The sequence below is a fragment of the Pseudoalteromonas sp. A757 genome, from assembly GCF_004103285.1.
Taxonomy (GTDB): domain Bacteria; phylum Pseudomonadota; class Gammaproteobacteria; order Enterobacterales; family Alteromonadaceae; genus Pseudoalteromonas; species Pseudoalteromonas galatheae.
Genome location: NZ_QNQN01000071.1, coordinates 173015 through 230685 on the forward strand (window position 1 = coordinate 173015; position 57671 = coordinate 230685).

Sequence of the window (57671 nt, forward strand, 5' to 3'; positions counted from 1 at the left end):
TTCGCTTTGCTTAAATTCTAATTGCGCCTCAAAGTGTAGTCCATGCTCGGCAAGATAGGTGAGATTTTCGTGCACGAAAGGTGCGGATAAACGTTGGCTGTCACTGCCCTCGGTGATGTCTCTTATCGCCACGAGATGAGGGTGTGTTAAACCCGTTATGGCAGCGCTAAATTGCTCAGGCGTAGCGTTAATTGGTGCGTAACCCACGGCTTTAAAAGGAAAGCTTCCTAATTCTTGATTTAACCAGTGTAACTCGTTGATGGGGTGTTGATTATCAAAGCCAGCTTCCATATGGACTAAGGCTTCGAGTGTAAACTGTGAATGTTGGGGTAGACTAGTGAGGCTATGGTTCTGTCTTATTTTTTCCAGGTTAGGCCAAGCGGGTGGGTTGTGCTTGAGCCAAGAATATTGTCCTAACGTTAAATCGAAAAAGTGTAGGTGGCTATCAATAATTCTCAGGCTCATCAAGTATTTCCTTTTTACTGTGCGGTATAACCACCATCAATACTCTGTAGGCTACCTGTAATAAAACTCGCATCCTCACTCAGTAAGAAAGCGACCAACGCTGCAACCTCTTGCGGTTGCCCTAATCTACCCAAAGGCTGCAACTGAGCTTCTTCTGCAACGATTTCTGCTTTATCAGCGCCGCTGCGAGCGCAATAATTGTCAATGGCACGATGGAATAACGGAGTTTCAATTGTGCCAGGACATACTGCATTCGCGCGAATGTTAAATTTGGCGTAATCCAATGCTGTGGTTTTCGCCATCGAAGCAAGCGCACATTTAGACAGGTTATAAGCGAAGGAGTTAGGTTTACCAATAACTGCCTGATCCGAAGACATCAATACAATGCTACCGCTACCTTGTGATTTCATGCTTGGTAATACGGCTTGAATGGCAGCGTAAGCACCTTTGACATTCAATGCAAAAAGGGCGTCGAGTGTGGCTTCGTCGGTATCTTCGATTGTTGCACTCAGATGTTTCCCCGCGTTTGAAACAAGCGCATCTATTTGCTCTGCCTCTGAGACAATATCTGCAATTGTTGCTTTTACATCGGCGACTTTGCTGACGTCACAATGACGAAAAATGCCTTGTTCACTGGGCTGAATATCGAGGTTATAAACAGTGTACTGTTGCGATAGCAGCTTGTTGACAATGGCGGCGCCAATGCCAAAGCTGCCGCCGGTAACGATGGCAACTTTATTCATCATTAGTGTCCGCAGCCGCCAGCAGCATGCACGTGACCATGTGAAATTTCTTCTGCAGTTGCTTCGCGTACAGAAAGGATCTCAACATTAAAGGTTAATGTTTTGCCTGCAAATGGGTGGTTTAAGTCACAATCGGCATTGAAGCGTCCTACTTTTACTACCTTTACTTGATGACGACCTTGGTTTGAATCGACAATAGCAGTCATGCCTGGCTTCCAAACTTTGCTGTCACCAAGACCTTGAAGGTGCTTAATAGGAATACGCTGTACTAAACCTTCTTGATATTCACCATAGCCTTGCTCTGGTGTTAGAGTTACCGTAAAGCTATCGCCACCGGTTTTACCTTCAAGTTCACTTTCAAGACCTGGTAGCATGCCTTCAGTGCCGTGCAGGTAGTTTAGTGGCTCGCCTTCTTTGCTTGACTCAATTTGGCTGTCACCTTCGTGAAGTGTGTAGTGAAACTCTACCACTGTATTCTTTGCAATTTGCATAAGTAAACCTTAAATAAATAGTATTCGGTGATGCCATTTAGCATCCACCTGTAAAGCGTGTAGTTTACGTGAGTGCGCTTCTTGGACGCAAGCCTATCCAATTAATTTGGGCTTTCACTTTGTTTTGGCTTGCCATAGCGCAGTATGGATTGGATAGCTTCAACGCTAGAGATGGATGAACTAGCTGGATGAGTCTTATTGCTTTTTGGCGCAGCGGGTGCCGGTAAAAACACCATTAGTACCTTGCCTGGTTTTAATAGGGTTTGTGCAGTGAGTGAATTCCAATTTAATAAGTCTTTTACCGCGACCTTGTAGTGACGGCTGATAGTCCACAATGACTCGCCTTGTTTTATGGTGTGGTGATGTTCCACTTGAGGTATGGGTTTGGCTTTTATTTCTTGAATATAAGGGCTTACGTCGTAGTCGACGAGTAAATCTAATTGCTCATTACTCTCTGATACTAATAGTTTTTCACCGACTCGGATTAAATCGGAAGTCTTATTGTTTAGTGCTTTTAGTGCATTTACGCTCATCCCCGCATTTAATGCGATGCGGTAGAGTGTGTCATTAGCTTTGACAGTGTAGCCTTGGCTGAAGTTCTCCCTGAAAAATGCACTTTTCAATAATGCTTGCTCGGATAATGGTAATAACACTTTGTGCGGCCCGTTTGGAGAGCTTCTATGTTTTAAGATCCCTTGATTGAGTGCGTATAGTTGACGCTTTTTGATACCACTGAGTTTAGCCAGTTGGTTGACGTCAAATTGCTGCCCAATATCAAGTATCGACGTAGTGGCTTTGTTGGGCAAACTTGGTATTTTAAAACCCCTGGGTGAGGTTTTTAGTAAGTGGCTGAGTGCTAAGAGTTTAGGTACGTAGTCAGCGGTTTCTTTTGGTAATGTTAAATGCCAAAAGTGGGTCGACTTTCCTGCTTTTCTATTTTTTGCGATGGCTTTTTTGACGCGCCCTTCACCGCTATTGTAGGCCGCAAGCGCATGTAACCAGTCGCCATCAAAGCGTTCATGCAAATACAGTAAATAATCAAGCGCAGCGTCGGTCGATGCTAACACATCCTGTCGACCGTCATACCATTCGTCTTTCTTTATGCCGAAATGGTAGGCAGTGGCATCCACAAGCTGCCAAACTCCCACCGCATTTTGTTGCGATTTGGCTTTTGGCCTAAAGTCGCTTTCGACAAATGGGAGCAATGCGATTTCAATTGGAAGGCCTTTTCGCTCGACCTTTTTTACTACGTGATAAAAATAAGGGGCGGCACGCCTATTTACCACATTGAGGTAATTAGGCTGTGATAAATACCATTTTATGCGCTTATTTAGCCTTGGGTGGGATGTAGTATTAAAACTGAGCTTTTGGCGTATGTGTTGCCATAAATCATCGTCTCTGAGAGGGGCTTTAACGGTAGTGACTTTGGATGGCTTTGCCTTGACTAAAGCGGGAGGCGAGACTGGTTTTTCTGCGGGCACTTGAGTGAGAGCCGACAAAATGGCTTGCCTGCTCACCTGTGGACTGCTGCTGCTTTTACAACCAGCGAGCATAGCTAATAATATTAACCCACTCAGTTGTATTAATACTCTGTTCATCCCTTAACTATACCGAGAGGTTAAGTTTTATTCAAAATTTCTTTGCTGCTGAAAGTGTTGCCACTGTAATAACGCGCGTTGCTGCATGTGTTTATCTGGATATAGAATACTTATTTTTTCAACCACTTGCTGAGTGTCTTGTAACTCTAATAAAGCCAAAAATTGTGCTGGAGTGAGCAGCATTTCTGATCGATAGGGTTTTCCTGTTGCGGGTAATATCCAATCAAGTGCATAGCGATTAAAGTGCGTAATCGCTTGCTGCCACTGTGTAGTATGCGGTAAATGCGCAAGTGGGATCTGATCCACGCTATAACCTGCTATCAACCCCCGGTATTTTGGCAGGTAAACACTGATGTCATGACCGCTAAATCCCGTGACTTGAGTAAGCTCAACCACCAAACCTCCTAGCTTCACAGCTTTAGGAGCGTTACCTATGGCTTTACTCGATGGGGCTTGTGAGGCGAGCTTGGACCATGTTGCAATCCTGCTTTTTGCCAATGTAAGTTTAGCTTGCCACTTTGGTTGTTCACTTGCCTCCAGAGATGTGATTCGCTTGTCACTTAACGCTACGCTTTGGCCAAAAAGCTCAAGTTGTGAGTGAAAGGCTGCCTTCAATTCGGTAGCTGATATTGCCGTTGGGCTTAGCCATTGCATATTGGGATAAGCATGTTTGAGTAACACAACGCTGGTGTCTTGTTTGATATCTGAATGCAAAGACACTACGTAACAAAGAGGAACAGTTAGGCGCTTTTTTAGTTCAATAATTAAGGCTTCAGAGGTGACAAGGTCGCCATGTATGGATGCCAGTAGCGCACACTGCTTGCCAATAATAAGAGCTTGGTTGGGCTGCAAAGCACGATTTTTTCCTTGGATAAAATAAACCGCATCATTGACTTTGTGGAACTGGTTTAAGCTGGCGGCGATACTTTGAAAACTCACCGCCATTAAAATAATAGCCCAAATTAGAGAGGTGCTACGTAAGATAGTTTTGCTCCGGTATTTAGGCATTATTCGCCTGCTGGCAGCACTAACTTGTCGATGAGCGTGGAAACGAACTCTGCGTCTTGCTGTTGCTTTGCTTCCAATGCTTGTAAATCATGACAAAGGTGTAGGGCTGCGAGTAGTAATGCATTGTGATCATTGCGAACGGTTGAGCGTTTACGCATTTCTTCTACCCGTCGGTCTAAAAGCGCTACGGCACTATGCAGCGCTTCTTCTTGATCTGGCGCACATGCAAATTGATGTGACTTGCCAAGTAACGTCACTGTCACTTGGTTATTCTGCTCAGACATTAGCTAGCCTGTTGTGTTTGCAACTTATCAAGTAGGCCAGACAAAGATGAACTAAATTCTTTTTGCTTTTCTTCGCTTTCTAGCATTTCAAGCTGTAGGGTTTCATTTTCATCGATGAGTTTTTGATTTTGTTCTTTCAGTGCCGAAACTTCCGTTTTTAATTGGTTATTTTGGCTCAAAAGTTGGTCAATCAACTGGTCGAGTTTTTGGAGATCTTGGTTATTCATTAATGCGCTCATATGACTGTGATTTGTCATGCAAATGTAAAACAAAGCGGCTAAGGATGCTAGTGTTTACGCGACTTTCTGCTGATTTTTCTCAACTTTTAAGAGATAATGCCGATATTGGAATATTTTGTTCAGAAGTGATTCAGTCTAAAGTTAAAAATTGATGAATCATTGCTCAAATTTAGCTCAGGTTTATTTCACCTGTGTTGTTATTATTTTTATCAAGGCGGGGTTATGCTCAGTTACCGACATTCTTTTCATGCAGGAAACCCTGCCGATGTGATCAAACATTTAGTATTGGCAGAAGCTTTGTCATACATGGCTAAAAAAGATAAGCCATATGATTACGTGGATACGCACTCTGGCGCTGGTTTTTTTGAGCTAGCGAGCAGTGATGCACAAAAAACTCAGGAGTATCTGCAAGGCATCGCTAAGCTGTGGAATTATTCGGGATCCGTGTCGGCAATTAGCGATTATGTGGCATTAATAAAGTCATTTAACGAGGATGATAAATTAAGCCATTATCCTGGTTCTCCTAAGGTGGCGGAGCATTTCTTACGCCGTCAAGATAATGGCTGGTTTTTTGAGCTACACCCAAAAGATCTAGAGCTGTTAAAGCAAAATACGGCACATAAAAAGTCACTACGCGTCACTGGGAGTGACGGTTTTAAAGGACTATTAGGATTGGTGCCACCAGCTTCGCGTAGAGCCTGCGTGCTAATGGACCCTCCTTATGAGATCAAATCCGATTATGATGTTGCGGTCAAAAGCATCATAAAAGCGCACAAAAAGTTTGATTCCGGCGTCTATATGATCTGGTATCCCGTTGTTGACCGTGAACGTATTGATACCATGGAGTCGAGCCTGATTGAATCTGGAATACGTAATATTCAAGTGTTTGAACTTGCTACCCGCGCAGATACTCAAGAGCGAGGCATGACGGCTTCTGGAATGATAGTGATCAATCCGCCTTGGACCTTAAAGAAAACCATGGATAAAGTGTTGCCTGAGCTGGTTTCGTTACTGGCTGAGGATGATGGTGCGTTTTATCGCAGCATTCAATTAGTAGAAGAATAGTAAAAATAAACTGCTAAGCTATCTAGGGCCTGTTTACCTTTCAAGTTTGTTTTTGCAGCAGTTTGATTGGTATTTGTACAAGGCAGAGCCTGCGTAGCATAGTTATTCTATGTGAGTCAGGCGAGAACACAGTAGAAATGCTAATCAAGCGCTGCCCTTTGGGTTCACCTGAGTGCGCTTTGTTCATTGTTGCTCAACTTTTGCCTAGATTACTAGGCGGCAAGTCGAGCGTCGCGACCAAAACACACTCAGGAGAACCAAAATCAAACAGCAAAGATCAACAGGCCCTAGTCGATAAGATCTTGAAGAGGCTTAGCAGTTTATCTTGGGGCCTAGTTATTTTTTAACAAACTTCGTTAAAATAACGATGTTTTGACCTTCTACACGGCCTTCAATATGCTCTGGGTTTGAAGGCGAAAGGCGAATGTTACGTACCGCAGTGCCGCGTTTTGCAACTAGGCTACTACCTTTCACATCCAAGTCTTTAATCAAAGTCACTGTGTCACCAGCACTCAGTTTCACCCCGTTACTGTCTAAATGAACAAGGTCTTCATCCTCTGCAAGTACTTGATCAGCCCATGCTCGAGTCTCATCTTCAAGATATAGCATGTCTAATGCATCTTGAGCCCAGCCATTATCCGGCGCAAGGCGCTTAAGCATACGGTAGGCAACAACCTGAACAGCAGGAACTTGGCTCCACATACTATCGTTTAAACAGTGCCAATGGTTGGCTTCGATATCCTGTTGACCTTCAACCTGTGGTTTGCACTGGCTACAAAGATAAACACATTTGTCAGAATGCGCCTCGGCGACTGGTGGTACTTCGTATACTTCGAGACCATCTGTTGAGGTACATAGCTCACATTGATTGTTACTGCGCTCAGCAAGCGCGGCAGCGATAGTCATAATGATTTCCCAAGCTGTAAAAGCGGTATTATACCAAATGCGTCCGTTGGTGCTCAATTTACGGGAAGGATTTATGGATATAACTTGATCTGTGTCTAGAGCTGAGGTTATCTGCCACCTTTAGCGTGTATAGGTAGTTGTGATATATACTGCTGTTCTATTTTTTCAATTTCACCAGAGTGCTTAAGTTGTGTGATAGCTTGATTTATCCGCTTAAGTAATCCTTGGTGCTTGGCTAACAGGCGTAGCTGCAACATCCCTTCTGAATGTAGCTGGTTGAAGCTAAAAGTAATACCAAGTTGTTCTGACCAATATAATGCGGGTAAATCACCAATGATAATATGTTCAATTCGGCGTAAGTTTAGTGCCTGCAGTAGTTCTTTCTCGGATGCGAAATCAACCCGCTCGAATATTTGATCATCATGGTAGTAGTAGCCTCTCACTGTACCAACTTCGATACCTGATAGGGTTAATACCGGTGGTTGAGACTGACGAGTAACAACATACTCTTTAATAGGTAGAATGGGGTCTGAATAAATAAATCTATCATCTTGCTTTTGCTGTTCGTTCAACCAATCTGGGCTGATAATATCAAAATCAATTTGCTGCTTTTCTAAATAAAAGTTAGTACGCTTAGCTGGGAGAAGTAAGTTTTCGCCTTTGATGTTTGCCTTTACCAAAATGGCTTCCACCATTTCAGGCAAGATCCCCGGTGCATCTTCGTTGTGAGTAAAATAAGGGTAAAAGCTTCCCGAGCCACTTAAACTGTACTTTAAGTAGGGGGCTTTTTCTGCCTTAGCAAAACCAGCAAAGGCGAGTAACCAGACTATTAAAACTTGCTTCATGAAACCATCTTAGCTTAACTTTTCTTAGACAGGCAAGCTACTGGCGTTCTGTGAATTAAAAGCCTATTCTTTATAAGGAGTTAGTTTACTAAGTTAGTAACTTTTGGTTATAAGTGTTGTAAAATAGCGAAACTTTTTTATTGCTCGGGGCGTTACCATATTATACGCTCCTTGGTACGTGGTTTCCTTTTACCTTATAAAGGATACGAATGTTAATGAGTGGTCCGGTGACTGAAGTACGTAAATCAGCAGTGCAGTATATTGCGCGACAGGCCATTTTGCGGCCAGATCAAGAAGTCTTTGCCTATGAGCTGCTCTATAGAGATTCAGACAACAATGCTTTTCCGGTTGGGGTAAGTGATGGGCAAGCGACCGGGCGAATGTTTTTTAATTCTCTAATGTTTATTGGTGTAGACCGTTTGGCTGCTGGGCAGCTTGCCTTTATAAACCTATCCGACGAGTCGCTACTGCAAGAACTGCCTAGCTTGTTAGCACCACTAAAAATTGTGGTGGAAATTGTTGAGCGTTCTAAAGACATACCGTCTTTGGTGCATATGGTGACTAAGTTAACAGAAAAAGGTTACCGATTTGCGCTAGATGACTACGACGGTACGTCAAAGTGGGATCCGTTGCTGCCGCTCATGGAATTCGTCAAAATTGAAGTTGAGCAGCCAATTATAAAAACCAATATGACGGTAAAAAAGCTCAAGCGTCAGTATCCAGATATTAAGGTTATTGTTGAACGTATCGAAACGAAAGAAGAGTTCGAGATCATCAAATCCTCTGGAGCAGACTTTTTCCAAGGCTTCTTTTTCGCCAAACCTGAAATGCTAAATCATGGCAATGTGGAACCGTCGAAAATGGTGGTATTTCAGCTGCTACAAGCCACAGCCAGAAAGTCTTTATGTTTTAAAGAAATACAAACAAGAGTAAGTAAAGATCTAAGTTTAACAGCACGATTATTAAAGCTTGCGAACGCTAAAGCTGGTGAAGACAAGTTAGAAATTAAATCTATTTCCCAGGCAGTTGTGTATTTAGGTGAAGACGCAATTAGGCAGTTTGTTAAAGTACTCGCGCTGAGCGAATTGGGTTCTGACAAACCCAGTGAGCTGACAAGAATGGGATTAACCCGTGCTAAGTTTGTGGAAACATTCTTGATGCCAGGGGGCGAGGAAATGGCAGAAACTGGCTATTTGCTTGGCTTGATGTCTATCCTTGATGTGATACTTGATGTGGAGCTTTCTGTTATTGCAGCGGAATTTTCTCTCGATGGTTCGCTTTCCAGTGCTTTGTTGAGTTACCAAGGTTTACTTGGTGGAGCACTACGTTTGGCGTTCGAGATTGAGCGTAATGACTGGCAAGAGGCCGAGCTTATTTTGCAAGCTATTCGACCTGCAACACCGACCAATTATCTCTATGATATGGCGCTTTCTAGTCGAGCCTACGCAGATGAAATCCTCTCTATTGTGGCTGGTGAAGAACAGTAATTCTGGTCTTACAAAGTGAAAAGGTAAGTAACCTGAACTGCGGATACTTAACGCCGTTTAGTAGCCTATTTCAGCGCTAACGGTATTAATATTATTTATCCAAAGCTCAGGTTAAACTGAATACCTATTGTTTTTAAATAGTTTTGTTCTTGCTCTAAATCTGCTTGAAACAGCGAGTGTGACTCTAGCCACTCAGTTGCGATGTGAAGTATCAAGGCGTTATCAACAGCTGTAATACTTAATTCGGGAAGTTGATCCTGTTGGCGTTTTTGGTTCACTAAAACGCTGAGACGAAACACCGCCAAAACACGGTTAAAGTGGGTTAGATCTGTATCGATTAACTCCGTTAACTCTGGCATTTTTATCTTTTTTCGATAAAAGCGTACAAGTGCACTTAGCCTTAATTGCTGGGCTTGAGTAAAGCCTGGAAGTTGACTGTGCCTGACAATATAAGCGCCGTGTTTATGCATGCCGGAAGAGTTAATGGCGAGCCCAACTTCGTGGAGTTTTGCTGCCCAACATAACATTTCGACATCATAAGAGGATAGTTGCCAGTGCTCTTTTAGCTGAGTGGTAAAAAGTTTGATGGTTTCACAAATATTCTCGGCATGTTGCTTATCAATATTATAGTGATCGCTGAACGTGTTAATTGTGCGGGTACGAATATCAAACTCGTCGGTTTGATGCATTTCAAACAATAACCCTTCTCGCAATGCATATTCACTAAGGCGCATGCGCTCAAGTCCTAACTGCCTAAACAGTGCTATCAGTACGGCAAGGCCGCCAGCGATACTGGTTTTTCGTTCCTCTGGTAGTGCTTTTAAGGAGACGTTGTCTATGTGCTCAGCATCAATAAATAACTGCTTAATTTGCTCCAAAATCGGCAGGGTAATTTCATCGGCTTCAGTGAGCTCGTGAGCCATGGCCGCAATCGCCTTAATAGTACCAGAAGTACCGATAACGGTATTCCAGCCGAGTCGTAAGTAGCTCGCGGTAATACTCTCAATTTGTTGCTCTGCTTTTATTTCTGCTTTTTTGAATCGCTTTGTAGATAGCTTACCATCAGCAAAGTAGGCTTTTTGCATGGTCACGCAGCCCACATTGCGACTACTTAACAGCTTGTGTGTAAGGTGCTGACCAATAACCAACTCGGTGCTGCCTCCACCGATGTCGATAACCAAACGGTTGTGACTATCATGTTCATGGTTGGCGACCCCTTGGTAAATAAGACGAGCTTCTTCTTGGCCTGAAATCACATTGATTGGATATGGAAAAACTTGTTTTGCCTTAGCAAGAAAATAATTAAGGTTTTTGCAGTTTCGCAGTGTATAGGTTGCCACTACTTGCACGGACTCTTTCGGAAAATCATGTAGTGTCGTCGCAAATTGTGAGAGGGTATCCAATGCTCTGGCGATCGCGTCATCACTTAAATTAAAATCGTCATCAAGGCCCGCGGCCAAGTAAACACGTTGTTTTTCTTTATGGAGGAGTTGAAGGCGACCATCTACTTCTCTTGCTACAACAAGGTGAAAACTATTTGAACCTAAGTCCACTGCGGCAATAGAAGGGTAGTCGCGCATATATTCTTCCTCAACGGTTATTCTTTCGCTTCATTTAATTGGTGCAACTCCCATTTTTTTAAATGGTCATAAATCGCGATCTGAGAGCGAATTTTTTTACGGTTACCTCGGCGAACGTACAGATTCTTCTGTTCGGCGTCAATAACTCTGGCTTTGGTGCGATCTTTAAATTGCAATTCAATAATATCGATAATTAGTTTCTTCAAATGATCGGCATAAATAGGCGTGCCGACTTCAACACGATGGTCAAGGTTACGGGTCATCCAGTCCGCTGAGGAAATATAGACCTTGGGGTCACCGTTGTTGTCGAAAATCATCACTCGCGGGTGTTCTAAGAAACGATCGACGATGCTAATGATCTTTATATTATCGCTAAACTGTGCAAGGCCCGGTACAAGGGCACACATACCTCGCACGATGAGGCGGATCTTGACGCCTTTGCGTGATGCTTCGTAAAGCTTATCAACGAGCTGCTTGTCAACTAAGTTATTGATTTTAATTGTTACTTTTCCTGTTCGTCCTTGCTCTGCATGAGTTATCTCTTCATCGATCAACTCGACAATTCGACTACGTGCATTGATGGGGGAAATCATCAGGTGTTCGAATTTAAACGGCAGGTAACTACTCTCAATAAAGCGAAACACACTATCGCATTCTTCCGTAATATCGGGGTGTTTGGTAAACAGACTGAAATCAGTATAAATCCGAGCCGTTTTTTCGTGGAAGTTACCCGTACCTATGTGTGCATATTTGACGATTTTGCCTTTTTCTCTACGGTGAACCACACAAAGCTTACTATGGACCTTGAGCGCCGGTATGCCAATCATGACTTTAATACCGTATTCACTCATGAGTTTTGCCCACTCAATATTGTTTTGCTCGTCGAAACGTGCTTTTAATTCAACCATCACGGTCACTTTTTTGCCGTTCTTTGCTGCATTGATCAATGAGCCTATCAAGCGAGATTGCTTGGCAACTCGATATATGTTGACCTTGATTTGTGTCACCCTAGGATCAAATGCTGCTTGGCGGATATATTCCAGCATGTGGTTAAAGGTATGATAAGGGTAATACAGTAAAATATCCTGAGTAGAAATCGCGCGAAAGACGCTACTGTATTTTGAAAAAGCTGCACTTTTAAGCGGCGGCAATGGCTTATTTTCTAGGTAACCACGTCCAACGTTTGGAAAAGAAATAAAATCTCTGAAATTGCGATATCTACCACCAGGGATCATGGCATCTTGGCCTGTCACTCCCAAGCGTTTTTTCATCAACTTTAACATTTCTTCAGGCATTGATTCTTCGTATACCAAGCGTACAGGCTCAGCATATAAGCGCTGTTTGAGACCTTTTGACATGGTATCTAACACGCCTTCTTCAAGCTCGTCATCTAAGTTGTACTCTGCGTCACGAGTGAGCTTCATCGAGTAGGCTTCAATGCGCTCAAATTTGAAGAAGCTCTTAAACACATCGGCAATAAAGAATCGAATAACGTCATCAAGCAACACAATTGTTTTATGCCTTCTGGTTTTTTCCGGTGGCAGCTGGACAAAGCGGTTCAGACGGTCAGTGGGAACTTCTAAAAAGGCATGATGCTGCTTCTCACCATTTAACTCCACAAATAGGTGGGTCATGGTGTCATTGATATTATCCGAATAGTCTTTGCTTTCGTTAATCATCATTGGCAATAGGTGAGGCAGTACTTGGTCCTTAAAGTAGTTAGCCAACCAATTCTTGTGGAAATCCGATAGCGCGTCTGGTTGCTTAATATGGATATGATGCTCATTTAAATCGATGAGGATCTGGTCATAAATAGCACTAAATTTTTTACCCAGTTCCAATACCTTTTTTTGAATGTCAGCGAGCAGTGCTTCATCTTCGTCGAAATTGGTATCAGGGAGGTTATTTAATAAGATACGACGCTTTACATCCGCTACACGAACTTGGAAAAATTCATCCAAGTTATTGGAAAATATGCCAAGAAACCGGATCCGCTCAATGATCGGGTTGGTTGAGTCCTTGGCTTCTTGTAACACGCGTTCGTTAAAAGAGAGCCAGCTTAATTCTTTGGCAAAGTACGTGATAGTTTTATGCTCTGGAGATACGGCCTGCATGGTTCTTTCCATAGGTACAGCTTATTTTTACAGCTTAAGCAGGGTGTGTGACATAATTATGACAAACACAACGCGCCTGTCGTGTTTGTCATGTGACCTTCATGAGTATAGTGGAGGTCTTAACTTTCTTCTATGTCTACGATCAAATCACTGGTGATTGATTCGAGCGCTTCAATAACGTTTTCTTTGACTGTGCCTGCAGGTAAAGTAACCGTCGCAAAAGCGCTGAAAATAGGCAGCCCCCAGTTAGGTGCGCTACCTTGTTTTGAAGTTAAGTGCGTAATATTTGCGCCTTTGTGACGAATAACCGTAGCAAGCTCTTGCACAATTCCCGGTCTGTCATTACCTGTAATAATTAAATTTAATGTATCTGGTTCATCCTGCGCTTGCTGGTTTTCGCCTGATTCAACGCTAACGTCCAAACCTGGCAATTTATGCAATGCATCTTGTATTTCCTGCAAATGTTCTTCAGCAACTTCAACCTGTACTATGCCCGCGAATTGTCCGGCAAGATGGCTTAAGTTACTGGTTAGCCAATTACCATGGTTAGAAAGAATAGTAGAAGAGATTTCCTCAACGAGACCCGGTCGGTCCTTACCTATAAGTGTTAATATTAACTGCTTCATATCATGTCTCTTTTTTTGTGGCGCCCGTAGGCGAAAAAACGAATTCGGCGCATGATTTAGACTAGTCTAAAAACTCACTTTGTCCAGTGTCTAGAAACACTTAATGTAAAGAAATGCAACGGATTTTTCGTATTTACTCTAGACTAACAATCAGAGCGTTTTTTGAGCCGATTAGTTCCATTATTTTTATAATAAACTTGATGACCAATATCGATTGAAGAAAGTTCAATTGTGTCTCAGGTGTAACACAACTGTCATCTTGATGAAATATAATGCCCCCAATTTTTAAACCAAAGGGTATATTGATGACTTCAAATCCGCAAAAGCCATCCTTTAAAACGGATAGAAGCCGTCTCTTTAAAGACAGGTTTGCACAATTTGGCATTACTTCTGGTGGGGTAATGGTATTAGTCGCACTTTTACTTATCTTCTTCTATTTGTTGTATGTTGTTCAACCAATCTTTGAGTCAGCAAAGGTTGAAAAGCGTATGGATATTCAGCTTACACAAGACAAAACATATTTAGGTGTAGGAGTAGAAGAACAAACTGAAATTGCGTACTTACTTGGTAGCCAGGGGTCGGTAGATTATTACCAGATCAAAGGTGAAAGCGCCGGTAAATTACTAGATACATTGGATGTTGAACTTGACGGTAATGTCACAGCATTTGCAGAGAGTGCGCCTTTCTTGGGGCAATATGCATTTGGTCTGGATAACGGTCAAGTACAGCTAGTGAAGCCGATGTTCACGGTCAGCTTTCCGGGAAATCAACGTGTTTTAACCCCTCGTTTAAGTTATCCACTTAATGCGAAACAGCTGATTGTCGACGAACAAGGCCAAGCAATTCGTAAGTTCGCCTTTAGTCACTTCGAAGACAAAACCGCTGTTGTTGCTCAAACTGTTGATAAACGAGTTATTTTTGCTTCTTTTGTTGCAGAAGAAAACATGTTTACTGGAGAGGTTGAGTGGGCAGTTGAGCGTACCGAGCTAGATATTGATGGTCGTGTTGATGAGTTACTTATTTCTCCAGACACATCGCGCACATTTGTTCGCTCAGCAAATCAGGTTTACGTCTTTGATTCTCGCTATGCTTCTGAAGTTGAGTTATTCCAATTGCTTGCTGCAAACGAAGAAAACGCCAACTTGGTCGATATGAACCTGCTAGCGGGTGCCAATTCATTAATGCTTGCTAACGACAACGGTGAAGTTTCACAGTGGTTTGAGGTCAATACCGATGACGGACGTCAGTTTGCTAAAATCCGCTCTTTTGAGACACCAAAGAGCAAACAGGTAAAACTATTCAGTGAATACTATCGTCGTACTTTTTTCACGACCAACGAAAATGGTCAATTAGGTCTATATTACACCACCAGTGAAGCGCACTTATGGCAAGGTAAAGTCACAGACAAAGCAGTACAGAAATTTGCGGTAGCGCCGCGTGCGAATGCGGCTTTATTACTCGCCGATGATACATTAACTGTGGTAGAGCTACACAATGAACACCCAGAAGTAACTTGGTCTGCATTGTGGCAAGAGGTGTGGTACGAAGGTTATCCAGAGCCAGCTTACACTTGGCAATCAACTTCAGCTAGTGATGACTTTGAGTCTAAGTTTTCCCTAGTGCCGATTTCATTCGGTACTATTAAAGCAGCAATGTACGCTATGTTATTTGCGGTACCTATTGCACTAGCGTCAGCAATCTACACCGCTTATTTCATGTCGAGTGAATTACGTCGAGTGGTTAAACCGACGGTAGAGATAATGGAAGCACTACCAACGGTTATTTTGGGCTTTTTGGCGGGCCTGTGGCTAGCTCCTTTAATCGAAACGCATCTACCCGCCGTGGTTGCTTTATTAGTGCTATTGCCAATAGCAATGATAGCAACGGCATTTGGCTGGACTAAGCTACCTGCAAAAATAAGACACTTGGTGCCTGAAGGTTGGCATTCAATCTTGCTGATCCCCGTTGTACTTATCGTAGGCTGGATTTCATTTGCTATGAGCGGTGGTATAGAGTCTTGGCTGTTTGGCGGTAATGTGCGCCAATATTTGACCAACGAGCTAGGTCTAACATTCGACCAGCGTAACTCCCTAGTAGTGGGTATCGCAATGGGCTTTGCGGTTATTCCCACAATCTTCTCTATTGCAGAAGACGCGGTATTTAGCGTACCTAAACACCTTTCAAATGGCTCATTAGCACTCGGTGCAACGCAGTGGCAGACTTTGGTTCGTGTTGTATTGCTGACAGCAAGTCCAGGTATCTTCTCTGCTGTGATGATGGGTCTTGGTCGCGCCGTAGGGGAGACGATGATTGTATTGATGGCAACCGGTAACACGCCAATCATGGACTGGAGTATCTTCCAAGGTATGCGTACGCTTGCCGCAAACATTGCGGTGGAAATGCCGGAGTCTGAAGTTGGCAGCTCTCACTATCGCATCTTGTTCCTAGCTGCCTTTGTATTGTTTATTTTTACTTTCGTATTTAACACCGTTGCTGAGTTTGTTCGTCAGCAGCTGCGTGAAAAGTACAGTTCAATGTAATTGGAGTGACATGACATGGTAAAACAGTGGTTTAAGTCAGGTTCTCCGTGGATCTGGATGACAGGTGGCGCGGTCAGTATTAGTTTGATTTCAGTAATTGGACTACTTGCGATGATAGCGTGGAAAGGATTGAGCTTCTTTTGGCCATCAGAAGTTGTAGAAATGCATCTCGACGGCTCAGTTGCTAAGCAAACGGTAATTGGTGAAATATACGATCGTGAGATGGTACCAAAATCTCGTCTGGAAGCGGCTGGATATGATCTGTCTGGATATGAAGGTGAAAATGTTGAGCGTTTACTATTAAAAACAGGTAACCGTGAATACGTAGAGCTTGATTTCCGTTGGGTGTTATCAACAGACATCAAAAGCCAGTCTACACCAGCGGAATTAGCGGTATTTGAGCGTAGTAAAAATGGTAATTTCTATGGTTATGTTGCCCGCGTTTTAGAGGATGGCAAAGTTGTTACGGAGCAACCAGTTAAAAAACTGCATGAGTTAGTTGAGCGTGCCGTAGATCTAAATGAAGAGGCACTAGATCTACAAAACAGTGAAATCGGCCATATTAACTATGAACTTGAGCGCTTACGCTTAAAAGAAAAGTCATATCAGTTAGATAACGAACTGACTGATGAGAAGCTAGCAGAACTTAATGCACGCCGTGCAGAGCTGCGTGAAGATTACAAAGTATTCGAAAAGCGTCTTTTTGAACTAAGAAAGCAAGCAAAGCGTGACCAAGTCGTTGTTCGCGATATGCGCGGCGAAGAAGTAATTTTACCGCTGTACCAAGTATTGGATGTTTGGTTTCCTAATGACATGGGCTTTTTTGCCAAAGCGGGCCACTACTTAGTGCAAATTAGCAAATTTGTGAGCGATGATCCGCGCGAGGCGAACACCGAAGGTGGGGTATTCCCAGCAATCTTCGGTACGGTATTTATGGTTATGCTGATGGCAGTGATCGTGACACCCTTTGGTGTGGTTGCTGCTATCTATCTCCATGAATATGCAGCAAAGAATGCCGTGACTAAGATGATCCGCATCGCGGTAATAAATCTCGCAGGTGTTCCATCTATTGTATATGGGGTATTTGGCTTAGGATTCTTTGTTTATATGCTGGGCGGCTCAATTGACGAACTCTTTTATCCTGAGGCAGCGCCAAGCCCTGTATTTGGTACACCTGGTGTGATTTGGTCTGCACTTACACTTGCCATTCTTACTTTACCAGTGGTTATTGTATCCACGGAGGAAGGCTTGTCTCGGATCCCAAGCTCAGTGCGTCATGGTTCACTTGCGCTTGGTGCAACTCAAGCAGAAACTCTATGGCGGATCATAGTACCAATGGCAAGTCCGGCAATTATGACGGGTCTTATTCTTGCTGTCGCACGTGCTGCGGGCGAGGTAGCTCCTCTTATGCTAGTTGGTGTAGTAAAGATGGCACCTACACTACCACTAGACGGAAACTTCCCCTATATTCACTTGGATCGTAAGTTTATGCACTTAGGGTTCCATATTTATGATGTTGGCTTCCAAAGCCCGAATGTTGAAGCTGCTAGACCTTTGGTTTATGCAACCGCGTTCCTATTGGTTACAGTGATTATTGCACTGAATATCACAGCGATTGGTATTCGTAACCACTTACGCGAAAAGTTCAGATCGTTAGAGCATTAACAGTAAAGATTTTTAATAGGTAAAAACATGATTACAGTAGCGCCAGAAGTCAATCAAGCAAACGGCAATAACAAGCTTGATTTAGCAAACTTAAGTCCAGAACTCACCGCACTAGAGATCAAAAACCTAGATCTTTACTATGGTGATAAACAAGCCCTTAGCAACGTCAATATGTTGATCCCAAAAGGGCAAGTAACCGCATTTATCGGTCCATCAGGTTGCGGTAAGTCAACGTTACTGCGTTGTATTAACCGCATGAACGACCTGGTTGATAGCTGTCGTATTGAAGGAGAAATTAACCTTCAAGGGCAGAACATTTATGACAAGAGCGTAGATGTTGCGGCACTGCGCCGTAACGTAGGCATGGTATTCCAAAGGCCAAACCCTTTCCCTAAATCTATTTATGAGAATGTGGTTTATGGTCTGCGCCTGCAAGGTATCAAAGATAAGCGTAAGTTAGACGAAGTGGTTGAAAAGTCACTCCGTGGCGCCGCGCTTTGGGATGAAGTAAAAGACCGACTTCATGACAGTGCATTTGGTTTATCCGGTGGTCAGCAGCAGCGTTTGGTGATTGCTCGCTCTATCGCGATTGAACCTGAAGTGTTGCTACTTGATGAACCAACATCAGCACTCGATCCGATTTCAACATTGGTTATCGAAGAACTCATTAACGATCTGAAAAACAAGTATACTGTAGTTATCGTTACACATAACATGCAGCAAGCTGCGCGTGTATCTGATCAAACTGCGTTTATGTATATGGGTGAGTTAATTGAGTATGCAGATACCAATACCTTATTCACCACGCCGTCTAAGAAGAAAACAGAAGACTATATTACAGGTCGTTACGGTTAAGACGAGCTTGCGAGGAGAATATCATGGAACACAATATTAATAAGCACATTTCTGGCCGCTTTAATGAAGAGCTAGAAAACGTGAGAAATCACGTACTCAGTATGGGTGGACTGGTAGAGCAGCAATTAAACACTGCGCTTGATGCGGTTAACCACAATGATGCTGAAAAAGCGAAAAAAGTCAGTCAGAACGACTACAAAGTCAATGCGATGGAAGTGAATATTGACGAAGAATGTACACGTATAATTGCGAAAAGACAGCCCGCAGCCAGTGACTTGCGTTTGGTCGTTGCCATCGCAAAAACGATTGCAGATCTTGAACGTATCGGAGACGAAGCTGAGCGAATTGCCAAAGTTGCGTTGGATTCGTTTACCAAAGATCAGCAAGACTTATTGGTAAATATTGACAACATGGGCCGCCAAGTGTCGCAAATGCTGCATGATGTGCTTGACGCGTTTGCTCGTATGGACGCGCAAAAGGCATTTGAAGTGCATAAAGCTGATGCCAAAGTGGACCGTGAATACGAAGCCGTAACGCGTCAAATTATGACCTATATGATGGAAGACCCACGCTCTATTCCAAAAATCATGGATTTAATTTGGTCTGTGCGCTCATTGGAGCGTATAGGCGATCGTTGTCAGAATATTGCGGAATACGTGATTTATTTCGTAAATGGCAAAGATATTCGCCATACATCTCAAGAAGATATCGCAAAAACCTTGTGATGCTTATCAACTAGTTGCGCGCTTTCGGCGCGCAATTTCATAGTAAGTTCATCTAAACTTGCAATAAAACCGTTCACAACGGCGCTCAATGCTGTAAAATTACTCTCTGCACATGCATACAAATATGATTTAAGGGTCAGTTATGCCTAGTAACGCGTTTTTAGGGGTATTTGCTAAATCTCCTATTAAGCCAATTGAAGAGCATATAAAAATAGTCCATCAGGCCAGTGCGGCTTTGATCCCATTTTTTAACCATGTCTTCAAAGGGGAGTGGACAGAAGCAGATGCAATTCGCATTGAAATCCGCAACCTAGAGCGTGAAGCAGATGAACTCAAGCGTGAAGTACGCTTACATTTGCCTCGTGGTTTATTCATGCCAGTAGAACGGACTGACTTACTGGAACTTATCACCCACCAAGATAAGATAGCCAACAAAGCGAAAGATATCGCAGGTCGCGTTATCGGTCGTGAAATGGTCATCCCTGAATCCATTCAAAAAGACTTTCTTGCTTACGTCACGCGTTGTGTGGACGCAACTAAACAAGCATCAGAAGCGATTAACGAGTTTGATGAACTGCTTGAGACAGGCTTTAGAGGCCGTGAAGTCACTTTAGTTGAAAAAATGCTAGTTGAGCTTGATGCCATCGAGCAAGATACCGACGATATGCAAATCAAAATTCGTCGAGAGTTACGCGCTGTTGAAAGCGAGCTTAATCCAATTGATGCGATGTTCTTATACAAGATCATTGAATGGGTAGGTGGGCTTGCAGATATCGCAGAGCGCGTTGGTTCACGTCTTGAGCTGATGTTAGCTCGTTAATAAAAATCGATCTTTTAAAATAAAGTAAGGTTTCTTATGGATATCATTGCATCCTACGGCACTGTATTGGTTTTAATTGCCGCAGCAGTTGGTTTCTTTATGGCTTATGGTATTGGCGCAAACGATGTTGCGAATGCTATGGGTACTTCGGTAGGTTCAAAAGCACTTACCATTAAACAAGCAATTATTATTGCTATGATCTTCGAGTTCGCTGGTGCTTATCTTGCTGGTGGTGAGGTAACATCAACGATCCGAAAAGGGATCATAGATTCTACTCCTTTCATTGATATTCCTGAACTGATGATATTAGGAATGATCTCTGCACTTTTCGCTGCGGGTAGCTGGCTATTGATGGCTTCAATGTTAGGTTGGCCTGTATCTACGACACACTCAATCATTGGTGCAATCATTGGTTTCGCGTTAGTTGCCGTGGGCAGTGAAGCAATCCAATGGGGCAAGGTTGCAGGTATAGTTGGTAGCTGGATTGTCACCCCCGCTATTTCCGGCTTTATTGCCTATCTCATCTTTATGAGTGCCCAGAAGCTCATCTTCGATACCAATAAACCACTAGAAAATGCTAAACGTTTTGTGCCTATTTACATGGGTCTAGCGGGCTTTGTTATGTCTTTGGTTACTATCAAAAAAGGCCTTAAGCATATTGGTATTAAACTCGGCACTGTCGAAGGTTTTGCCCTTGCTATCGGGATTGCAATTATTATTGCTATTATCGGTAAAATAGCGATTGCTAAACTAAAAATGGATCCCAATGCAGACAAGCAAATGCAGTTCAACAATGTTGAAAAAGTATTCGCTATCCTTATGGTACTAACTGCATGTTGTATGGCATTCGCGCATGGTTCGAATGACGTTGCTAACGCAATTGGTCCATTAGCGGCAGTGGTCAACATTGTTGAAAACGACGGTGAAATTGCTAAGAAAGCGGCCCTAGCTTGGTGGATCTTACCTCTAGGTGGTTTAGGTATTGTTGCGGGTCTTGCGATCCTTGGTAAGAAAGTTATCAAAACTATTGGTGAAGGCATCACCCACCTTACTCCAAGCCGCGGCTTCGCAGCTGAACTTGCCGCTGCTTCAACAGTAGTAATTGCATCAGGCACAGGCTTACCAATCTCTACCACCCAAACCCTAGTTGGTGCGGTATTAGGTGTGGGCATGGCGCGTGGTATTGCGGCATTAAACATGGGTGTTATTCGTAACATCGTAGTTTCTTGGGTAATTACATTGCCAGTTGGTGCTGCCCTTGCTATTGTTATATTCTATATTTTGAGATTGGTGTTCGGCGTATAAAGATACACCGCACTTTTCAAAAAGACAGACTTTTAGCTTGAAAAGATCTCAACACCTTTGGTGTTGGGGTCTTTTTATTTGTGCTGTTGAAAATTAAGAGTAAAGCTTGTGACGAATCTACCTAGTATCAAACAACTACAATACCTTCTTGCGGTGCATCAGCACCAACATTTCGGTCGTGCAGCGGAAGCATGCTTTATTGGTCAGTCGACGTTAAGTAGCGCGATACAAAACCTTGAAGAGACATTGGGATGTCAGCTAATTGAACGCGAAAATCGCAGCCTAATGTTTACCGATATTGGGGAAGAAGTGGTTGAGCGAGCTCGGAAAATTATTGATGACACCATGAGTGTTAAAGAGCTGACTAAAAGCTACAAAAACCCATTGTCTGGTAAGTTGACGTTAGGAATTATTCCCACCATTGCCAGTTTTATCGCCGCGCCACTTTATCAGGCGTGCAAAAAGGAGTTTGAATCGCTTAATTTGGTTCTAGTTGAAGATACCAGTGACAACTTACTGGACAAGCTAGAGCATGGCCATATTGATATGGCAATGTTGGCACTACCTTATAGAACGGATAAATTTCATACTCAAGTGCTTGCAAAAGATCATTTTAGTCTGGTTCGACATGCAGAGTACAGTGTACCAGAGCCAATTGACGACTTTAATCTGCTGCCTGAGCAAAGTGTATTTTTACTCGAAAAAGAGCACTGCATGACCGGTCATGCACTTAGCGCTTGCCACTTAAATCGTAGCGCATGCATTAATCCATTTGAGGCGGCAAACCTACATACTTTATTAAGTATGGTGGAATACAAAAATGGCGTGACATTTTTGCCTCAAATGGCTATCAATGCAGGGATTTTGGAGGGGAAACCTTTAGTGGCTATGCCACCGCAAGATCATGCATATCGTGAGATTGGTTTGATTTGGCGTCGTACTACCGGGCGGATCAGAGATTTTAGACTGTTTAGTGACTTTGTTGGTGGCTACATCAGTGGTCAATGTCAGTCTAAGTAATAGTAATGAATATGAAAGGCACCTTAAAGGTGCTTTTTTTTGCAAAAATTTTTCCGCCCCTACAACTTTTTTTGCAGCCGCTACGATTAATAGTTAGTGAGAAGATTGGATGAGTGGACTGCGTGTTTTTTAACAGCGAAAAACAATTAATAAAAAGAGCACTGCAAGGTAATCAAGGAGCATGGTCAAAGCTTTGCGCCCAGCATCATAGCCGTGTGTATAACCAATGTTTGAGGCTGGTTGGCAATCCGCAAGACGCGCTAGATATTGCTCAAGATGTATTTTTAAGTATGTATCGAAATCTGCATACCTTTAATGGTGATGCTAAGTTCTCGACTTGGGTATTTAAAATCACCCATGCAAGGATTGTGGATCACATGCGAAAACATAAGTTTGAATCGATTGAAGGTAAAGAACCTGAGACTTCACAATACGGACCTGATACCAAAATAGTGCAACAGCAAAGTAACGAAGAGATATATATTGCGCTGAAACAGCTACCATTTGAGCAGCGGATTGTCGTAGAGCTAAAGTTTTTCCAATATTACACTTTTGATGAAATTGCACAGCAGCTTGAGTTATCAAGTAATACGGTGAAGGCTAGGCTATACAGTGCGCTAGGTAAGATGAAAGGGCAACTTGAGGTGCAAAAACATGGCTAAATTAGCACACTTATTCGAGCAGTGGTTAGATGGTGAAGTACTGACTGAGTCAGAGTTGGCTGAACTTCAGGCCAGTAGTGAGTACCGGGAAATGATGAATGCTGCTGTTACTTGGCAGAAGCATGCTGCTAGCTTTGAAGAGCAAGCCCCTCCATCACAGCTCACTTTGCGACATCAAACTCGCGCTTGGCCAGTGGCTGCCGTCGCAGCTTGGCTGGTTGTTGGGCTTGGTGTCTCGGGACTTTGGTTACAGAATTTAGGCTTACACCAACAGTTGAGCGTTCAACAAACGCAATTGGCACAGCAGCAAAGTGCTATACAGAACATGCTTGCAAAACTTGATGAGACTAAGCCAATAGATCAAGCCACGCTTGCCAAGTTAGCAACTCAAGTGGTTGAACAAAACCGTAAAGAGCGCAGTTTGGCAATGAATAATCTCGTTGATCTGATCCAGGCACAAAGAGCGCAAGATCAAGCTCTACTTAGGCTGCAATTGAATGAGTTAGCAGAGCAAGTTGAGCAGACACCGACACAAAATTTAGCACAGTATCGAGGTAAACCATGAAGTTAATTCCATTTTGTTTTGGCGCTGTCGCTGCCATTACTACAAGCCTTGCCCAAGCCCAAATTATTGATGAAGCGCTAAAGCGCGAGGTTGCTATTTTTGAGCGGGTACTGCTAAGTGCACTGCAGCATGACACGCAAGATCAAATTCGTAGTGTTTCTGGCTATTATTTGAAAGATCAGGGAGTTGTGTTTGAACTAGCATTAAAACGTCGGCATCGGTTGGAGTGGATCTCTCATATCGACAATCTGGATGATGTCGCAGCAATAGGAGAGTTTGAACTGCCAGAATTCGATATGGACATCACGGAAGTTGAGATTTCACAGCCTATAGCTGAAGCTGTTTCTCAAGCCTATTCGGATGCTGCCGAGAAAGTCAGAGCAGGAGCCGAAAAGGTTCGCGAAGCCGTAGAAAAAGAAAGAGAAAATAGAATTCAATTACGGGAGCTTGAACGGCAAAAAGCGGAATTAGAGTTTGCGAAAAGGCACGAAAGTGATGATCAAGTAAAAGAATTTACCGAGTCATTGAGAGAAGTTGAAAAGCGCATAGAAAAGCTTTCACTTAAGGATTCGGAATTAAAAGACCTTAAAGATAAGCTGAAAGCGAGTCTTGAGGCTTCACGGGTCAAACGCGCGAAAGAGAAAGCAGAAAAGCAGCGAGCACTCGAGAAAATGCTAGTAACCAGCTTAGCCCGAAGCTTATGTGACTATGGTGCGGGTTTAAGACGTTTACCTAGAAATGAGCACATAAGCTTTATTTACAGCGAACTCAGTAATGCTAACAATAAACATATATATGTTTATCCAAAATCCTTGGTGCAGCAATGTGTTAAAGGTGAGAAAACGGCAAAACAGCTTGTTGAGACAGTAACTAGCTATCGTTTTTAGGTAATCTGAGTTTGGGGTAAAAAAGTGACAAGATAAAACAGCATAGCTAAATGCTGTTTTATTTATGAAGGAACTTAAACTTGTTCGCGTTAAGCCTGCTCAATATTTTTTGCCGTAGTTAAATTTGGTAAAAAGAGTAAGTAAACCCAAACCACTAGATTAAAGTAGGGTAGCAAGCCCAGCCCTGTGAACAACTTTACCGGATATCCTTTTGTGTTGGCATAGCGGTAACATTGATAAGCGATAAGCAAGTTTGCAAGTAGTAAAAACAGTGATAATGACAGCATAATTTACCCCTTGAAGTCCATAGCAAGATGTAACTCAATCCTTTGAATGTCTATAAAATTAAGGTGTTACCCTAAAATTTGGAGACATTTTAAACTGGTATTTTTAATTATAGTGGACTTTGCAAGAAGTAAAAGTAACCTTTAGTATAAAAATGTTACTACGCTGTTTTTAGAGATAAAATAGTTTTCGCACTTCTCGCTAGTTGTTCAATAGGGAGTGGTCTCGAGATAAAGTAACCCTGTCCATAGTCCACACCTATTTCCTTAAGTTTTTGAAATATATCTCTGTTTTCGACATATTCAGCAACTGAACACTTATCTAATGAGTGACTAATATCGTTGACGGCTTTAACCAGCGCTAGATCAATTGGGTCGTTGAGCATGTCTCGAACAAAGGAGCCATCTATCTTAACATGCTGTGCGGGTAGTTGTTTTAGATAACTAAAAGTGCTGAAGCCTGTCCCGAAATCATCAATAGCGAAATGACAGCCAAGATCATTCAGATTTTTGATCATCGTCTGGGTTGCATTAAGATTGTTAATGCTGGCAGATTCTGTGATCTCAAAAATAACGCGATTAGCTGAAACTTGATGCTCTTTTAAGCACGCTTGAATGTGGGGCTGAAGTCGTTCATCTAAAAATGAATGTGCAGATAAGTTAATCGCTACTTGGCTCAAAATCTCATGTTCAGCCAGTGCTTTAATGGCAGTTCTGATCACGCATTGATCCATCAAAAATGTATCATTAAGTAGCTCTAATGCGGGAATAAACTGATTTGGGTAAATTGTCTCGCCGTTGATCTTTAATCTGAGCAGTGCTTCGTAATAGGCTATTTGTTGTTTTTTGAAATCCCAGATAGGTTGATAGTGGAGTTCGATGCTATCGTTTTGGAGTGCTTGCCTAACACTATGTCCCCACTCTAAACCGGTTTGTAGCGTCTGATTTTGCTCATCTTCTTTGTTATAACAATGGACCAAGTTTCGGCCGAGATTCTTGGCAATATAAAGGGCTATATCTGCTTGTTTCAAACACTCGCTGGGATCTGCATTTTCATTGGTAATTTGCGTTAGTCCAATGGAGCAACTGAGAGAGTATGCATTATCTTCAAAGTGAAACTTATGTTCTTCGATAGCCATACAAATGCTTTCAGCGCACATATGAGCGTCTAGCAGGTTGGTGTGCTTAAGCAGCACAGCAAATTCGTCCCCACCAATACGAAAAGTTAGATGCTCTTCACCTATTTTGTCGCCAAATAACTCAGATACTTCTTTGAGTACGATATCTCCTTGCTGATGGCCTTTACTGTCATTAATGATTTTAAAGTGATCTAAGTCGATATAAATTAGCGCATGCTCTATATCTTCTGCGGACTTTACTTCATTACATAGCTGATTTAATTGCTGATCAAAGTAGTAGCGGTTGTGTAAGCCTGTAAGTGTATCATGTAGCGCTAAGTGTCTGAGTTGCAGTTCAGCTTGCTTACGCTCGTGAATGTTATCGAGTGTTGCAGTAATAGCGACCGAACTTGAGGTGTTCTTGATAAGTTGCAAGCGACACTCAATCCATACCAAATGTCCAGCTTTATGGCAGAGCTGCAGCTCTACTTGCGCATGCTGCCTTACACCACTTTGAATTTCCCCAATGACTTTGTTGAAGGCTTCAAGCTCATCCTTGGCAATGTAATCGCTGAGCTGAGTATTGAGGCTTGATTTAATACCGAACCCCGAGAGGTATTCCCATGCAGGGTTTATAAACCGGATCGCGCCTTTCAAATCTAATTCGACGACAACAGTTCTAAGGTGCAGCAAGATCCGTTGGTGCGCAGAAAATAAATCTTTATAGCGGCTTTCACTGCGACTGAGTTGCTCGACTTTATTGGCAAACTCTGCGTAGCTCACCATAAAATCTTCTCGTCGTGCCGCATGGTCACATACTTTGCTTAAAAATGGCATATCGTAAGGTGCTCGAACAAAGTCGGTAACGCCTAGCAGTAATAGTTGTTCGGCATGGTCAGCATCGCGCTTGTCAATAATAGTTACGATTGCTTGGCTTGGGCGGTGCTTAAGAATACTTTCTACTAAGCTTTCTGCGGAACCTGACAAATTAGATGTTGTGTCCATCAAAATAATGGCGTAATCATCTTGAAGAAATAGCGATAAAGCGTTAGCCGCAGAGCTTACATGGGTGCAAACAAAATTGTGCGATAAGTGTTCACAAATTTTTTGGGCACGCTGTTGATTGGGTTCTAATAAGAGTAAGTTGAGACGACTACTTTTGTCTAAATGCGTTGACAGCACATTGGCCAAAATTTGAGGTAACATGTCTTGACGCTCAAAAGGTAGCACGGCATCGATACTATAACTGCGGGCGGTGGTTTCAGCTATTCGCTCACAATAAGTTGGTGGAATTAGTACGATGGGTGTATTTTTTGGTGTTGCGAGCAAACCTGAGCGGATCATGCGCGAGAATCGCCAGCCATCTATTTTGCCAACATCCAAGCCGGTGATCACTAAATCTACAGCCTGGGTTTTCAACAAGCTTAGCGCATCTTGAGAGTCCGACTTAGCAATAATAGTAAAGACATCTAATGCACTAAGAGTTTTGGTCAAGGTTTGACGCTCGTGAGCACTGGCGTTAACAATGAGCAACGTTAGCTGTCTAGACACAATAAAAAAACCTCACCAGATACTGCGACACAATCGTTGGGCTTGTCTTTAAGTTAGCAAATCGCACTTAATCTCTGCTTGATAACAATCAAACAGTAAGTCGAACTTTGCTCTTGAAATCATAGCCGATAGCGATAAGTTATTGTTAAAACTTAAAGAATAAAGAACACACTGAACAAAGGTGCACACCGTACAAAATTTTTCATGGTGATTACCGCTGTAGACTCGCTAGGTTAAAGGTATTTACGCAAGGTTACAAGCACTTGATTTCGCCAAAACACCGCACTAGACTTGGCGCACTTTTAGAAATGAGGCCTTTCCATGCGCGTAGCAGACTTTAGTTTTGATCTTCCTGATGAGTTGATTGCCAGACACCCAATGAAGGAACGCTCTAGCAGTCGTCTTCTTACCTTAAATGGCAATAGTGGTGAAATAGAGCACAAGGTATTTAGAGATATTTTGGCACTCATTAATCCAGAAGACTTAATCATCTTTAATAACACTAAAGTTATTCCTGCTCGTATGTTTGGTCAAAAAGCCAGTGGTGGAAAACTAGAAGTACTGGTTGAGCGCGTTGTAGATGAGCGTACTGTGCTTGCTCACGTCAGAGCGAGCAAGTCGCCAAAGCCTGGTACCAAGATTGAGCTTGAAGGCCAAGCAACCGCAGAAATGGTTCAGCGCCACGGTGAATTATTTGAGCTGAGATTCGAGGGCAAAGAAAATGTATTGGCTATTTTAGATAAAATTGGCCATATGCCTTTGCCCCCTTATATCGACAGACCGGACGATGATGAAGATAAAGAGCGTTATCAGACTGTTTATGGTGAGAAACCAGGCGCTGTTGCTGCACCTACCGCAGGGCTGCACTTTGATGATGAATTGATGGCCAAGCTAAAAGATAAAGGTGTTGAGATGGCCTTTGTTACTTTGCATGTGGGCGCGGGTACGTTCCAGCCAGTGCGAGTCGATTCAGTAGAAGAGCATGTTATGCACTCAGAATACATCGAGGTCTCAGCAGAAGTCGTGGAGTCAATTAAAGCGGCTAAAGCCAGAGGGGGACGGGTGATCGCTGTAGGTACCACATCTGTGCGCTCACTCGAGTCTGCCGCTAAAGCAAACGGCGGTGAAATTGCTCCACTGTACGGCGATACCGATATTTTTATTTATCCGGGCTACCGATTTAACGTAGTCGATGCAATGGTGACCAACTTCCACTTACCAGAATCAACGCTAATCATGTTAGTGAGTGCGTTTGCAGGGCAACAGCATATTATGAAGGCTTACCAAACTGCCATTGAGCAAAAATACCGCTTCTTTAGTTACGGTGATGCGATGTTCTTGCAAAAGCAAGATAAGTAACTCACGTCGTACAACTATTAAAATGCCCAGTATTGCTGGGCATTTTGCGTTTTATGGCTGTAAAGTTGCAAGCTCGATATGGACTTTGTGTTTTTTATCCCAATATTAGAATTGCGCTAGTAATCTTGGTAGAATCGAAAGATCACTGCCCTAAGCATTGGCTTAGCACGTTTTTTAGTCAAAGTTGGACTGTTTTTCCGACAACGAGGTAACAATGAAATTTGAATTAGATAGCAAACAGGGTAAGGCTCGCCGAGGTCGCTTGATTTTTGACCGTGGTGTGGTAGAAACGCCTGCATTTATGCCTGTTGGTACTTACGGCACAGTAAAAGGCATGACCCCTGATGAGCTCAAAGAAACGGGCGCACATATCTGTCTAGGGAATACCTTCCACTTGATGCTAAGACCTGGCACTGAGATCATCAAACAGCATGGCGATTTGCATGATTTTATGAATTGGGATAAGCCGATTTTGACCGATTCAGGCGGCTTCCAAGTATTTAGTCTTGGTGCGATGCGTAAAATTTCGGAAGAAGGTGTGCTATTCAAGTCTCCAGTTAATGGTGAAAAGATTATGTTATCACCAGAAAAAGCAATGGAAGTACAGCGCGACTTAGGGGCAGATATCGTCATGATTTTTGATGAGTGTACGCCGTATCCTGCGACAGAAAAAGAAGCAAAAGACTCGATGGAGCTAAGCTTACGTTGGGCAAAGCGCTCTAAAGAAGCACACGGTGACAACCCTTCTGCGCTATTCGGTATTATTCAGGGGGGTATGTACCCAGAACTGCGTGCCGAGTCGCAAAAGGGCTTAGAAGAAATCGGCTTTGACGGTTATGCACTCGGTGGTTTATCAGTTGGTGAGCCAAAAGAAGACATGATCAATATTCTTGACCAATGCGCGTATAAAATGCCGGAAAACAAACCCCGCTATTTAATGGGCGTTGGCAAACCTGAAGATTTGGTTGAAGCGGTGCGTCGTGGTATCGACATGTTTGACTGTGTAATGCCAACGCGTAACGCTCGTAATGGTCACTTGTTTGTGACTGGCGGCGTGGTGAAAATCCGCAATGCAGCACACAAAACAGATACCAGCCCACTAGATGCGGAGTGTGATTGCCATACTTGTAAGAATTACTCTCGAGCGTACTTACATCACTTAGATAAGTGTAATGAAATTCTAGGCGCTCGGCTCAATACCATCCACAACTTACGTTATTATCAACGTTTGATGGAAGGAATGAGAAATGCCTTGTCTGAAGGTACATTTGATGAATTTGTCGAAGACTTTTATGCGCGCCGTGGCATTGCGGTGCCAGAGTTGGCTGACGTTGGTTTGACAGAAAATAATTAATTTATAAACGAGGAAGTGAAATGAGCTTTTTTATCTCAAACGCGCATGCTAGCACTGCAGCGGCAGCACCGGCTGGTGGTGGCATGGAAATGCTAATCATGTTAGGTATTTTTGGTCTGGTATTTTATTTTTTAATTTACCGTCCACAAGCTAAACGTGTTAAAGAGCACAAAGACCTAATGGGTGCATTAGGCAAAGGTGACGAAGTACTAACTCAAGGTGGACTTGTGGGTAAAATCACAAAAGTTGCTGATGATAAAGACTTTGTTGTAATCGCACTAAACGACCAAACTGAAGTGACAGTGCAAAAGTCAGCGGTTTCAGCAGTGTTACCTAAAGGTACAATGAAATCTCTATAAGAATAACAATAAAGGGATAGCCCAGTGTTAAACAAGTATCCAATGTGGAAGTACTTACTTGTTCTCGCTGTGTTAGCTATCGGTATTCTTTATGCCACACCTAACTTGTATGGCCGCGATCCGGCCATACAAGTATCTGGCACAAAAGGTGCTGATGCGACGCTCAGTGTACTAGATCAAGTTAACGAAACCCTACAAAAGAACGACCTTGCCGTGAAATCTTCTGCACTAGAAGATGGTCAAATCCTTGTTCGTTTTAAAAATGTTGAAGATCAGCTTAAAGCACAAGATATTCTGCGAAATAGCTTAAGCGATGATTACATTTCAGCAATCAATATGTCTCCTGCACAACCTGAGTGGTTAAAAGACTTAGGTGCAAACCCGATGAAGCTTGGTCTAGACTTAAGTGGTGGTGTTCATTTCACAATGGAAGTGGATATGGTCACGGCGATGGACAATGCACTTGAGCAAATGGAGCAAGATTTCAAGAGCGATTTGCGTGAAGAGAAATTGCGCTATCGTTCGGTACGTCGTGTCTCTAATAGTGAACGTGTACAAGTAACGATGCGTTCAGAAGAAGATAAAGACGCGGCGATGAGCTTTTTGAGAAAGCGTTACCCTGGTAACGATTTCATCAATGATAGTAGCGACAGCCTCGCTTTCTTTTCAAGCCTTAGCGACCTTAAATATAAAGAGCTGCGTGAATACGCTATCAAGCAAAACGAAACCATTATTCGTAACCGTATTAACCAACTTGGTGTTGCTGAACCTAATGTTCAACGTCAAGGTGGCGAGCGTATAATTGTTCAACTTCCAGGGGTTCAGGACACGGCTCGGGCAAAAGAAATTCTAGGTGCCACTGCGACACTTGAGTTCCGTGAAGTAGATGAAAATGCTGATGTACGTGCAGCGGCACAAGGCCGCACTCCTCCTGGCACAGAAGTGATCCCACATAAAGATGGCTATCCGGTTGTGCTTAAAAAGCGTGTTATCCTTGAAGGTACACATATCACCGGCGCGCAGTCTGGTATGGATGAATATCAGCGCCCCCAGGTGAATATCAAGCTTGATAGCAAAGGTGGGGCAAAAATGAACGCCTTCACCAAACGTGCCATCGGTAAACGTATGGCAACGGTTTTCATTGAGTACAAGCCATCAGGCAAGAAAGATGAAAACGGCAAAGCGTTACCCCCAATCAAAGTGGAAGAAGTGATTAACGTTGCAACGATTCAAGCACGTTTAAATAGCTCTTTCCGTATTACCGGAATTGATAGCCCTGCAGAGGCACATAACCTAAGCTTACTACTTCGCGCCGGTGCATTGGTTGCGCCAATTCAAATTGTTGAAGAGCGCACTGTAGGTCCAAGCCTTGGTCAGGAGAACATTGAAGCTGGTATGACAGCGGTTGTCCTTGGTTTTGCTTTTGTTCTTGCCTTTATGTTGCTGTACTACAAAGGTTTTGGTCTGGTAGCAAACCTAGCCCTTGCGGCTAACCTCATCATGATTGTAGGTGTGATGTCGATGATCCCAGGTGCTACACTGACGCTGCCTGGTATTGCCGGTATCGTGTTAACAGTTGGTATGGCTGTTGATGCAAACGTACTTATTTTTGAACGTATTCGTGAAGAAATTGCGGAAGGCCGCAGTCCACAGCAAGCCGTTCATCATGGCTACGACAGTGCATTTAGTACGATTTTTGATGCCAACATCACGACCCTAATTGCAGCAGTGATCCTTTTCTCTGTCGGTACGGGCCCAATTGCAGGCTTCGCGGTAACCTTAGCTATCGGTATCATTACTTCAATGTTTACAGCGATTGTTGGTACACGTGCGGTTATTAATGCCATTATCGGTGGCAGACGTATCACTAAGCTATCAATCTAGGAGACGGGCATGCAATTATTAAACTTAAAAAGCACTATCCGTTTTATGTCAGCAAGAAAGCTCTCAATGGCTTTCTCGGCATTGTTGATCTTGGCTTCAATTGCCTCGTTCATGGTGAAAGGGCTAAACTTTGGTTTGGACTTTACTGGTGGTACGGCAGTTGAAGTTGGGTTTTCGCAGCCTGCAGACTTAGCAAAGGTACGTAGTGTATTAGCCGAAAATGGTTTCGCTGATGCTTCTGTACAGCTTTTTGGCTCGAGCCAAGAAGTACTCGTACGACTCGCACCACGCGGAGATGATGTGAAAGCAGAGGTGTTGGGTAACCAACTCATTGCAGCGCTTAAACAAGCGGATGAAAGCGTAATTATGCGTCGCATCGAATTCGTAGGCCCGAGTGTCGGTGAAGATCTCAAGGAGCAGGGCGGTTTGGCGATGCTAACTGCGCTTATTTGTATCTTGATCTACGTTGCTTTTCGATTTGAATGGCGTTTTGCCGTAGGTGCTGTTGCAGCGTTATTTCACGATGTTGTGCTGACTATGGGGTTGTTCTCAATCTTAGGTCTTGAATTTGACTTAACGATTTTGGCGGCAATATTGGCGGTGATCGGTTACTCACTCAACGATACTATCGTTGTGTCCGACCGGATTCGTGAAAACTTCCGTAAAGTACGCATTGACGACACCTTAGAGATCATCAATATTTCACTGACCCAAACGCTTAACCGTACATTAGTGACTTCAATAACGACTATTTTAGTATTAGTTGCGTTATTCGTATGGGGTGGTCAAACCATACATGGTTTTGCAACTGCGTTATTATTCGGTGTGTTTATCGGTACCTACTCTTCTGTTTACGTTGCAAGCTCTGTTGCAGTGGCAATGGGCGTTAGTAAAGAAGATTTGATCCCGGTAGAAGTCGAAAAAGAAGGTGCAGATTTAGACGCTATGCCTTAATCATAGAATTTGACGTGATAACCGAAAGCGGCCTTCGTGCCGCTTTTTTGTTGTTGGCAAAATCTCATTTTATTGTTTCTAAAATATTACATTACTATATAATGATAATCGTTATCAATAAAGGAGATACTTATGTACAAATTTGTGATGGCGGTTGGCGCATTAACATTAATGACTGCATGCTCTAAGCAACCAGAGCTTGAGCAACAAACCGAATCTGTAACCACAGAAGCAACATCATCTTTAGCACAATACAAAGTTCAAGCTGAGGCGCTACTTGCGGATATTCGTATAGAAAAAGACGCTGCTGCACTTGAAACTCAATCAGCAGAATTAGTTACTCTTTCTCGAACCTTACTAAATGAGTTTGTTACTAAGTATCCTCAGTGCCAAACTTACCTAGATGCCTTAGATAAAGCCGCCGATATCATTCCTACTTTACCACTTGAAGAGATTGAAACTGGTTATCACGCGGATGGCAAATTACCTAAGTTTGACGACCCAGTTTGTTACCATGCCAAAGACTTATTAGTGCATCCAGCAACCGTGCAAGCGATCGCGATCAAAGGCTTTAGTGATGCTGAAGACTATAAAAGTGCAGAAATGGAAATAGTAGAAGTGATTGCACACTTTGATCAGGTAGAACGAGCGCTGAAGTAAGCGGTTGAAAATCATTCAACTGCAAATTGGGTACATTTCACCCGATTGACATATATCTGTCATATACAGTTGCTACCGTGCGCGATTATACTTTTACAGTGAGCTTGATGCTGTGGATCCTTCGCGCACGTTAGTACTTAATACAATAATAAAAGAAAAAGCTGTTTTTACTCTGTTTCAGCCAATCTACGATCTTGCGAAACGCCAAGTTTTAGGATTTGAAGCGTTGAGTCGTGGTATGTCTGGCTCGCTGTTAGAGTCTCCAGACAAACTCTTTGCGATTGCAAGTCAGCAGGAAAGGTTGTCTGAGCTGGAGATTATCTGTCGTGAAGCGGCGATTAAGCAGTTTGTCTCACTCAACCTTCCCGGTAAGTTGTTTTTAAATGTTAGCCCCAAAGCGCTACTCGAACCGAGCCACCCCAAGGGAGAAACTAGGCATCTGACCGAAGTGTATGGCCTCGATCCCAAGCGAGTCGTCATTGAAGTGACTGAGCAAGACAAAGTAGATGACGCGAATTTGCTATTAACGACAATTACCCATTATCGAGAGCTTGGATTTCAAATTGCAATTGATGATTTAGGAGCTGGCTACTCTGGCCTAAGAAAGTGGTCTGAGCTGTGTCCTGACTATGTTAAAGTCGACAGATACTTCATTGATCATTGCGACCAAAGCGTGGTGAAGCGTGAGTTTTTAAAATCTATTATTGAGCTTGCTAAAGCCACCAGCACTCAGGTTATAGCCGAAGGCATCGAGCGGGTTGAGGAGTTAAAGCTGATAGAGCAGCTCGGCATTGTAAATGCTCAAGGTTTTCTGCTCGCGAAGCCTACTCGAAAGCCACCGACAGAGCTGGCGCTGTTAAAATCTCTACATTCGGAAGTTCGATCCAGTTTTAATCAATTTGAACAATCAATGGCTATCGGCTGGCTTGCCAAAGAAGCCAGTGCAATCCATGAATGTACGCAATGTATCGATGCTCATAGGTTGTTCGAACAAGATCGTAAGCTTACCAGCCTTGCCGTAGTAAACGATGCTAGGGAGCCTGTGGGGCTGCTACACAGAGATCAACTAACAGAGGTTTTCGCTGCACCATATGGACATGCGCTTTTTGATAAAAAATCAGTCGTTAAATTGATGGATAAACAGCCATTAGTGGTGGATGAGCAGCAAGAGTTAGATACGGTTAGTAAGCAAATAACCGACCATGAATTTGATATTCGACGTCATATTATTATTACCAGAGATAGTCGTTATCTTGGCTTAGCGCCGCTGAGAGACATACTCAAGCACATCACAGAAGAAAAAATTCGTCACGCCCAACATGCCAATCCACTAACTATGTTGCCAGGCAATGTAGCGATAAATGAGGCTATTGAACAAAGGCTGCGTTCACATCATGACTTTTCTCTTGCATATATCGATCTAAATCATTTTAAGCAGTTTAATGATTTATATGGATATGCCAGTGGCGATAGCGTAATTAAGCTACTTGCTGAAGTGACAGTTGATGTATGTGCACAGAGCTCAAGTTTTGTTGGACATATCGGAGGTGACGATTTTATGGTGGTGTTCGATAACAAGGACGCAGAGGAATTATGTCATGAGATCATCTCTCAGTTTGAGTTTAAGTCAAAAGCTTTCTTCACCCCGGAACACGTTAGTGCTGGTGGTTATTGGGCTACAAATCGTGAAGGGCAAAAACAATTTGTGCCTTTACTCACTCTATCGATTGGCTTAGTGAGACCGGATTTACAGCACTGTATCAATTCACACCAAGTCGCTGCTTTGGCAACAGACGCAAAGAAAGAAGCCAAACGCTATCGTAATAGTTATTTGTTCGTCTGTAATCGTCGAAAACCCACAGTATCGACTGTACGACTTGAAAATGTAGGTTGACTATATCTTTAATTACGCAATAGTGATATCAATCAACATGAGTGGTTGTAGTATTGTTTACCCCAATTGAGGGTCGTATGATGATGTTAAAGTTGAGTGTAATGGTCACTGTTTTGATGTTTCAAAGCACAGGTATTGCAGCGCAAACGTCAGAGTTAATCTATGTCGCGAAAGAAGCGCGAACCTTGTACGATCGCGATCTCTATCTCTATGAATTATTAGAAAAGGCGCTCGTTGCAGCCAAGTACTCAGCTCAAATTGAGCATATCAAGGTCCATCCTCATCAACAGCGTACGCTGATGGCACTAAGTCGAGGAAAAGTTGATCTTCATTGGTCGATGACCAGTCCCGCGCGTGAGCAAATCGCTATTCCCATTAAGATTCCCTTGTATGGTGGACTTATTGGTAAACGCGTGCTGATTGTCCATAAAGATGTTTATCCAGCGATAAAAACGGTTCGTTCGCTTGATGAATTAAAGCGCTTTACCGCGGTACAAGGACACGATTGGCCCGATACTAAAATTCTTAGTTATAACGGTTTGAAGGTCAGGCCCATTTCCGATTATCAAACCATGTTTAATTTGATTGCGGATAAGAAAGCGGATTATTTTCCACGCTCGGTGATTGAGGCAAATTCAGAATTAATCGCACAAAATAACGAGAACCTCATGATTGTACCTGATTTTCATCTAATGTATTCAACCGCCTTTTACTTCTTTGTAAACAAAGACAAACAAACGTTGGCAGAGGCTTTAGAAGAGGGTCTTAGCAAACTTAGTGAGTCTGGTGAACTGCAGTTATTAAAACAAAAATATGGCCTAAGCAAGCACCCAGATAGCACAGCTATTACGCTGAGCAATCCATATTTTTCTGAAAACTAACGCTTCTTTCTTAAGCTCGGTAGTGCGTAATCGTACTCTTCTTTATAGGTGATCGCGGCTAAGATCAGCAAAGTTAAGCAATTTGCACTGTAAATCAGGTAACCACTGACATCAAAGCTGTAGAAGAAAAATGTCATGTCTACACCTTTGGCATTTCTGAAATAATTTTCGACTAACGCAGCGAAACTCATAAATATACTTAGCATTGCAAGCCAAGGCATAATTGCATCAGCAAAAGTGTAACGAGTTTTTAATTTGGGGAATAGCTTTTTGGTAATTTCAACGCGATAAGTAAGTGGAAATATAACCAGTAAGCTAATGACAAAGTGTGTTCCGAAAATAAGTGTATTTTGTAATAGCCGTTGGTCTTTGTCTGAAGAGTCTAGGCTAATCAAACCGGAAGAAAATACGAGCGTCTCTAAGGTAAACGGTACCAAAGCTAACACAGATAAAGCGCAAATATTAATGTCTTTTAATCTAGCGCCTAAAATAAAGATAGTTGAGACAATAAGCCCATAAATTACATAGAAGTGAAAGCGAATATCGTACAAGACCAGGAGACCTACTGCCAAAATTGCATAAGGTATCAGTAGATCTCCTAACGAGAAATTTTTCTTCATCGCACAGTACTAATCTTTACCGGCTTCTTTCTCTGCTTGAGGGTGAGTAGGCTCATAAATACCACCACCAGAAACTTTTTTGCACTCTTTTAAATTTAACTTTTGCATTATCATAGTCCTTATTGAGTATACTTGGTTCTCAAGTAATCATGTCATTTGGGATTTATAGTTAATTGTGATACACACAATTTCGGAAGATACGAGCCAGACTACTCAACTGAAACTTCCGACATGTACAAACTTAACACCAAATAAACACAAGGTGAATGGAAAATTAAATAATTTTTTTTTATCATAGCCTATTAAATTTTTAATATATATAACTAACTGAAACTTAATGTTTATTTTTAAATTTTAAATTTAGCCATCTCAGTCTCCAGATTTCCAGATAGAGACTTGATGGTGTCGGTTGCTTCATGTGCCTTCTCTGACACATTGGCTGTTTGTGATGCTGTGTCTGAAATAACAATAATCCGCTTCGCAGTATCTTCCCCTGCATTTAACTGTTCTTTTGCTGCTTGTGCAATCTGATGACTCATGTGCGAAATGGATTTAAGAGAGTCTGCAACTTGTACAAGCGCTTGCGAAGCTTTGGCAGACATACTCACTGTTTTTTCACTGGTTGCAATACTCAAACTAACGGAAGCTTTTGCGTCTTGTGTTGCACTTTGCAGCTTAGTGATCATGGTACGGATCTCTTCTGTGCTGGTTTGAGTACGTTGAGCAAGTTGTCTCACTTCGTCAGCAACAACGGCAAAACCACGGCCTTGCTCTCCCGCTCGTGCCGCTTCTATCGCGGCATTTAACGCAAGTAAATTAGTTTGTTCGGCAATAGATTGGATAACGGTAAGTACATGAGCAATATTTGATACTTCTTCATCTAGCACTTGGATGTTATTACCAGCGCTGTCAATTTGTTGCTCCAATAAAGCGATTTCGGTTGCTGTCTGTGCTGTCAGTTTGTCGGCTGTATTTCCCTGCTTTTCAGCCTCTTGAACTGAATTCGCAGCTTGTTCAGCATGCTCAACCACGGCTTGTGCTGATGCCGTAAGCTCGGTTATTGCAGAAGCCACCATTTGAGTCTCTGCATTTAAGCTGTGAGTTAAATTCTCCAGCTCTACGGATCGCACTTCACTGTCTGAAGTTTGATTCTGAAGTGCCTCTGCTGCTTCTTTTAGACCCTCAACGACCCCTTTTAAGCCACCTTGCATATAAGCCATAGCAGCCAAAATACTATAATCTTTGCAGTCAGTAGTATTGATTGGTGTAGTCAGATTTCCTCTAGAAACATGTTTTACGATTTCGAGTACATCATTGATTTCGGCACCCAGTTTATTGTTGAGCGACAGTCCAAATCGCGCAAGTGCGGTGGTTAATGCAACGGCAACAGCTAAAGAAAGTGCCACTAGCCAAATCGCAGTATCCCAATAGCGATCGTTTACTTCTTTGTAGCTAATACCTGTACCTACGTACCACCCAAACCCCGGAGTCTTTTGTACCACTGAAGTAAGGTCGACAACTTCTCCATCTCGTAGTGAAGTCCAATTGTAGGTAATGATCCGATCAAACTGGTTACTGACCAAGCGCTTAACCATGCTGCCAATGCTTTTGCCGTCAGCATCTTTAAACTCATTAAAGCTGGTGTTGTGTAATTGGGGGTCGTGAGGTGTCGCTACAAAGTCCATTTTCTCATTAACAACGTACACATACTCAGAATCATGGTATTTGTTTTCTCTTAGAACCTGAATAGCCATTTCTTTTGCCTGCTGCTCCGTCAGTTTTCCTTGCTCTGCAAAGCGCTCAAATTGTTTAACTATATTAACGGTGCTTTTCATTAACTGATTGATACGCGCAATATTATCGCTTTCACTGGCATGGCGTAGAGCTTGAAGGCCTACAAAAGCAACGGCAAGTAAGGATACAAATATTGCGGCGGCAAAGGTAATTATTTTTGTTTTTAACGTGAAACTAGAAAACACAGGATCGCCCCCTAAAAATACTCTCATTACATGATTTAGCACGTTTAGGGGGAGTTTGTAAGTAGGTTAATGCTCTATGCGGACTATTTTGAGATGATATTTACTCATACTACACAAATAGGATAACTAGCTTGCATTAATTATGCTTATTTCTTCATCAGTTAACGGGCGATATTCACCTTCAGCAAGGGTTGGATCAAGCTCGATCCCCGCAATATTTTCTCTATGAAGTTCAACTACTTGGTTACCTACTGCGGCAAGCATACGTTTTACTTGGTGGTATTTCCCTTCGCAAATAGACAAGCGTAGTGCAAATTTATCAATAAGCTCTGCTTTTGCTGGCAGGGTTGCTTGTTTTTCACCATGTAACTCAACACCTTGTTCAAGCTGGGCTAGCGCTTCTTCAGTGAGTTCGTCACGACTTTCTAGTACATAGGTTTTAAACTTCTGCTTTTTTGGTGAGGTGATTTGATGAGACCAATCCCCGTCATTTGTGAGCAGCACCAAACCCGTCGTATCGATGTCCAGTCTACCTGCAACATGAAAATCTTTTAAGTTAGGTTCTTCGATTAAATCGAACACAGTTGGGTGTAATTCATCACTATTTGCACACACATAACCTTGTGGCTTGTTCAGCATATAGTAGCGTAAACCCAAATACTCTAAGCGTTTGCCATCGAAAGTAATATGGTCTGCTGGGGTGACTTGGATATCACCTTTCTTGACGATATTGCCATTAACGGTAACGAGACCTTTTTTAATATTAATTTTGACCTTGCTGCGTGGCATCTCTGCAACGTGGCTCAAAAATTTCTCCAATCTACATGGAAATTTCATAGCTAAATAACTCGAATAATAAATTAGTTTTTGCGGTAAATATCGGATAATAAATCATAGCAATGGGCACTAAGTGCGAAATTTTCACCGACTTTTGCAATTAAAAGCTTGAGTGCCTCATTTATAAGGGTTTGTTTCTGTTCCAGTGTTCGGCCTTCCATTAAATGGATCTGGAGGTGAATAAACCCCTTTTTGTCATTGCCAAGCTGAAAATGCTCAAAAGCAACAGCGCGGGTTTTGACGGAATTTGGTTCAAACAAGCCACACGCACAAGCAAATTGCTGCACCTGTGATACTAACGCCTCGGTTTCAATTGGCAAATTAGCTGAGTGTTCGAGAATAAAGTGTGGCATGTGAAACTCCATGTTTTTGCATTAGGCTCAGAGTTTATGCTATTTATCAGGGGTTATTCCAGAAAAGAGTGAATTATTAGCATGCTGTCCTTATTTAAAGTCTCACCTTTGCTTAGCGATGAAGAAACCCAATGGTTAATTGATACCTTTGTCTGGGCATTTGAGCATTTTGATGGCGAGTACTTTTTAAATGAAACGCAGATCATTACTCCGACTCCCAGTTGTTTTCCTGAGCCGGTATCCAGTATTGAAGAAATGGCGGCAGTGGTTTTCTCCCGAGTAAAGTCCTATGCAGGGTTACAGCAGTGGCCAATCACTTTAGTTGCGCCTGAACGCATGCTCGCGTCGACCAGCATGACTAAGTTAAACATTGCAGGGCGTTGGCGCGGTGAGCAAGCGGTTATCGTTGAACCGGCTGCGCCTATTTTGATTTCTTATAATCCCAATCAAATAAATCAGCCTCAAGATCTGATCGCCAGTTATGCAGGTGTCATGGCAAAAGTTCTAATTTTACAGCGTGGCGTGTTACCTCCAGGTGGGGAAGCGCAACTAGACGCAGCTTGTGATGTGCTAGCGAGCTTTTTCGGCTTTGGGGTCATGGTGTCTAATACTGTATATCACTTTAGGGGAGGATGTGGTTCTTGCTACAACCAATATGCTAACCGAAAAGCTGCACTGACGGAGCAGCAAAGTGTTTTTGTACACGCCCTAGTATGTCATTTTAAAGGAGTGAAAGATGGTCATAAGCATCTTAAGTCACATCTTGTAAGTCAGTATAAAAAGGCCAAAAAGCAAATTAATACCTTAATGAATAACTCAGAGCGGGGTGATTTACTGGCCTTACAGGAGCATGCACATGCTCGCTTATCTTGATGAGTTTATTTTAATTGCGCTGGCACATTTTTTTGCTGTCGCAAGCCCTGGTCCTGATTTTGCGATAGTGCTTAAACAAAGTGTACAGCAGGGTAGAGCAAATGCCCTTTGGACGAGTTTTGGGGTTGGCCTTGGTATTTTAGTACATGTCAGTTATTGCTTATTGGGAGTTGCGTTACTGCTATCTCAATCTGAAACCTTGTTCACAGCAGTAAAATACATAGCCGCGCTTTACCTAGCTTACCTTGGGGTCCAAGCGTTGCGGTATGCAAAACCCAATTCAGAGCAAGAAAATATTACTGAACACGCTGTTACTGAGTCTAATTGGACTGCGTTAAAACGAGGCTTCTTGGTCAATGCCTTAAATCCCAAAGCAACGCTGTTTTTCTTATCGCTTTTTACCTTAGTGATTGAGCCAACCACACCAAGCAGTGTGCAGTTGTTTTACGGCGTTTATATGGCTTTGGCTACCTGGGCTTGGTTTTCATTTTTATCTTTAGTTTTATCAAAAACTACGGTAAGACAATTTTTTCGTCGTGCAGGACATTGGTTTGATCGCGGGATTGGTGTGATCATGTTATTGCTTGCAGTAAGATTGGTGATCTAATGAGTGACAAACACATTATTAACTTTAGCTTTGGTTCAAATATGTCGACCGCACGTCTGCTGGCTCGCTTACCACAAGCGAAGCTACTTGGAGTGGGGAAATTGCATGGCTATCGGCTGACTTTCGATATGTTGAGCACCGATGGTTCAGCCAAGTGCAGTATTACGCCAAGCAATGAAGCAAATAGCCACGTTTATGGTGTTTTGTATGGGCTAGATGAACAAGAAAAAGCGCGTTTGGACGATATTGAAGGGGAGCGCTACCACTGTCATTGTTTACCTGTTGAAAGGCAAGATGGCGGTATGGTGGACGCCTGGTGCTATATTGCTAACACCTTTGTGGAGCATCAATTACCTTTCGATTGGTACGTACATCATGTGTTGGCCGGGGCAAAGGAGCATCGGTTTCCAACCAGCTATTTACAGGCTATTTCGGCACAATCACACGTTACAGATAATAATAGCGACAGACAACAACAAGAATTAGCCATCTACCACTGTGATACTACAAAGTTAAACCTTAAGGCTTAACTCGTAACATCGTGATTGGTTGTGGCAAAAAACCAAGGAAAAATAATGAAAATAACACAATGGCTATTAACCTCCGGCCTAGTTGCAGCAAGTTTTTTTAGTGCGCAGGCAAGTGCGGCAGTAAACCAACAGGATGTTGAAACTGCGGTAAAAAGCGCAATGACAAAATTTAATATTCCAGGTTTGGCAATTGGTATCGTAGAAGATGGCCAGGTTGTAATGACCAAGGGCTTCGGGGTGACGCATTTAAATAAGCCAGCTAAGGTCAATGCGGATACCTTGTTTGGTATCGCATCCAATACCAAAGCATTCACGGCAGCAGCGCTGGCGATGTTGATAGATCAAGGCAAGCTGAGTTGGGATGACAAAGTCATCAAACATATTCCAGAATTTAAGCTCTATGATAGCTATGTTACTCAAGAGATGACGATCCGCGATTTATTAAGTCATCGAAGTGGATTGGGCCTTGGGGCAGGCGATCTTATGATCTGGCCTGATACTGATAAAACCATGCCAGAATTGCTGGCAGGTATTTCACATCTCAAACCTGATTCAAGTTTCCGTAGCCATTACGCTTATAACAATTTGATGTTTGTTGTTGCAGGAGAAGTTGTAAGCCGAGTCAGTGGTAAAGATTGGCGCGATTTTGTTGAGCAGGAAATGTTTACCAAGTTGGATATGGATGACTCAAAGGCTGGATTCTCTCGGATCCCGGCTAACAATAGTAATTGGGCGACTGGCCATATTCCGATGGATGGCAAACTTACGCCGTTCTTTGTTAATTACCTAGAAGATTTCCGTGGTGCTGGCGCCATTGCGTCTAACGTGGATGACATGACCAAGTGGTTACAAACTCAGCTTAAAGGTGGTCGCTTACCTTCTGGCGACCAGCTATTTAGCCAAGAGCAACAAGTGCAAATGTGGCATCCACACATTACACGCATTCCCGCAGCAAAAGCCGCAAAAGTATATCACCAGCAGTTTAGAGGGTACGGCCTTGGTTGGGCAGTAGAGGACTACTTTGGTTATAAAAAGGTGGGCCACGGCGGTGGGATTTTAGGTATGGTGTCGCAAGTTGCGATGATCCCAGAGAAAAAACTGGGTGTGGTGGTCTTATCAAACCAGCAAAAATACCCTGCACTTTCCGCGATTATCAATGAAGTGTTTGAAGATGCGCTTGGCCTAGAAGATAAAGACTGGGTGCAGATCATCGCCGATGATTACTTTAAGGCGCAACAAGAAAAGTATGCCAAAGCTGGGATAATCGAAGTTGCAAAACCACAGCCTGCTTTACCGTTGAACAACTACACGGGGACATTAAATAGCGCTTGGTATGGCGATGTGGTAGTGGAAAAGCTCGGTAAGGCACTGCGCATTGATTTTACGCATACTAAGCGCCTAAAAGGGAAACTTGAGCACCTAACCGGTAACACTTTTGTGGTGCGTTGGGATGAGCCATTACTTGAAGCAGATGCTTACATCAATTTTGTGATGGATAAATCTCAACGGGTTGAGTCTGCTGCGATGGAGTTTGTTAATCCAGAAATAAGCGACTTTAGTTTCGATTTCCATAACTTGGATTTAAAGGCGAAAGAAATCCAGCACTAAGTATACCAAAGTATCAAAGCCACAATTATGTGGCTTTGATATAGTGAAAGAGTAGCTACTTAAATCAACCTCGTCGCAAACTAACATAGGATGTATATTCGTTATGCGTACTGCAATTATTACTCATCCATATTGCCGCAAGCATAAAATGACCGAGGAACATCCTGAGTGTCCTGCGAGGTTAGATGCGATATCAGATCGGTTGCTAGCGTCTGGACTTGATATCGCCATTGAACACAAAACGGCACTGAAAGCCGATACCTCACACTATGCATTGGTTCATGATCAAGCCATGATCAAAGAAGTCATGGATAAAATTCCTAATGAAGGGTTAACCGAACTAGACGGCGACACTTGGCTTTGTCCTGATTCTATGAGAGCGATTGAACGGGCTGTTGGCGCAGGAATACTTGCGGTGGATGAAGTCGTTGCTGGTAAACTTGACGCCGCCTTTTGTTCTGTGAGACCTCCTGGACATCATGCCAATCAAAGTACTTCATCGGGATTTTGTGTCTTTAATAATGTTGCTATTGCCGCCGCTTATGCAAAAACAAAAGGCGTAGAGCGGGTGGCTATATTGGACATCGATGTACATCATGGTAATGGCACGCAAGACATTTTCAAAGACGATCATAGCGTGTTACTTTGCTCTTTATTTCAGCACCCTTTTTATCCAAATACCGCGATTGAGAATCATCAAACACTTATCAATTCTCCATTGAGTGCAGGAGCAGATGGCACAGAATTAAAAGCCTTGGTGGAGCAACAATGGTTACCTAAGCTGCAATCATTTAAACCTCAGCTCATCTTTATCAGTGCAGGGTTTGATGGTCATTTAGAGGATGATATGGGCGGGCTCAAGTTTGTTGAACAAGATTACCAGTGGTTCACCGAGCAAGTGGTAGAGTTTGCAAACTCATCGGACTGTTTGGGGATTATTTCATACTTAGAAGGGGGCTACGATCTTTCTTCTTTAGGCCGCAGCGCTGTGACACATATCAAAGCGCTGGTTGAAGCCGGTTAGCTTAGACCTAACAAATCAAAAGCCTGCTGAGTATTGCTCAGTTGGATTTTGCTCACGCAACACTGGCCTTCGTCAACGAGATATTGTTGCACTAATTCGGTTAAATATTTCAAATCAATACATTGCACGGGCGCACCGTGTACGTTGCTGCAGCAATCGTTTGGGTATACTAGAATTAACCGTTTGAGTGACGCATCATCGAGCAGATGCGTTGCATCTCTAAGTGCTTTTTCATCTTCGATAAACTCTATACTTTGGTCTAATACCAGCAATAAAGGATAGCTTTTTATCGCCATAATTTGTTCTTGGTCAAGTTATAAAAAGTGTCGCCCAGTATACTTTAAATTGGAATAATATTGCGAGAGTGTGCTTATGGTTGGTGATTCACGTCAGTTACAGATCAAAGAAGTATTTACCAATAGCTTGTTATGTTGCGATGAGCAAACCAGTCTATACGATGCGGTGGCGAAGATGCGAGCGAGCAGAGTGAGCTCGATCTTTGTTACTCGTGCCGATGATATCATTGGTATCTGGACCGAATCGGATTGCGTTAAGCTCAATTTTAACGATCCCGACTTTGCACAGGTCCCGATCCGGGCCGTGATGACAGCACCAGTGCAAAAAATTCAAATAGATAAAACCTTGAGCGAGGCAACGGTCAAGTTCCACCAACTAGGGATCCGTCACTTACTCGTGGTGGACTCGGATAATCTACCTTGTGGTGTGGTTTCTTTATCCGATATCGTGCGCAGTCAAGGGCTCGACCATTATTTGCATTTTAGACCAATTGAGCAGCACTTTGACTCGAGCATAGTGATTTTAGACAGTGAAGACTGCGTCTCTGATGTTATCAATAATATGCGTGAGCTAAAGCTTACCGCCGTGCTGGTGTATAACCGTGAATTAAATGAGTATGGCATTATTACTCAGCGTGATATTGCGTATATTATTCTCAACCCTGATTGGCGTCAGCCTTGCTGGCAATTAGCCAACTATCCTATGCTCTCCATGACGCCAAAAGACAGTCTATTCGATGCTTACCGGCTGATGACGGTAAACTCCATTCGTCATTTGGTGGTGATTTCCCCTGATTCGCAACAAGTGATTGGGCTATTAGCACTCAAAAATGTCCTGACTGAAATTGAAACTGCATATTGTAGTGAGCTGGAAAAAGTCCTAGTACAACGTGATATTGCACTGCAAAAATCGGAGAAAAATCTATATCTAGCGAACCGTATTATTGATGCTTCTCTCGATGGCATCATGATCACCAAAAGCTCAGGAGAAATAATCCAGATCAACCCAGCGTTTAGTGCGCTTACCGGCTACAAAGATTACGAAGTGCTAGGGAAAAACCCAAGTGTGTTGAGCTCTGGGCTACATGATGAATCCTATTATCAGAGTATGTGGCAAACGCTTAGAGAAACGGGTGTGTGGCAGGGCGAGATATGCAATCGTAAAAAGAGCGGTGAGATTTATGTTGAATGGCTCACGATTATTGAGATCAGAGAGCCGTACAGTGACGATATGCTTTACGCAGCTATTTTTAGCGACATTACAGAGCGTAAAAATGCGGAAGAAAAAATTGCTCGCTTAGCCTACTTTGATGAATTGACTGGGCTGCCTAATCGTCGCTTATTCTACGATAGACTCTCTATGGCATTGGCATCAGCGCACCGTTATAAGCAAAAACTCAGTGTGATGTTTATAGATTTAGACCGCTTTAAAGAAGTGAATGACTCACTTGGGCACAGCGCTGGAGATGAGTTATTAGTGCAGGTTAGTGAGCGAATAAAGTCTATTCTAAACGAAGGTGACACGTTGGCCCGACTTGGTGGCGACGAATTTGTCGTGTTACTAAGCGAAGTGAATGGCATGTCGGAGGTTATTGAATTTGCAGACCAAATCTTAATGGCATTATCGAATCCCTTTCAACTTGGTGATATGCAGGTGGCTGCGACGGCCTCAATGGGGGCTGCTATTTATCCCGAGGATGGTCATGATACGGAAACTTTACTCAAACACGCCGATGTTGCTATGTATCGCTCCAAAGAAGTCGGGCGTAATTCATTCCAATTATTCGAAGCTTCGATGAATGCACGTTCATTTGAGCGTTTGTCCATGCTAAGTCGTTTTCAGAATGCCTTGGAAAATGACGAGTTTGAACTGCATTTTCAGCCATTGCAATGTTTAACCAGCAGTCGCATTTCAAGTGTTGAGTGTTTGCTAAGATGGCGTGACCCAAATCTCGGGATGATCTCGCCGGCCCAATTTATCCCACTTGCTGAGGAGCTCGGGCTTATTATGCGCTTAGATCAGTGGGTAATAGATAAAGCCTGTCAGCACTTGTCGCAATGGCAATGCGCTGGGGTTGAGATTAGGCGCATGGCGATTAACATCTCGGCGTCTCATGTCACTCAAGGCGACCTTTATCAGTGTGTCGCGCAGGCATTAAAAAAGCATAACGTCGACGGTAAGTATCTTGAGCTTGAGCTTACCGAAAATAGCTTTATCGGTAATCTTCACGAGGCTAAGTACACCTTGAAAAAACTCAAGGAGCTGGGTGTCAAACTGGCGATTGATGATTTTGGTACAGGGTATTCTGCGCTCAGTTACTTGGCTAAGCTGCCCATCGACATCTTAAAAATAGATGCGAGTTTTATCGCTAAAGTGCCCGATGAATATGGCAATAGCGAAATTGTTTCGGCAATTGTGGCGATGGCTAAGGCGCTCAACCTGCAAGTTGTAGCTGAGGGCGTAGAGAAGCCAGTACAGAAACGTTATCTGCGCAAGCTAGGTTGTCATACAATCCAAGGTTACGTCTTCTGTAAGCCACTTACAGAAGACGATTGGCATGCATTTTATTCGTCGGAGAAGGTGATTTCGTAAGAGGTAAACTTACGGATATTGATCACGCCATTATCAAAAATAAGATATTGGCCTTTGATCCCTTCAAGCACGCCTGATACTACAGGGTCTTTATCAAAGTTAAACGAGCTGATTTTACTCGGGTGCTGGTTTACAGGGAAGGTGAGGTCGACCACTTCCTCGTCTAGTACTTCAATAGCGGTTGCACCAAAGAGTTCTGCCAGCTCGTCGAGTTTGGCTTGGATCTGTGGGATAAGTTTAGCGGCTTCTGCTTTGAGGTCTATTTCAGGATTGATGCCTTTGAGCATATTGCGCCAGTTAGTCTTATCGGCAATAAACTGAGCCAGCGCCACTTCCACTAATCCTGACTGGTGACGGGTCTGCACCTTAAAAATCGGCAATGCTTGCGTTGCGCCTTGATCTACCCAACGCGTTGGGATCTGCGTATGACGGGTGATCCCAACTTTAAGGCCTGAGGTATTGGCCAAATACACATAGTGCGGGATCATACAGTTCTGTTCGCCCCATTGGGGTTCACGACAGGTACCTTGATCATAGTGACAGGTCTCTGGCTTCATAATACACATGTCGCAGCTGGCGAGCTTTCTCATACACACGAAGCAGTGCCCCTGCGAATAGCTTTTTTTGGTTTTTTTACCACAGCTACTGCAAAATATATTGCCGGTGAAGGTAAGGGTGACGGATTTACCAAAGTAGTCATTGAGTGATACTAAGTTATCACCCACGGGTAATTGATATTGAATAGGTTCAACAAGCGCTGACTTTAACTTGCTGAGCGTACCTTGTACTTGCATCTTTGCCCCTAAAAATGCTCATAAAAGGGTAGGATACCATTACAAACTAAGAAACGCAGTGTGTAAAAATGAAAAAGGCCAGCATCGAGCTGGCCTTACAAAACTGAACGCGAATTAGCTTTCGCGTGCGATTGCGCGATATGCGATATCTGTGCGGTACTCTACGCCATCCCAGTGAATGTCTTTCACTAGAGAGTAGGCGCGTTTTTGCGCTTCGGTTACCGTGTGGCCAAGGGCCGTTGCACATAATACTCGACCACCAGCGGTGACTACATGCTCGCCATCTTGCTTAGTACCGGCATGGAACACTTTTTCACCTTCAGGATAGTTCACCTGAAGACCTGAGATAGCGTCACCCTTAGGATAGTTGCCAGGGTAGCCACTAGCTGCAAGCACAACACCAACGGCAGCTCGCGGATCGAATTCAATCGATGTTTGATCAAGCTCTTCACGGTTTGCCGCTTCAATCAGCTCAACTAAATCAGATTGGAGGCGTAACATGATAGGTTGTGTTTCTGGGTCACCAAAGCGGCAGTTATACTCGATAACTTTTGGTGTGCCGTCTGCTGTGATCATCAAACCAGCGTATAGAAAACCTGTATAAGGGTGACCTTCTTTCGCCATACCTTCAACCGTTGGATTGATCACTTCGGCCATGATGCGATCATGAATATCTGGCGTGACTACAGGAGCTGGAGAGTATGCACCCATGCCCCCTGTATTTGGGCCTTTATCACCATCGTACGCACGCTTGTGATCTTGGCTGGTGGCAAAAGGAAGTACATTTTTGCCGTCAACCATGACGATGAAAGAGGCTTCTTCACCTTCTAAAAACTCTTCAATAACCACACGGCTGCCCGCTTCGCCAAACGCATTACCCGCAAGCATATCGCGGATAGCTTCTTCTGCTTCCGCTTCGGTCATTGCCACGATGACCCCTTTACCTGCAGCAAGACCATCAGCCTTAACAACGATAGGTGCCCCTTGTGCTTTCAAGTAGGCAAGCGCAGGCTCAATCTCTTCAAACGTTTGATAAGCCGCTGTTGGAATATCGTGACGTGCTAAAAAGTCTTTAGTAAACGACTTAGAGCCTTCTAGCTGCGCTGCCGCTTGAGTAGGTCCAAAAATAGCTAAGCCTTCTTCACGGAAACGGTCAACCACACCGATAACTAGTGGTGCTTCAGGGCCAACAATGGTTAATTGTACATTGTTTTCTTTAGCAAAGACGACCAAGGCATCGATATCTTCAACGCCGATAGCCACGTTTTCGAGTTTAGGCTCAAGCGCAGTACCTGCGTTACCAGGTGCTACAAAAACCGTTTTTACAGATGGGTTTTGTGCGGCTTTGAACGCAAGCGCATGCTCACGTCCACCGCTGCCAATGACGAGTACATTCATGGCGAAATTTTCCTATTAAAGCTTTTTAAATTTTAAGGTCATGCGGTCGCTTTCCCCAATCGCTTTGTATTGCGCTGCTTTTTCATCACCTAGCGCTAAGCGAGGTGGCAGAGTCCAGACGCCTTTTGGGTGATTGGCGCTGTCTAGCGGGTTAGCGTTAATGTCGCTGCTTGCAACTAATTCAAACCCAGCTTGCTTGGCGATATCAATAACATAACTTTGCTTCATATAACCTGACGACTTTTGATCCTCAAGTTGGCGGTGCTCAGGCAGACGGTGTTCAACCACACCTAAAATGCCACCAGGCTTCAGTGCCTTATTAAACGCGTTGAACGCGCTAAGTACACCTTCATCTCCCTTACCCATGTACCAGTTATGCACGTTACGGAAAGTTAGTACCACGTCAGCACTGCCTTGTGGTGCAATGTTGCTGTGTGTTACCGGTGCAAATTCTGTGATCTTTACTTCACTATAGTCGGGGTTGGTTGCTACTTTTTCTTTGTAGCTTTTTAATGAGCGTTGATAGTAGCCAACATCTGAATCAGCAGGGAAGTGCGCTGCATAATAGGTGCCTTGGCCTTTAACCAGTGGCGCTAAAATCTCGCTGTACCAACCACCACCAGGTGCAATTTCTACCACGGTCATTGATGGCTCAATGCCAAAAAAAGCAAGCGTTTCACTTGGGTGGCGATACTGGTCTCGCGCTCTATCTTTCTCAGCTCGATTGTCGCTAGCAACTGCTTTTGCAATCGCGCTTGGTACTGCTTGGCTGGAGTTGGATTCTGTCGCGTTACAGCCCACTAAAGTGGTAAATACTGCAGCAGCGATAAGAGATTTCATACCTAGATTCATCGTTAGCTTCCTTCATTCTGTTATGATTATGCTGTAGCCAGAATACTGGAAATTAGCTGAAACAAAAAGCGCGAAACTCATAAGTTTCGCGCTTTATTGATTAATGGCGGAAGTGGCGCATGCCGGTAAACACCATTGCCATTCCCGCTTCATCAGCGGCGGCAATCACCTCTTCATCACGCATTGAACCACCCGGCTGGATAACCGCAGTGATACCCGCAGCTGCAGCGGCGTCAATGCCATCACGGAATGGGAAGAACGCATCAGAAGCCATGACAGAACCTGGAACTTCTAGGTTTTCGTCTGCGGCTTTAATCCCTGCGATTTTTGCAGAGTATACGCGGCTCATTTGGCCAGCGCCCACACCAATAGTCATCCCATCACGAGCGTAAACAATCGCGTTGGACTTAACAAATTTAGCGACTTTCCAGCAGAACAGTAGATCTTTTAGTTCTTGCTCTGTAGGCTGACGTTTCGAAACCACCTTAAGGTCGTCCAAACCAACCATACCTTGGTCACGATCTTGTACTAAGATACCGCCATTAACACGCTTAATATCAGTACCTGTGGTTTTGTTTGACCACTGACCACATTCTAGTAAACGTACATTTTGCTTTGCAGCAACGATTTGTGCGGCTTCTTCTGATACGCTCGGCGCGATGATAACTTCAACAAACTGACGCGCTACGATGGCTTCCGCCGTGTCGCCGTCTAGCTCTCGGTTAAAGGCGATGATACCACCGAAGGCAGAAGTCGGGTCGGTCTTAAATGCGCGGTCATAGGCGGCAAGAATGTTTTCATCTACCGCAACACCACAAGGGTTTGCGTGTTTTACGATAACACAAGCCGGCTTATCAAACTCTTTAACACACTCAAGTGCTGCATCGGTATCAGCGATATTGTTATAAGACAGCGCTTTACCTTGAAGTTGTTTAGCCGTCGCGACGGATGCTTCTTCAATGTTGTTTTCAACATAAAAAGCAGCGTCTTGATGCGAGTTTTCACCGTAGCGCATATCTTGCTTCTTAGTGAATTGCATATTGATAGTGCGAGGGAATTTGGTTTCCTCTGCTGCTTCTTCCGTATAATCCGGAACCATTTTACCGAAGTAGTTGGCAATCATGCCGTCATACTGTGCGGTATGCTCGTAGGCCGCAATAGCAAGGTCGAAGCGTGTCTTGTATGTTGTAGAACCAGAGTTTGCCTTCATTTCTTCAATGACACGGCTGTAGTCATTCGCATTTACAACAATGGTCACGTCTTTGTGGTTCTTAGCCGCAGCACGAACCATAGTTGGACCACCAATATCGATATTTTCGATTGCATCTTCTAGGCTACAGTCAGCTTTCGCAACAGTTTGTGCGAAGGGGTATAAGTTGACTACTACTATATCGATTGCTGAAATATTGTTTTCAGTCATGACGTCTTCGTCTTGACCGCGACGTCCTAAGATACCGCCGTGCACTTTTGGGTGAAGCGTTTTAACGCGACCATCCATGATTTCTGGGTGGCCAGTGTAATCAGATACTTCTGTTACTTTAATGCCGTTGTCTGCAAGTAGTTTGCAAGTACCGCCAGTTGATAAAATTTCTACGCCTTGAGCTGCAAGTGCTGTGGCGAATTCAACGATACCGGTTTTATCTGACACGCTTAGTAGGGCGCGACGAATTGGACGATGTATATCCATGATGGTTCAGGTTTCCTCAATGATTAGTTAAGGGCTAGCTTAGAAAGCCGGTATTTTAGCGCATTATTGTTAAGATGACGATGTTAAAAGGCGAGATAAACATGAGAAAAGTGCGATATGAAAAGGATAAATGTCCGCTAGCTGCTGAATTTTAAACAATAAAAAAGCACCCGAAGGTGCTTTTTTATCAACTAAACTTTACCAGCAGTGCTTAGTTCATGCCGTATTTTTTTAGCTTCTTGCGAAGTGTGCCACGGTTGATGCCTAAAAGGATCGCTGCACGAGTCTGGTTACCACGAGTATAAGTCATAACCTCTTCAAGTAGAGGTGCTTCAAGCTCAGAAAGAACTAACTCATAAACGTCTTGTACGTCTTGACCATTAAGCTGCTTTAGGTAGTGATGTACAGCTTTTTTAACTGCATCGCGCAAAGGTTGCGGTTTCTCTTGTGACTGAACATGAGCGTTAGTAATAAATGGAGAAGTCACATTTTGTTCGAACATCGTTATGTCTCTTTCTTAGTTAGCCTGAAGGATGAATAAATTCATTCACCCTAATGTTTCAAAATAGTCTTCTAATGCCTCGATTTGCGCTTCTGGCGTCTCCAAGGCATTGAATACTCGCCTAAATTGACCTTCTTGGTCATGGGCCTGCAAATACCAAGATACATGCTTGCGTGCGATGCGCGCTCCCATTGGCTCACCATAGAATTGATGAAGATTTACTAAGTGCTCCATCAATATTGCTCGAACCTCTGCTATTTCAGGTTCTGGCAAATGTTCACCGGTTTGCAAATAGTGGTCTATTTCTCGGAAAATCCAAGGACGACCTTGGGCGGCTCGACCAATCATAATGGCATCTGCGCCCGTGTATTCCAGCACCTGCTTCGCTTTTTCAGGAGACGTAATGTCACCGTTTGCTACCACAGGAATAGATACTGAACGTTTAATTTCTCTGATCGTGGCGTATTCAGCTTCGCCCTTATACATACATGCTCTTGTACGGCCATGCACGGCTAGCGAAGCAATGCCTCGACGTTCAGCTATGCGAGCAATCTCAACACCGTTACGATTGTCTGTGTCCCATCCTGTACGGATTTTTAACGACACAGGTACATCAACAGCAGCAACCACAGCGGTTACGATTTCGTCAACCAACTCTGGATATTGCAACAATGCTGAGCCTGCAAGCTTCTTGTTCACTTTCTTAGCGGGGCAGCCCATATTGATATCTATGATCTGCGCACCGTTTGCGACATTAAATTGTGCTGCTTGCGCCATCAACTCAGGATCCGCTCCTGCGATTTGTACCGAGCGAATGCCCGATTCACCGCTGTGATCCATGCGATTTTGCGACTTATCAGTTTTCCACACTTTTGGATTTGAAGACAACATTTCTGATACCGCAAGCCCTGCACCTAGACGTCGACACAGTTGTCGAAACGGTCTGTCGGTGATCCCAGCCATTGGTGCTACGATAAGATTGTTTTCAAGTTGGTATGGACCAATACGCACTACAGTTTAATCCGCCTTACCTCAAGGGGCGCTAAGTTTACGGTTTTTTTCGCAAAAATCAAAGGTTATAAATTGAACATAATTGCTTTTTTTTTGAACTTTATGGGTTGACATTTGATAACAACCTGAGAGCTCAGATAATTTGCACGAAATTTATGCAAAAACAATTTTAAAGGTACAATTTGAGTCGAAAATTTAAGCTGTGAAAAATGCGTAAAGCCTGTTAATTACAGGCTTTACCAGTTAAAACTTACTAACTTTCATTGATCCGCTGATACTTTTGTCAGCGTTACGTTAGCTGCCTTATTTTTTCACACCGCTGACGCGCGTCCATTCACCCTGTTGAGCAATGTTGTCTAGCTTTAAAAATGGTGCGTAAACATCCGCAACGGATTGCGCTTGCTCTTCTAAAATACCAGACATGGCGATGGCGCCTTTATCGCCTAAAAAGCCGAGAATAATTTCGTGTAGCTCTCTCAGCGGCTGTGCAAGAATATTAGCAACAACGATATCAGCACTGAATTGCGGCTGGTTTTCAGGTAAATACACTTCTAGTTTATCTGCAACGCCATTACGCTCGGCATTATCGCGGCTTGCGATAAGCGCTTGTGGATCGATATCAATACCAATCACACGCTCAGCGCCTAATTTGATTGCTGCGATACCTAAAATCCCAGAGCCACAGCCAAAATCAACGACCGTTTTACCGCTTAGGTCTTGTTGTTCTAGCCATTGCAGGCAAAGTGCGGTTGTGGCATGGGTACCAGTACCAAATGCAAGGCCCGGATCCAGTAACACATTGACGGCATTGGGATCTGGCACATCACGCCAGCTTGGGCAGATCCATAATCTCTCACCAAACTTAATCGGGTGAAAATTATCCATCCACTCGCGTTCCCAGTCTTTGTCTTCAAGCTGTTCAAGCTTGTAGTTCAACGGCTTGTGATACTGTGATTGGACAAAGTCAACGACTGCTTGCATATCATGATTCGCTTCAAATAAACCGATCACCGTTGTCTCGGGCCATAAGATGACTTCGCCGGGTTTTGGTTCGTAAACGGGATTGTTTTTACTATCCATGAATGTGACAGACGGACAACCGACATCCATAAGCATATCGCTTAACGCATCGGCATCGGCTTTATCTGAATAAATTCGGATTTGGATCCAAGCCATGTGTGTATACCTATTTAATCCAATTAATATAAAAAAGGCCGCTGAATAGCGGCCTTAATCTTATTTGCTACTTTTTAGCCCTTAACGTCTAAAAAGCTCTTTAATAGATCTGAGCGAGAAGGGTGGCGCAGCTTACGTAACGCTTTAGCTTCAATCTGACGAATACGCTCACGTGTTACATCAAACTGTTTACCCACTTCTTCTAACGTGTGGTCTGTATTCATATCGATACCGAAACGCATACGTAGTACTTTAGCTTCACGAGCGGTAAGGCCTGCCAGTACTTCGTTGGTTGCGCCACGAAGACTTTCCATCGTTGCTGAATCAATCGGCGACTCGATAGTAGTGTCTTCGATAAAGTCACCAAGATGTGAATCTTCATCATCACCAATTGGCGTCTCCATTGAGATTGGCTCTTTGGCGATTTTTAACACTTTGCGGATCTTATCTTCAGGCATCATCATACGTTCTGCCAATTCTTCAGGACTTGGCTCACGGCCCATTTCCTGTAGCATTTGACGAGAGATACGATTCAGCTTATTGATTGTTTCAATCATATGCACTGGAATACGGATAGTTCTTGCCTGATCCGCAATTGAGCGCGTGATCGCCTGACGGATCCACCACGTTGCGTATGTTGAAAACTTATAACCACGACGATATTCAAATTTATCAACCGCTTTCATCAGACCAATGTTACCTTCTTGGATCAGATCCAAGAACTGCAGGCCACGGTTGGTATACTTTTTAGCGATTGAAATTACAAGACGTAAGTTCGCTTCAACCATCTCTTTCTTCGCACGGCGAGCTTTCGCTTCACCAATACTCATGCGACGGTTGATGTCTTTAATACGCTCAATGCTAAGACCCGTGCTATCTTCAAACGCTTTAAGCTTGTTAACACAACGTTCGATTTCAGGTTTTACTTCAGCAAGTTTTGCCGAATGTTTTTCACCTGATGCAATTTCAGCATCGATCCATGCGGTATCGGTTTCATTGTTAGCAAAGTGCTTAACAAAAACCTTTTTTGGTACCTTAGCAATCTGGACTGCTTGTTTCATGATGATACGTTCTTGAACACGCACTTTGTCCATCATGTCGCGCATGTTATTTACCATGCGGTCGAATTGCTTAGGTACTAACTTGAAAGTACGGAAGTGATCGCCGATTTCCTGAATTGCAGCTTTTGCATCTGGGTGCGAGCGACCTTTACTTTCAAAAATTTCTCGCGCTGTATTATACAATGTACGAAGATGTTCAAAATGCTCACGAGCTTCTTCAGGATCAGGGCCTGAATCGCCTTCTTCTGAGTCGTCATCGTCATCATCTTCATCATCATCTTCGTCATCTAAGTCTTCATCACTTAGCTCAGAACCGATGTGTGTTGCTGAAATTGGTGCTTCATCTTCCTCAATAGCATTAGGATCAAAGAAACCAGAAACAATGTCGCTTAGACGCATTTCTTCTGCTTCGTACTTGTCCCATTGCTCTAGCAGGTAAGTAATAGCTTCTGGGTATTCAGCAACAGAAATCTGTACTTGGTTGATCCCTTCTTCAATGCGCTTAGCGATTTGGATTTCGCCTTCACGAGTTAGAAGTTCAACCGTACCCATTTCACGCATATACATACGAACAGGGTCAGTTGTGCGGCCAATTTCTTTTTCTACTGTTGCTAATGCCGCAGCTGCTGCTTCCGCAGCATCCTCATCTGTTGTTGTTTCTTGCATCATCAACTCATCAGCATCAGGCGCATTTTCAGAGACCTGAATACCCATATCGTTGATCATGCTGATGATATCTTCTACCTGATCTGAGTCTATGATGTCTTGTGGAAGATGATCGTTAACTTCTGCAAAAGTTAAATAACCTTGCTCTTTACCTTTCTGAATCAGAAGTTTGAGTTGTGACTGAGGAGATTGATCCATAGAGAAATTTGCTTCCACTCTGAAAAGTTGATACAACAGGCGCCAGCCATTTAACAGCTAAATTTTGATGACGCAGTGAATAGAACATTATAGCACCGAAAATTGCTATTGACTAGAACTTCTACTGTTTAAGCGCTTGGGTAAGGAGTGCGCATTCTAGCCGCTCATCATTTGTTAAGCCTTCGGTTTTCTCCTTTATTAATAGGGTCTCTA

General features: G+C 43.3%; 55 protein-coding genes (2 of these 55 running past the window's edge). 27 read left to right on the forward strand and 28 right to left on the reverse strand.

What is annotated here, in order from left to right; all coding sequences use genetic code 11:
* The 7 genes from DRB05_RS15025 to DRB05_RS15055 form a co-directional block, all read right to left on the reverse strand.
* Window positions 1-465 carry the 5' portion of an amidohydrolase family protein gene (locus DRB05_RS15025; protein ID WP_128727665.1) on the reverse strand. The gene continues 369 nt to the left of window position 1, outside the view, so the window shows 465 of its 834 coding nt (coding positions 1-465); its start codon is at window positions 463-465; the stop codon falls past the left edge of the window.
* 14 nt (window positions 466-479) lie between these two features.
* Window positions 480-1208: an SDR family oxidoreductase gene (locus DRB05_RS15030; protein ID WP_128727746.1), complete on the reverse strand. Its 729-nt coding sequence runs from the start codon at window positions 1206-1208 to the stop codon at window positions 480-482.
* A gap of 2 nt (window positions 1209-1210) precedes the next feature.
* The gene (locus DRB05_RS15035; protein WP_128727666.1) at window positions 1211-1699 is read right to left on the reverse strand and encodes a peptidylprolyl isomerase; all 489 of its coding nucleotides are present in this window, start codon (window positions 1697-1699) and stop codon (window positions 1211-1213) included.
* Between the two features lie 101 nt (window positions 1700-1800).
* Complete coding sequence (locus DRB05_RS15040; protein WP_128727667.1) at window positions 1801-3216, reverse strand: LysM peptidoglycan-binding domain-containing protein; 1416 nt, start codon at window positions 3214-3216, stop codon at window positions 1801-1803.
* Window positions 3217-3324: 108 nt separating this feature from the next.
* A complete protein-coding gene (locus DRB05_RS15045; protein ID WP_128727668.1) occupies window positions 3325-4305 on the reverse strand; it encodes a hypothetical protein in 981 nt (326 codons plus the stop codon).
* Window positions 4305-4589: a cell division protein ZapA gene (locus DRB05_RS15050; RefSeq protein ID WP_128727669.1), complete on the reverse strand. Its 285-nt coding sequence runs from the start codon at window positions 4587-4589 to the stop codon at window positions 4305-4307. The genes DRB05_RS15045 and DRB05_RS15050 overlap by 1 nt, the downstream gene beginning before the upstream one ends.
* Window positions 4589-4816, reverse strand: coding sequence for a hypothetical protein (locus tag DRB05_RS15055; RefSeq protein ID WP_045964864.1), 228 nt, complete (start codon window positions 4814-4816; stop codon window positions 4589-4591). The genes DRB05_RS15050 and DRB05_RS15055 overlap by 1 nt, the downstream gene beginning before the upstream one ends.
* 234 nt (window positions 4817-5050) lie before the next feature.
* Between DRB05_RS15055 and rlmJ the strand changes: the two genes are divergently transcribed.
* Together rlmJ and DRB05_RS23145 are read left to right on the forward strand one after the other, a co-directional pair.
* Window positions 5051-5893 (forward strand): 23S rRNA (adenine(2030)-N(6))-methyltransferase RlmJ, encoded by an 843-nt coding sequence (gene rlmJ, locus DRB05_RS15060; RefSeq protein WP_128727670.1) that lies wholly within the window; start codon window positions 5051-5053, stop codon window positions 5891-5893.
* Window positions 5894-6030: 137 nt separating this feature from the next.
* Entirely contained in the window at window positions 6031-6240 is a 210-nt protein-coding gene (locus DRB05_RS23145; protein ID WP_128727671.1) for a hypothetical protein, read from the forward strand.
* Here DRB05_RS23145 and DRB05_RS15075 read toward each other — a convergent pair.
* Window positions 6230-6799 carry an alkylphosphonate utilization protein gene (locus DRB05_RS15075; protein WP_128727672.1) on the reverse strand — a complete coding sequence of 190 codons (570 nt, stop codon included), beginning with the start codon at window positions 6797-6799 and terminating at the stop codon, window positions 6230-6232. The genes DRB05_RS23145 and DRB05_RS15075 overlap by 11 nt on opposite strands.
* A gap of 107 nt (window positions 6800-6906) precedes the next feature.
* On the reverse strand, window positions 6907-7644 hold the full coding sequence (locus DRB05_RS15080) for a transporter substrate-binding domain-containing protein (protein WP_128727673.1): 738 nt from the start codon (window positions 7642-7644) through the stop codon (window positions 6907-6909).
* A 209-nt stretch (window positions 7645-7853) separates the two neighbouring features.
* On the opposite strand from DRB05_RS15080, the gene DRB05_RS15085 reads away from it, so the two are divergent.
* Window positions 7854-9131: an HDOD domain-containing protein gene (locus tag DRB05_RS15085; RefSeq protein WP_128727674.1), complete on the forward strand. Its 1278-nt coding sequence runs from the start codon at window positions 7854-7856 to the stop codon at window positions 9129-9131.
* 95 nt (window positions 9132-9226) lie between these two features.
* Here the strand turns inward: DRB05_RS15085 and DRB05_RS15090 are convergent, their stop codons facing one another.
* The 3 genes from DRB05_RS15090 to DRB05_RS15100 all read right to left on the reverse strand — a co-directional run bounded on the left by DRB05_RS15090 (window position 9227) and on the right by DRB05_RS15100 (window position 13451).
* A complete protein-coding gene (locus DRB05_RS15090) occupies window positions 9227-10711 on the reverse strand; it encodes an exopolyphosphatase (RefSeq protein ID WP_128727675.1) in 1485 nt (494 codons plus the stop codon).
* 17 nt (window positions 10712-10728) lie between these two features.
* The gene (ppk1, locus tag DRB05_RS15095; protein WP_128727747.1) at window positions 10729-12825 is read right to left on the reverse strand and encodes a polyphosphate kinase 1; all 2097 of its coding nucleotides are present in this window, start codon (window positions 12823-12825) and stop codon (window positions 10729-10731) included.
* 119 nt (window positions 12826-12944) lie between these two features.
* Window positions 12945-13451, reverse strand: a complete 507-nt coding sequence (locus tag DRB05_RS15100) for an ACT domain-containing protein (protein WP_128727676.1) — start codon at window positions 13449-13451, stop codon at window positions 12945-12947.
* Window positions 13452-13756: 305 nt separating this feature from the next.
* Between DRB05_RS15100 and DRB05_RS15105 the strand changes: the two genes are divergently transcribed.
* The 10 genes from DRB05_RS15105 (at window position 13757) to DRB05_RS15150 (ending at window position 24495) form a co-directional block, all read left to right on the forward strand.
* On the forward strand, window positions 13757-15991 hold the full coding sequence (locus DRB05_RS15105; RefSeq protein ID WP_128727677.1) for an ABC transporter permease subunit: 2235 nt from the start codon (window positions 13757-13759) through the stop codon (window positions 15989-15991).
* Window positions 15992-16006: 15 nt separating this feature from the next.
* Window positions 16007-17656 (forward strand): phosphate ABC transporter permease PstA, encoded by a 1650-nt coding sequence (pstA, locus tag DRB05_RS15110; RefSeq protein WP_128727678.1) that lies wholly within the window; start codon window positions 16007-16009, stop codon window positions 17654-17656.
* Between the two features lie 27 nt (window positions 17657-17683).
* A complete protein-coding gene (gene pstB / locus DRB05_RS15115) occupies window positions 17684-18511 on the forward strand; it encodes a phosphate ABC transporter ATP-binding protein PstB (RefSeq protein WP_010607157.1) in 828 nt (275 codons plus the stop codon).
* A gap of 23 nt (window positions 18512-18534) precedes the next feature.
* Complete coding sequence (gene phoU, locus DRB05_RS15120; RefSeq protein WP_010607158.1) at window positions 18535-19236, forward strand: phosphate signaling complex protein PhoU; 702 nt, start codon at window positions 18535-18537, stop codon at window positions 19234-19236.
* 142 nt (window positions 19237-19378) lie between these two features.
* Window positions 19379-20056, forward strand: coding sequence for a TIGR00153 family protein (locus tag DRB05_RS15125; RefSeq protein WP_010607159.1), 678 nt, complete (start codon window positions 19379-19381; stop codon window positions 20054-20056).
* 36 nt (window positions 20057-20092) lie between these two features.
* Entirely contained in the window at window positions 20093-21361 is a 1269-nt protein-coding gene (locus DRB05_RS15130) for an inorganic phosphate transporter (RefSeq protein WP_128727679.1), read from the forward strand.
* Window positions 21362-21469: 108 nt separating this feature from the next.
* A complete protein-coding gene (locus DRB05_RS15135) occupies window positions 21470-22381 on the forward strand; it encodes a hydrogen peroxide-inducible genes activator (RefSeq protein WP_128727680.1) in 912 nt (303 codons plus the stop codon).
* 122 nt (window positions 22382-22503) lie between these two features.
* Window positions 22504-23043 carry an RNA polymerase sigma factor gene (locus tag DRB05_RS15140; protein WP_128727681.1) on the forward strand — a complete coding sequence of 180 codons (540 nt, stop codon included), beginning with the start codon at window positions 22504-22506 and terminating at the stop codon, window positions 23041-23043.
* Window positions 23036-23608, forward strand: a complete 573-nt coding sequence (locus DRB05_RS15145; protein WP_128727682.1) for a hypothetical protein — start codon at window positions 23036-23038, stop codon at window positions 23606-23608. The genes DRB05_RS15140 and DRB05_RS15145 overlap by 8 nt, the downstream gene beginning before the upstream one ends.
* Window positions 23605-24495 carry a hypothetical protein gene (locus DRB05_RS15150; RefSeq protein ID WP_128727683.1) on the forward strand — a complete coding sequence of 297 codons (891 nt, stop codon included), beginning with the start codon at window positions 23605-23607 and terminating at the stop codon, window positions 24493-24495. The genes DRB05_RS15145 and DRB05_RS15150 overlap by 4 nt, the downstream gene beginning before the upstream one ends.
* A gap of 89 nt (window positions 24496-24584) precedes the next feature.
* On the opposite strand, the gene DRB05_RS15155 is transcribed toward DRB05_RS15150, so the two are convergent.
* Complete coding sequence (locus tag DRB05_RS15155; protein WP_010607165.1) at window positions 24585-24782, reverse strand: hypothetical protein; 198 nt, start codon at window positions 24780-24782, stop codon at window positions 24585-24587.
* A 158-nt stretch (window positions 24783-24940) separates the two neighbouring features.
* Complete coding sequence (locus DRB05_RS15160; RefSeq protein WP_128727684.1) at window positions 24941-27448, reverse strand: EAL domain-containing protein; 2508 nt, start codon at window positions 27446-27448, stop codon at window positions 24941-24943.
* Between the two features lie 321 nt (window positions 27449-27769).
* Here DRB05_RS15160 and queA point away from each other — a divergent pair, with 321 nt between their 5' ends.
* From queA to DRB05_RS15200, 8 genes are all read left to right on the forward strand, one after another.
* The gene (queA, locus tag DRB05_RS15165; RefSeq protein WP_128727685.1) at window positions 27770-28807 is read left to right on the forward strand and encodes a tRNA preQ1(34) S-adenosylmethionine ribosyltransferase-isomerase QueA; all 1038 of its coding nucleotides are present in this window, start codon (window positions 27770-27772) and stop codon (window positions 28805-28807) included.
* A 214-nt stretch (window positions 28808-29021) separates the two neighbouring features.
* Complete coding sequence (gene tgt, locus DRB05_RS15170; protein ID WP_128727686.1) at window positions 29022-30161, forward strand: tRNA guanosine(34) transglycosylase Tgt; 1140 nt, start codon at window positions 29022-29024, stop codon at window positions 30159-30161.
* Between the two features lie 20 nt (window positions 30162-30181).
* Window positions 30182-30520: a preprotein translocase subunit YajC gene (yajC, locus tag DRB05_RS15175; RefSeq protein ID WP_010374166.1), complete on the forward strand. Its 339-nt coding sequence runs from the start codon at window positions 30182-30184 to the stop codon at window positions 30518-30520.
* A gap of 24 nt (window positions 30521-30544) precedes the next feature.
* Complete coding sequence (secD, locus tag DRB05_RS15180) at window positions 30545-32404, forward strand: protein translocase subunit SecD (protein WP_128727687.1); 1860 nt, start codon at window positions 30545-30547, stop codon at window positions 32402-32404.
* A gap of 9 nt (window positions 32405-32413) precedes the next feature.
* The gene (secF, locus tag DRB05_RS15185; protein ID WP_128727688.1) at window positions 32414-33358 is read left to right on the forward strand and encodes a protein translocase subunit SecF; all 945 of its coding nucleotides are present in this window, start codon (window positions 32414-32416) and stop codon (window positions 33356-33358) included.
* 132 nt (window positions 33359-33490) lie between these two features.
* Complete coding sequence (locus DRB05_RS15190; RefSeq protein ID WP_128727689.1) at window positions 33491-34018, forward strand: hypothetical protein; 528 nt, start codon at window positions 33491-33493, stop codon at window positions 34016-34018.
* Window positions 34019-34130: 112 nt separating this feature from the next.
* The gene (locus DRB05_RS15195) at window positions 34131-35912 is read left to right on the forward strand and encodes a bifunctional diguanylate cyclase/phosphodiesterase (protein ID WP_128727690.1); all 1782 of its coding nucleotides are present in this window, start codon (window positions 34131-34133) and stop codon (window positions 35910-35912) included.
* Window positions 35913-35989: 77 nt separating this feature from the next.
* Window positions 35990-36793 (forward strand): transporter substrate-binding domain-containing protein, encoded by an 804-nt coding sequence (locus tag DRB05_RS15200; protein WP_240036258.1) that lies wholly within the window; start codon window positions 35990-35992, stop codon window positions 36791-36793.
* Here DRB05_RS15200 and DRB05_RS15205 read toward each other — a convergent pair.
* The 4 genes from DRB05_RS15205 to DRB05_RS15220 form a co-directional block, all read right to left on the reverse strand.
* Window positions 36790-37413 carry a hypothetical protein gene (locus tag DRB05_RS15205; RefSeq protein WP_235956577.1) on the reverse strand — a complete coding sequence of 208 codons (624 nt, stop codon included), beginning with the start codon at window positions 37411-37413 and terminating at the stop codon, window positions 36790-36792. The two genes, DRB05_RS15200 and DRB05_RS15205, sit on opposite strands and share 4 nt — an antisense overlap.
* A 347-nt stretch (window positions 37414-37760) precedes the next feature.
* Window positions 37761-39419, reverse strand: coding sequence for a methyl-accepting chemotaxis protein (locus tag DRB05_RS15210; protein ID WP_209319056.1), 1659 nt, complete (start codon window positions 39417-39419; stop codon window positions 37761-37763).
* A 99-nt stretch (window positions 39420-39518) separates the two neighbouring features.
* Window positions 39519-40229 (reverse strand): 16S rRNA pseudouridine(516) synthase RsuA, encoded by a 711-nt coding sequence (rsuA, locus tag DRB05_RS15215; protein ID WP_162847794.1) that lies wholly within the window; start codon window positions 40227-40229, stop codon window positions 39519-39521.
* Between the two features lie 23 nt (window positions 40230-40252).
* Window positions 40253-40582, reverse strand: coding sequence for a 5-carboxymethyl-2-hydroxymuconate isomerase (locus DRB05_RS15220; RefSeq protein ID WP_128727692.1), 330 nt, complete (start codon window positions 40580-40582; stop codon window positions 40253-40255).
* Between the two features lie 81 nt (window positions 40583-40663).
* Between DRB05_RS15220 and DRB05_RS15225 the strand changes: the two genes are divergently transcribed.
* The 5 genes from DRB05_RS15225 (at window position 40664) to DRB05_RS15245 (ending at window position 45224) form a co-directional block, all read left to right on the forward strand.
* Window positions 40664-41455 (forward strand): hypothetical protein, encoded by a 792-nt coding sequence (locus tag DRB05_RS15225; RefSeq protein ID WP_128727693.1) that lies wholly within the window; start codon window positions 40664-40666, stop codon window positions 41453-41455.
* Complete coding sequence (locus DRB05_RS15230) at window positions 41439-42062, forward strand: LysE family transporter (RefSeq protein WP_128727694.1); 624 nt, start codon at window positions 41439-41441, stop codon at window positions 42060-42062. The genes DRB05_RS15225 and DRB05_RS15230 overlap by 17 nt, the downstream gene beginning before the upstream one ends.
* Window positions 42062-42592: a gamma-glutamylcyclotransferase family protein gene (locus DRB05_RS15235; RefSeq protein ID WP_128727695.1), complete on the forward strand. Its 531-nt coding sequence runs from the start codon at window positions 42062-42064 to the stop codon at window positions 42590-42592. Before DRB05_RS15230 ends, DRB05_RS15235 begins: the two co-directional genes overlap by 1 nt.
* Before the next feature lie 45 nt (window positions 42593-42637).
* A complete protein-coding gene (locus DRB05_RS15240; protein ID WP_128727696.1) occupies window positions 42638-44200 on the forward strand; it encodes a serine hydrolase in 1563 nt (520 codons plus the stop codon).
* Window positions 44201-44303: 103 nt separating this feature from the next.
* The gene (locus DRB05_RS15245) at window positions 44304-45224 is read left to right on the forward strand and encodes a histone deacetylase family protein (protein WP_128727697.1); all 921 of its coding nucleotides are present in this window, start codon (window positions 44304-44306) and stop codon (window positions 45222-45224) included.
* Here DRB05_RS15245 and DRB05_RS15250 read toward each other — a convergent pair.
* Window positions 45221-45520 (reverse strand): DUF4144 family protein, encoded by a 300-nt coding sequence (locus DRB05_RS15250; RefSeq protein ID WP_128727698.1) that lies wholly within the window; start codon window positions 45518-45520, stop codon window positions 45221-45223. The genes DRB05_RS15245 and DRB05_RS15250 overlap by 4 nt on opposite strands.
* A gap of 76 nt (window positions 45521-45596) precedes the next feature.
* On the opposite strand from DRB05_RS15250, the gene DRB05_RS15255 reads away from it, so the two are divergent.
* A complete protein-coding gene (locus DRB05_RS15255) occupies window positions 45597-48113 on the forward strand; it encodes an EAL domain-containing protein (protein WP_128727699.1) in 2517 nt (838 codons plus the stop codon).
* Here the strand turns inward: DRB05_RS15255 and DRB05_RS15260 are convergent.
* The 9 genes from DRB05_RS15260 to dnaG form a co-directional block, all read right to left on the reverse strand.
* On the reverse strand, window positions 48086-48907 hold the full coding sequence (locus DRB05_RS15260) for a DUF2797 domain-containing protein (protein ID WP_128727700.1): 822 nt from the start codon (window positions 48905-48907) through the stop codon (window positions 48086-48088). The genes DRB05_RS15255 and DRB05_RS15260 overlap by 28 nt on opposite strands.
* 114 nt (window positions 48908-49021) lie before the next feature.
* Entirely contained in the window at window positions 49022-50305 is a 1284-nt protein-coding gene (purD, locus tag DRB05_RS15265) for a phosphoribosylamine--glycine ligase (RefSeq protein ID WP_045990370.1), read from the reverse strand.
* Window positions 50306-50320: 15 nt separating this feature from the next.
* A complete protein-coding gene (locus DRB05_RS15270) occupies window positions 50321-51157 on the reverse strand; it encodes a class I SAM-dependent methyltransferase (RefSeq protein WP_128727701.1) in 837 nt (278 codons plus the stop codon).
* A gap of 100 nt (window positions 51158-51257) precedes the next feature.
* On the reverse strand, window positions 51258-52844 hold the full coding sequence (gene purH, locus DRB05_RS15275; protein ID WP_128727702.1) for a bifunctional phosphoribosylaminoimidazolecarboxamide formyltransferase/IMP cyclohydrolase: 1587 nt from the start codon (window positions 52842-52844) through the stop codon (window positions 51258-51260).
* A 211-nt stretch (window positions 52845-53055) separates the two neighbouring features.
* Window positions 53056-53346, reverse strand: a complete 291-nt coding sequence (fis, locus tag DRB05_RS15280; RefSeq protein ID WP_010374122.1) for a DNA-binding transcriptional regulator Fis — start codon at window positions 53344-53346, stop codon at window positions 53056-53058.
* A gap of 45 nt (window positions 53347-53391) precedes the next feature.
* Window positions 53392-54357: a tRNA dihydrouridine synthase DusB gene (dusB, locus tag DRB05_RS15285; protein ID WP_010374120.1), complete on the reverse strand. Its 966-nt coding sequence runs from the start codon at window positions 54355-54357 to the stop codon at window positions 53392-53394.
* 303 nt (window positions 54358-54660) lie between these two features.
* Window positions 54661-55533 carry a 50S ribosomal protein L11 methyltransferase gene (prmA, locus tag DRB05_RS15290; protein ID WP_128727703.1) on the reverse strand — a complete coding sequence of 291 codons (873 nt, stop codon included), beginning with the start codon at window positions 55531-55533 and terminating at the stop codon, window positions 54661-54663.
* 74 nt (window positions 55534-55607) lie between these two features.
* Window positions 55608-57458, reverse strand: coding sequence for an RNA polymerase sigma factor RpoD (gene rpoD / locus DRB05_RS15295; RefSeq protein WP_128727704.1), 1851 nt, complete (start codon window positions 57456-57458; stop codon window positions 55608-55610).
* 121 nt (window positions 57459-57579) lie between these two features.
* On the reverse strand, window positions 57580-57671 hold the end of the coding sequence (gene dnaG, locus DRB05_RS15300) for a DNA primase (RefSeq protein WP_128727705.1). Its footprint extends 1648 nt past the window's final position; the window shows 92 of its 1740 coding nt (coding positions 1649-1740); its start codon lies off the right edge, out of view — the gene reads right to left on this strand; it ends in the stop codon at window positions 57580-57582.

Coding starts and splice junctions, on each gene's coding strand:
- DRB05_RS15030 (WP_128727746.1), bottom strand. CDS start 1,208: ATGAATAAAGTTGCCATCGTTACCGGCGGCAGCTTTGGCATTGGCGCC.
- DRB05_RS15035 (WP_128727666.1), bottom strand. CDS start 1,699: ATGCAAATTGCAAAGAATACAGTGGTAGAGTTTCACTACACACTTCAC.
- DRB05_RS15045 (WP_128727668.1), bottom strand. CDS start 4,305: ATGCCTAAATACCGGAGCAAAACTATCTTACGTAGCACCTCTCTAATT.
- DRB05_RS15050 (WP_128727669.1), bottom strand. CDS start 4,589: ATGTCTGAGCAGAATAACCAAGTGACAGTGACGTTACTTGGCAAGTCA.
- DRB05_RS15055 (WP_045964864.1), bottom strand. CDS start 4,816: ATGAATAACCAAGATCTCCAAAAACTCGACCAGTTGATTGACCAACTT.
- rlmJ (WP_128727670.1), top strand. CDS start 5,051: ATGCTCAGTTACCGACATTCTTTTCATGCAGGAAACCCTGCCGATGTG.
- DRB05_RS23145 (WP_128727671.1), top strand. CDS start 6,031: ATGCTAATCAAGCGCTGCCCTTTGGGTTCACCTGAGTGCGCTTTGTTC.
- DRB05_RS15075 (WP_128727672.1), bottom strand. CDS start 6,799: ATGACTATCGCTGCCGCGCTTGCTGAGCGCAGTAACAATCAATGTGAG.
- DRB05_RS15080 (WP_128727673.1), bottom strand. CDS start 7,644: ATGAAGCAAGTTTTAATAGTCTGGTTACTCGCCTTTGCTGGTTTTGCT.
- DRB05_RS15085 (WP_128727674.1), top strand. CDS start 7,854: ATGTTAATGAGTGGTCCGGTGACTGAAGTACGTAAATCAGCAGTGCAG.
- DRB05_RS15090 (WP_128727675.1), bottom strand. CDS start 10,711: ATGCGCGACTACCCTTCTATTGCCGCAGTGGACTTAGGTTCAAATAGT.
- ppk1 (WP_128727747.1), bottom strand. CDS start 12,825: ATGCAGGCCGTATCTCCAGAGCATAAAACTATCACGTACTTTGCCAAA.
- DRB05_RS15100 (WP_128727676.1), bottom strand. CDS start 13,451: ATGAAGCAGTTAATATTAACACTTATAGGTAAGGACCGACCGGGTCTC.
- DRB05_RS15105 (WP_128727677.1), top strand. CDS start 13,757: ATGACTTCAAATCCGCAAAAGCCATCCTTTAAAACGGATAGAAGCCGT.
- pstA (WP_128727678.1), top strand. CDS start 16,007: ATGGTAAAACAGTGGTTTAAGTCAGGTTCTCCGTGGATCTGGATGACA.
- pstB (WP_010607157.1), top strand. CDS start 17,684: ATGATTACAGTAGCGCCAGAAGTCAATCAAGCAAACGGCAATAACAAG.
- phoU (WP_010607158.1), top strand. CDS start 18,535: ATGGAACACAATATTAATAAGCACATTTCTGGCCGCTTTAATGAAGAG.
- DRB05_RS15125 (WP_010607159.1), top strand. CDS start 19,379: ATGCCTAGTAACGCGTTTTTAGGGGTATTTGCTAAATCTCCTATTAAG.
- DRB05_RS15130 (WP_128727679.1), top strand. CDS start 20,093: ATGGATATCATTGCATCCTACGGCACTGTATTGGTTTTAATTGCCGCA.
- DRB05_RS15145 (WP_128727682.1), top strand. CDS start 23,036: ATGGCTAAATTAGCACACTTATTCGAGCAGTGGTTAGATGGTGAAGTA.
- DRB05_RS15150 (WP_128727683.1), top strand. CDS start 23,605: ATGAAGTTAATTCCATTTTGTTTTGGCGCTGTCGCTGCCATTACTACA.
- DRB05_RS15155 (WP_010607165.1), bottom strand. CDS start 24,782: ATGCTGTCATTATCACTGTTTTTACTACTTGCAAACTTGCTTATCGCT.
- queA (WP_128727685.1), top strand. CDS start 27,770: ATGCGCGTAGCAGACTTTAGTTTTGATCTTCCTGATGAGTTGATTGCC.
- tgt (WP_128727686.1), top strand. CDS start 29,022: ATGAAATTTGAATTAGATAGCAAACAGGGTAAGGCTCGCCGAGGTCGC.
- yajC (WP_010374166.1), top strand. CDS start 30,182: ATGAGCTTTTTTATCTCAAACGCGCATGCTAGCACTGCAGCGGCAGCA.
- secF (WP_128727688.1), top strand. CDS start 32,414: ATGCAATTATTAAACTTAAAAAGCACTATCCGTTTTATGTCAGCAAGA.
- DRB05_RS15190 (WP_128727689.1), top strand. CDS start 33,491: ATGTACAAATTTGTGATGGCGGTTGGCGCATTAACATTAATGACTGCA.
- DRB05_RS15200 (WP_240036258.1), top strand. CDS start 35,990: ATGATGATGTTAAAGTTGAGTGTAATGGTCACTGTTTTGATGTTTCAA.
- DRB05_RS15205 (WP_235956577.1), bottom strand. CDS start 37,413: ATGAAGAAAAATTTCTCGTTAGGAGATCTACTGATACCTTATGCAATT.
- DRB05_RS15210 (WP_209319056.1), bottom strand. CDS start 39,419: ATGAGAGTATTTTTAGGGGGCGATCCTGTGTTTTCTAGTTTCACGTTA.
- rsuA (WP_162847794.1), bottom strand. CDS start 40,229: ATGAAATTTCCATGTAGATTGGAGAAATTTTTGAGCCACGTTGCAGAG.
- DRB05_RS15220 (WP_128727692.1), bottom strand. CDS start 40,582: ATGCCACACTTTATTCTCGAACACTCAGCTAATTTGCCAATTGAAACC.
- DRB05_RS15225 (WP_128727693.1), top strand. CDS start 40,664: ATGCTGTCCTTATTTAAAGTCTCACCTTTGCTTAGCGATGAAGAAACC.
- DRB05_RS15230 (WP_128727694.1), top strand. CDS start 41,439: ATGCTCGCTTATCTTGATGAGTTTATTTTAATTGCGCTGGCACATTTT.
- DRB05_RS15235 (WP_128727695.1), top strand. CDS start 42,062: ATGAGTGACAAACACATTATTAACTTTAGCTTTGGTTCAAATATGTCG.
- DRB05_RS15240 (WP_128727696.1), top strand. CDS start 42,638: ATGAAAATAACACAATGGCTATTAACCTCCGGCCTAGTTGCAGCAAGT.
- DRB05_RS15245 (WP_128727697.1), top strand. CDS start 44,304: ATGCGTACTGCAATTATTACTCATCCATATTGCCGCAAGCATAAAATG.
- DRB05_RS15250 (WP_128727698.1), bottom strand. CDS start 45,520: ATGGCGATAAAAAGCTATCCTTTATTGCTGGTATTAGACCAAAGTATA.
- DRB05_RS15255 (WP_128727699.1), top strand. CDS start 45,597: ATGGTTGGTGATTCACGTCAGTTACAGATCAAAGAAGTATTTACCAAT.
- DRB05_RS15260 (WP_128727700.1), bottom strand. CDS start 48,907: ATGCAAGTACAAGGTACGCTCAGCAAGTTAAAGTCAGCGCTTGTTGAA.
- purD (WP_045990370.1), bottom strand. CDS start 50,305: ATGAATGTACTCGTCATTGGCAGCGGTGGACGTGAGCATGCGCTTGCG.
- DRB05_RS15270 (WP_128727701.1), bottom strand. CDS start 51,157: ATGAATCTAGGTATGAAATCTCTTATCGCTGCTGCAGTATTTACCACT.
- purH (WP_128727702.1), bottom strand. CDS start 52,844: ATGGATATACATCGTCCAATTCGTCGCGCCCTACTAAGCGTGTCAGAT.
- fis (WP_010374122.1), bottom strand. CDS start 53,346: ATGTTCGAACAAAATGTGACTTCTCCATTTATTACTAACGCTCATGTT.
- prmA (WP_128727703.1), bottom strand. CDS start 55,533: ATGGCTTGGATCCAAATCCGAATTTATTCAGATAAAGCCGATGCCGAT.
- rpoD (WP_128727704.1), bottom strand. CDS start 57,458: ATGGATCAATCTCCTCAGTCACAACTCAAACTTCTGATTCAGAAAGGT.